The 55,948-nt window shown below is 63.9% G+C and carries 52 protein-coding genes, 1 tRNA gene and 3 pseudogenes (2 of these 56 only partly in view); 31 read left to right on the top strand and 25 right to left on the bottom strand.

All coding sequences use genetic code 11. From position 1 onward, the window contains the following. The 5 genes and pseudogenes from HU752_RS22325 to HU752_RS22305 all read right to left on the bottom strand — a co-directional run. Window positions 1-1,049, bottom strand: partial view of a microcin C ABC transporter permease YejB gene (locus HU752_RS22325; RefSeq protein WP_186675260.1) — the 5' portion only. The gene continues 16 nt to the left of window position 1, outside the view; 1,049 of the gene's 1,065 nt are visible here — the first part of the coding sequence; it begins with the start codon at window positions 1,047-1,049; its stop codon lies off the left edge, out of view. Then, window positions 1,049-2,911: an extracellular solute-binding protein gene (locus HU752_RS22320; RefSeq protein WP_186675262.1), complete on the bottom strand. Its 1,863-nt coding sequence runs from the start codon at window positions 2,909-2,911 to the stop codon at window positions 1,049-1,051. The genes HU752_RS22325 and HU752_RS22320 overlap by 1 nt, the downstream gene beginning before the upstream one ends. A 207-nt stretch (window positions 2,912-3,118) precedes the next feature. Then, a pseudogene (locus tag HU752_RS22315) lies at window positions 3,119-3,406 on the bottom strand (peptidylprolyl isomerase); the annotation flags it as partial. A gap of 214 nt (window positions 3,407-3,620) precedes the next feature. Beyond that, entirely contained in the window at window positions 3,621-4,712 is a 1,092-nt protein-coding gene (locus HU752_RS22310) for a 3-deoxy-7-phosphoheptulonate synthase (RefSeq protein WP_186675266.1), read from the bottom strand. Window positions 4,713-4,757: 45 nt separating this feature from the next. Beyond that, window positions 4,758-4,910, bottom strand: coding sequence for a hypothetical protein (locus HU752_RS22305; RefSeq protein WP_186675267.1), 153 nt, complete (start codon window positions 4,908-4,910; stop codon window positions 4,758-4,760). Window positions 4,911-5,352: 442 nt separating this feature from the next. On the opposite strand from HU752_RS22305, the gene HU752_RS22300 reads away from it, so the two are divergent. Both HU752_RS22300 and HU752_RS22295 read left to right on the top strand, forming a co-directional pair. Further along, entirely contained in the window at window positions 5,353-6,111 is a 759-nt protein-coding gene (locus HU752_RS22300; RefSeq protein WP_186675269.1) for a carbon-nitrogen hydrolase family protein, read from the top strand. After that, entirely contained in the window at window positions 6,108-6,566 is a 459-nt protein-coding gene (locus tag HU752_RS22295; protein ID WP_186675271.1) for a GNAT family N-acetyltransferase, read from the top strand. Before HU752_RS22300 ends, HU752_RS22295 begins: the two co-directional genes overlap by 4 nt. 66 nt (window positions 6,567-6,632) lie before the next feature. On the opposite strand, the gene HU752_RS22290 is transcribed toward HU752_RS22295, so the two are convergent. Further along, window positions 6,633-6,854, bottom strand: coding sequence for a DNA-binding protein (locus HU752_RS22290; protein WP_186675273.1), 222 nt, complete (start codon window positions 6,852-6,854; stop codon window positions 6,633-6,635). Between the two features lie 80 nt (window positions 6,855-6,934). Here HU752_RS22290 and HU752_RS22285 point away from each other — a divergent pair, with 80 nt between their 5' ends. The 5 genes from HU752_RS22285 (at window position 6,935) to HU752_RS22265 (ending at window position 10,642) form a co-directional block, all read left to right on the top strand. Further along, window positions 6,935-7,300 carry a helix-turn-helix domain-containing protein gene (locus HU752_RS22285; protein WP_186675275.1) on the top strand — a complete coding sequence of 122 codons (366 nt, stop codon included), beginning with the start codon at window positions 6,935-6,937 and terminating at the stop codon, window positions 7,298-7,300. 142 nt (window positions 7,301-7,442) lie between these two features. Next, window positions 7,443-8,081 carry a response regulator transcription factor GacA gene (gene gacA / locus HU752_RS22280; protein WP_186675276.1) on the top strand — a complete coding sequence of 213 codons (639 nt, stop codon included), beginning with the start codon at window positions 7,443-7,445 and terminating at the stop codon, window positions 8,079-8,081. Window positions 8,082-8,083: 2 nt separating this feature from the next. Continuing rightward, complete coding sequence (gene uvrC / locus HU752_RS22275) at window positions 8,084-9,907, top strand: excinuclease ABC subunit UvrC (protein ID WP_186675277.1); 1,824 nt, start codon at window positions 8,084-8,086, stop codon at window positions 9,905-9,907. Between the two features lie 32 nt (window positions 9,908-9,939). After that, window positions 9,940-10,500: a CDP-diacylglycerol--glycerol-3-phosphate 3-phosphatidyltransferase gene (gene pgsA / locus HU752_RS22270; protein ID WP_186675278.1), complete on the top strand. Its 561-nt coding sequence runs from the start codon at window positions 9,940-9,942 to the stop codon at window positions 10,498-10,500. 66 nt (window positions 10,501-10,566) lie between these two features. Next, window positions 10,567-10,642, top strand: a tRNA-Gly gene (locus tag HU752_RS22265). Between the two features lie 109 nt (window positions 10,643-10,751). On the opposite strand, the gene HU752_RS22260 is transcribed toward HU752_RS22265, so the two are convergent. Next, entirely contained in the window at window positions 10,752-11,999 is a 1,248-nt protein-coding gene (locus HU752_RS22260) for a chloride channel protein (protein ID WP_437182383.1), read from the bottom strand. Window positions 12,000-12,458: 459 nt separating this feature from the next. On the opposite strand from HU752_RS22260, the gene HU752_RS22255 reads away from it, so the two are divergent. Then, on the top strand, window positions 12,459-13,697 hold the full coding sequence (locus tag HU752_RS22255; protein WP_186675279.1) for an NAD(P)/FAD-dependent oxidoreductase: 1,239 nt from the start codon (window positions 12,459-12,461) through the stop codon (window positions 13,695-13,697). A gap of 6 nt (window positions 13,698-13,703) precedes the next feature. After that, window positions 13,704-13,920, top strand: a pseudogene (locus tag HU752_RS31845) (TonB-dependent receptor); the annotation flags it as partial. A 188-nt stretch (window positions 13,921-14,108) separates the two neighbouring features. Here the strand turns inward: HU752_RS31845 and HU752_RS22250 are convergent. From HU752_RS22250 to HU752_RS22205, 10 genes are all read right to left on the bottom strand, one after another. Continuing rightward, window positions 14,109-14,864, bottom strand: a complete 756-nt coding sequence (locus HU752_RS22250) for an SDR family NAD(P)-dependent oxidoreductase (protein WP_186675280.1) — start codon at window positions 14,862-14,864, stop codon at window positions 14,109-14,111. Window positions 14,865-14,983: 119 nt separating this feature from the next. Then, the gene (locus HU752_RS22245; protein ID WP_186675282.1) at window positions 14,984-15,691 is read right to left on the bottom strand and encodes a GntR family transcriptional regulator; all 708 of its coding nucleotides are present in this window, start codon (window positions 15,689-15,691) and stop codon (window positions 14,984-14,986) included. A 148-nt stretch (window positions 15,692-15,839) separates the two neighbouring features. Continuing rightward, entirely contained in the window at window positions 15,840-16,868 is a 1,029-nt protein-coding gene (locus tag HU752_RS22240) for a proline racemase family protein (protein ID WP_186675284.1), read from the bottom strand. Window positions 16,869-16,877: 9 nt separating this feature from the next. Beyond that, window positions 16,878-18,359, bottom strand: a complete 1,482-nt coding sequence (locus tag HU752_RS22235) for an aldehyde dehydrogenase family protein (protein ID WP_186675286.1) — start codon at window positions 18,357-18,359, stop codon at window positions 16,878-16,880. 183 nt (window positions 18,360-18,542) lie between these two features. After that, window positions 18,543-19,418 carry a 4-hydroxy-tetrahydrodipicolinate synthase gene (gene dapA / locus HU752_RS22230; protein ID WP_186675288.1) on the bottom strand — a complete coding sequence of 292 codons (876 nt, stop codon included), beginning with the start codon at window positions 19,416-19,418 and terminating at the stop codon, window positions 18,543-18,545. A gap of 43 nt (window positions 19,419-19,461) precedes the next feature. Further along, entirely contained in the window at window positions 19,462-20,127 is a 666-nt protein-coding gene (locus HU752_RS22225) for an amino acid ABC transporter permease (RefSeq protein ID WP_186675290.1), read from the bottom strand. Window positions 20,128-20,137: 10 nt separating this feature from the next. Further along, complete coding sequence (locus tag HU752_RS22220; RefSeq protein WP_186675292.1) at window positions 20,138-20,809, bottom strand: amino acid ABC transporter permease; 672 nt, start codon at window positions 20,807-20,809, stop codon at window positions 20,138-20,140. 10 nt (window positions 20,810-20,819) lie between these two features. Further along, window positions 20,820-21,641 carry an amino acid ABC transporter ATP-binding protein gene (locus HU752_RS22215; RefSeq protein WP_186675294.1) on the bottom strand — a complete coding sequence of 274 codons (822 nt, stop codon included), beginning with the start codon at window positions 21,639-21,641 and terminating at the stop codon, window positions 20,820-20,822. Window positions 21,642-21,696: 55 nt separating this feature from the next. Then, window positions 21,697-22,533: a substrate-binding periplasmic protein gene (locus HU752_RS22210; RefSeq protein ID WP_186675296.1), complete on the bottom strand. Its 837-nt coding sequence runs from the start codon at window positions 22,531-22,533 to the stop codon at window positions 21,697-21,699. 221 nt (window positions 22,534-22,754) lie between these two features. Further along, window positions 22,755-23,672: a LysR family transcriptional regulator gene (locus HU752_RS22205; RefSeq protein WP_186675298.1), complete on the bottom strand. Its 918-nt coding sequence runs from the start codon at window positions 23,670-23,672 to the stop codon at window positions 22,755-22,757. A 158-nt stretch (window positions 23,673-23,830) separates the two neighbouring features. Here HU752_RS22205 and HU752_RS22200 point away from each other — a divergent pair, with 158 nt between their 5' ends. Both HU752_RS22200 and HU752_RS22195 read left to right on the top strand, forming a co-directional pair. Further along, a complete protein-coding gene (locus tag HU752_RS22200; protein WP_186675300.1) occupies window positions 23,831-25,327 on the top strand; it encodes a CoA-acylating methylmalonate-semialdehyde dehydrogenase in 1,497 nt (498 codons plus the stop codon). A 120-nt stretch (window positions 25,328-25,447) separates the two neighbouring features. Beyond that, entirely contained in the window at window positions 25,448-26,752 is a 1,305-nt protein-coding gene (locus tag HU752_RS22195) for an aspartate aminotransferase family protein (RefSeq protein WP_225920056.1), read from the top strand. Between the two features lie 137 nt (window positions 26,753-26,889). Here HU752_RS22195 and HU752_RS22190 read toward each other — a convergent pair whose 3' ends face one another. Next, complete coding sequence (locus tag HU752_RS22190) at window positions 26,890-27,396, bottom strand: heme-degrading domain-containing protein (RefSeq protein ID WP_186675304.1); 507 nt, start codon at window positions 27,394-27,396, stop codon at window positions 26,890-26,892. A gap of 336 nt (window positions 27,397-27,732) precedes the next feature. Here HU752_RS22190 and HU752_RS22185 point away from each other — a divergent pair, with 336 nt between their 5' ends. The 4 genes from HU752_RS22185 (at window position 27,733) to HU752_RS22170 (ending at window position 31,331) form a co-directional block, all read left to right on the top strand. Next, window positions 27,733-28,566 carry a transporter substrate-binding domain-containing protein gene (locus tag HU752_RS22185; protein WP_186675307.1) on the top strand — a complete coding sequence of 278 codons (834 nt, stop codon included), beginning with the start codon at window positions 27,733-27,735 and terminating at the stop codon, window positions 28,564-28,566. An 81-nt stretch (window positions 28,567-28,647) separates the two neighbouring features. Next, window positions 28,648-29,418 (top strand): SDR family NAD(P)-dependent oxidoreductase, encoded by a 771-nt coding sequence (locus HU752_RS22180; protein ID WP_186675309.1) that lies wholly within the window; start codon window positions 28,648-28,650, stop codon window positions 29,416-29,418. A gap of 117 nt (window positions 29,419-29,535) precedes the next feature. After that, window positions 29,536-30,381: an oxidoreductase gene (locus HU752_RS22175; RefSeq protein WP_186675310.1), complete on the top strand. Its 846-nt coding sequence runs from the start codon at window positions 29,536-29,538 to the stop codon at window positions 30,379-30,381. Between the two features lie 11 nt (window positions 30,382-30,392). Further along, window positions 30,393-31,331, top strand: coding sequence for an AraC family transcriptional regulator (locus tag HU752_RS22170; protein ID WP_225920055.1), 939 nt, complete (start codon window positions 30,393-30,395; stop codon window positions 31,329-31,331). Between the two features lie 28 nt (window positions 31,332-31,359). On the opposite strand, the gene HU752_RS22165 is transcribed toward HU752_RS22170, so the two are convergent. Beyond that, window positions 31,360-32,280, bottom strand: coding sequence for a LysR family transcriptional regulator (locus HU752_RS22165; protein ID WP_186675311.1), 921 nt, complete (start codon window positions 32,278-32,280; stop codon window positions 31,360-31,362). Window positions 32,281-32,398: 118 nt separating this feature from the next. Here HU752_RS22165 and HU752_RS22160 point away from each other — a divergent pair, with 118 nt between their 5' ends. Next, window positions 32,399-33,673: a glucarate dehydratase family protein gene (locus tag HU752_RS22160; protein WP_186675312.1), complete on the top strand. Its 1,275-nt coding sequence runs from the start codon at window positions 32,399-32,401 to the stop codon at window positions 33,671-33,673. Between the two features lie 105 nt (window positions 33,674-33,778). Here HU752_RS22160 and HU752_RS22155 read toward each other — a convergent pair whose 3' ends face one another. Beyond that, window positions 33,779-35,065 carry a CitMHS family transporter gene (locus tag HU752_RS22155; RefSeq protein ID WP_186675313.1) on the bottom strand — a complete coding sequence of 429 codons (1,287 nt, stop codon included), beginning with the start codon at window positions 35,063-35,065 and terminating at the stop codon, window positions 33,779-33,781. Window positions 35,066-35,166: 101 nt separating this feature from the next. Further along, on the bottom strand, window positions 35,167-36,099 hold the full coding sequence (locus HU752_RS22150; RefSeq protein WP_186675314.1) for an SMP-30/gluconolactonase/LRE family protein: 933 nt from the start codon (window positions 36,097-36,099) through the stop codon (window positions 35,167-35,169). Window positions 36,100-36,489: 390 nt separating this feature from the next. On the opposite strand from HU752_RS22150, the gene HU752_RS22145 reads away from it, so the two are divergent. From HU752_RS22145 to HU752_RS22130, 4 genes are all read left to right on the top strand, one after another. Continuing rightward, a complete protein-coding gene (locus HU752_RS22145; protein ID WP_186675319.1) occupies window positions 36,490-37,431 on the top strand; it encodes a hydroxymethylglutaryl-CoA lyase in 942 nt (313 codons plus the stop codon). Beyond that, window positions 37,428-38,630, top strand: coding sequence for a CaiB/BaiF CoA transferase family protein (locus HU752_RS22140; protein ID WP_186675321.1), 1,203 nt, complete (start codon window positions 37,428-37,430; stop codon window positions 38,628-38,630). Before HU752_RS22145 ends, HU752_RS22140 begins: the two co-directional genes overlap by 4 nt. 115 nt (window positions 38,631-38,745) lie before the next feature. Next, entirely contained in the window at window positions 38,746-40,065 is a 1,320-nt protein-coding gene (locus HU752_RS22135) for an MFS transporter (RefSeq protein ID WP_264083982.1), read from the top strand. 123 nt (window positions 40,066-40,188) lie between these two features. Beyond that, window positions 40,189-40,959 carry an IclR family transcriptional regulator gene (locus HU752_RS22130; protein ID WP_186675322.1) on the top strand — a complete coding sequence of 257 codons (771 nt, stop codon included), beginning with the start codon at window positions 40,189-40,191 and terminating at the stop codon, window positions 40,957-40,959. Window positions 40,960-41,395: 436 nt separating this feature from the next. Here the strand turns inward: HU752_RS22130 and HU752_RS31840 are convergent. Then, a pseudogene (locus HU752_RS31840) lies at window positions 41,396-41,512 on the bottom strand (SDR family NAD(P)-dependent oxidoreductase); the annotation flags it as partial. Window positions 41,513-41,708: 196 nt separating this feature from the next. Between HU752_RS31840 and HU752_RS22125 the strand changes: the two are divergent. The 10 genes from HU752_RS22125 to flgG all read left to right on the top strand — a co-directional run bounded on the left by HU752_RS22125 (window position 41,709) and on the right by flgG (window position 50,320). Beyond that, window positions 41,709-42,458: a response regulator gene (locus HU752_RS22125; RefSeq protein WP_186675323.1), complete on the top strand. Its 750-nt coding sequence runs from the start codon at window positions 41,709-41,711 to the stop codon at window positions 42,456-42,458. Beyond that, window positions 42,455-43,516: an ATP-binding protein gene (locus tag HU752_RS22120; protein ID WP_186675324.1), complete on the top strand. Its 1,062-nt coding sequence runs from the start codon at window positions 42,455-42,457 to the stop codon at window positions 43,514-43,516. The genes HU752_RS22125 and HU752_RS22120 overlap by 4 nt, the downstream gene beginning before the upstream one ends. Next, entirely contained in the window at window positions 43,504-43,743 is a 240-nt protein-coding gene (locus tag HU752_RS22115) for a hypothetical protein (protein ID WP_367616320.1), read from the top strand. The genes HU752_RS22120 and HU752_RS22115 overlap by 13 nt, the downstream gene beginning before the upstream one ends. Window positions 43,744-43,812: 69 nt before the next feature. After that, complete coding sequence (locus tag HU752_RS22110; RefSeq protein ID WP_186675325.1) at window positions 43,813-44,217, top strand: hypothetical protein; 405 nt, start codon at window positions 43,813-43,815, stop codon at window positions 44,215-44,217. A gap of 58 nt (window positions 44,218-44,275) precedes the next feature. Further along, window positions 44,276-45,196, top strand: coding sequence for an ABC transporter six-transmembrane domain-containing protein (locus tag HU752_RS22105; RefSeq protein ID WP_186675326.1), 921 nt, complete (start codon window positions 44,276-44,278; stop codon window positions 45,194-45,196). Window positions 45,197-45,258: 62 nt separating this feature from the next. Continuing rightward, a complete protein-coding gene (locus HU752_RS22100; RefSeq protein WP_186675327.1) occupies window positions 45,259-46,680 on the top strand; it encodes a TolC family protein in 1,422 nt (473 codons plus the stop codon). Beyond that, the gene (locus tag HU752_RS22095; protein WP_186675329.1) at window positions 46,680-47,810 is read left to right on the top strand and encodes an ABC transporter permease; all 1,131 of its coding nucleotides are present in this window, start codon (window positions 46,680-46,682) and stop codon (window positions 47,808-47,810) included. The genes HU752_RS22100 and HU752_RS22095 overlap by 1 nt, the downstream gene beginning before the upstream one ends. A gap of 8 nt (window positions 47,811-47,818) precedes the next feature. Continuing rightward, the gene (locus HU752_RS22090; protein ID WP_186675331.1) at window positions 47,819-48,571 is read left to right on the top strand and encodes an ABC transporter ATP-binding protein; all 753 of its coding nucleotides are present in this window, start codon (window positions 47,819-47,821) and stop codon (window positions 48,569-48,571) included. Then, window positions 48,568-49,473 carry an HlyD family secretion protein gene (locus tag HU752_RS22085; protein ID WP_186675333.1) on the top strand — a complete coding sequence of 302 codons (906 nt, stop codon included), beginning with the start codon at window positions 48,568-48,570 and terminating at the stop codon, window positions 49,471-49,473. Before HU752_RS22090 ends, HU752_RS22085 begins: the two co-directional genes overlap by 4 nt. 61 nt (window positions 49,474-49,534) lie before the next feature. After that, a complete protein-coding gene (flgG, locus tag HU752_RS22080) occupies window positions 49,535-50,320 on the top strand; it encodes a flagellar basal-body rod protein FlgG (protein WP_186675335.1) in 786 nt (261 codons plus the stop codon). A gap of 82 nt (window positions 50,321-50,402) precedes the next feature. On the opposite strand, the gene HU752_RS22075 is transcribed toward flgG, so the two are convergent. The 3 genes from HU752_RS22075 to amaB form a co-directional block, all read right to left on the bottom strand. Then, window positions 50,403-51,791, bottom strand: coding sequence for an amino acid permease (locus HU752_RS22075; RefSeq protein ID WP_186675337.1), 1,389 nt, complete (start codon window positions 51,789-51,791; stop codon window positions 50,403-50,405). Between the two features lie 243 nt (window positions 51,792-52,034). Further along, window positions 52,035-53,321: an L-pipecolate oxidase gene (gene amaA, locus HU752_RS22070; RefSeq protein ID WP_186675339.1), complete on the bottom strand. Its 1,287-nt coding sequence runs from the start codon at window positions 53,319-53,321 to the stop codon at window positions 52,035-52,037. Between the two features lie 70 nt (window positions 53,322-53,391). Then, window positions 53,392-54,882: an L-piperidine-6-carboxylate dehydrogenase gene (amaB, locus tag HU752_RS22065; protein WP_186675341.1), complete on the bottom strand. Its 1,491-nt coding sequence runs from the start codon at window positions 54,880-54,882 to the stop codon at window positions 53,392-53,394. A gap of 309 nt (window positions 54,883-55,191) precedes the next feature. Here amaB and HU752_RS22060 point away from each other — a divergent pair, with 309 nt between their 5' ends. Next, window positions 55,192-55,948: the 5' portion of a 2-aminoadipate transaminase gene (locus HU752_RS22060; protein WP_186675343.1), read on the top strand. Its footprint extends 488 nt past the window's final position; only the first 757 of its 1,245 coding nucleotides appear in the window; its start codon is at window positions 55,192-55,194; its stop codon lies off the right edge, out of view.

The following is a 55,948-nucleotide window of genomic DNA, read 5'->3' as shown; positions in this document are numbered from 1 at the left end:
GCGAAGTCGATACGCGGGTCGACCAGGGTGTAGCAGAGATCGCCGATCAGTTTGATCAGCAGGCCGAACAGGGTGAAGATGAACAGCGAGCCGAACACCACCGGGTAGTCCCGCGACACCGCCGCTTCGTAGCTCATGCGGCCGAGCCCGTCGAGGGAGAAGATCACTTCGATCAGCAGGGAGCCGGCGAAGAACACACTGATGAAGGCCTGGGGAATGCCCGACACCACCAGCAGCATGGCGTTGCGAAACACATGGCCGTAGAGCACCCGGCGTTCGCTCAGGCCCTTGGCCCGCGCGGTAACCACGTACTGGCGGGTGATTTCGTTGAGGAACGAGTTCTTGGTCAGGATCGTCAGCGTGGCGAAGCCGCCGATCACCAGCGAGGTCACCGGCAGTACCAGGTGCCAGAAGTAGTCGGCGACCTTGCCCAGCGTCGAGAGCTGGTCGAAGTTGTCCGAGACCAGGCCGCGCACCGGGAACCAGTTCAGCGAGGTACCGCCGGCGAACAGCACGATCAGCAGCATGGCGAACAGGAACGCCGGCATGGCGTAGCCAAGGATGATCGCCGTACTGCTCCAGATATCGAAGCGGCTGCCATGGCGGACCGCCTTGCGGATGCCGAGCGGGATCGACACCAGGTAGGTGATCAGCGTGGCCCACAGGCCGAGGGAAATGGTCACCGGCATCTTCTCCAGGATCAGGTCGGTGACCTGCGCGCCCCGGAAGAAACTCTTGCCGAAGTCGAGGCGGGCGTAGCTCTTGAGCATCAGCCAGAAGCGCTCCGGCGCCGGCTTGTCGAAACCGTACTGGCGTTCGATGTCGGCGATCAGCTTGGGATCGAGGCCGCGACTGGCGCGCGATGCGCCGTGCAGCACGTCACCGCCACTCCCCCCGATCGCGCCACCGCCGCCCAGGCCCTGCAGGCGGGCGATGGCCTGTTCCACCGGGCCACCGGGGGCCGCCTGGACGATCACGAAGTTGACCAGCAGGATGATCAGCAGCGTCGGGATGATCAGCAGCAGGCGCCGCAGGATATAGGCGGGCATCAGCGTTTCCCTCCGTCATGGCCGCGCCTGATCAGTTCGGCGGTCATCTGTTCGTTGGTCAGCGGGGTCGGGCTGACTTCCCACCAGGTTTCGACCGCCGCGTCATTGCTGGCCTGTATCTGCGGAATGCCGAAGCGGTTCCACCACACCGTGGAGATGCCTGGCGGGTAGTAGTTGGGAATCCAGTAGTAGTTCCACTGCAGCACCCGGTCCAGGGCATGCGCGTAGCTGAGCATCTGCTTCTGGGTATCGGCCTTGACCAGGCCGTTGATCAGGCTGTCCACGGCGGGGTTCTGCAGGGCCATGAAGTTGTTCGAGCCCGGGTCGGTGGCCGCCTTGGAACCGAAGAAGTTGTACAGCTCGATGCCCGGCGAGGTGGTCACCGGGTAGCCGCTGACGATCATGTCGTAGTCGCGGTCCTTGAGGCGGTTGACGTACTGCGACGGGTCGATGCGGCGAATGTCCATGCGAATGCCGATCTGCGCCAGGTTGCGCTTGTACGGCAGCAGCAGGCGTTCCATGCCGTTCTGGGCATTGAGGAAGGTGAAGCTCAGCGGCTCGCCCTGGGCGTTGACCAACTGGTCGCCCCTGGGCTTCCAGCCAGCCTGTTCCAGCAGGGCCAGGGCCTGCAACTGCTTGTCGCGCAGGTTGCCGCTGGCGTCGGTCTTCGGTGCTTCGAAGACCTGGGTGAAAACCTCGTCGGGAATCTGTCCGCGCAGCGGTTCGAGGATCGCCAGTTCGTCCTTGTCCGGCAGCTCGCGGGCGGCCAGCGGCGTGTTGGAGAAGAAGCTCTGCTGGCGCAGGTACATGTTGCGCATCATCTGCCGGTTGCTCCACTCGAAGTCCCAGAGCATGGCCAGGGCCTGGCGCACCCGACGGTCCTGGAACATCGGCTTCTGCAGGTTGAACACGTAGCCCTGGGACGGCTGTGGTGATTCCGGTGCCAGGTGGGCCTTCTGCAGGCGGCCGTCGCTCAGCGCCGGGCTGTCGTAGCCGATCGAGTAGGCGGTGGCCGAGAACTCGCGGTTGTAGTCGTAGGCGCCGCCGCGCAGCACCTGGCGGGCGACGTCGGTGTCGCCGAAGTATTCGATGCTGAAACGGTCGAAGTTGTACAGGCCGCGGCTCACCGGCAGGTCCTTGCCCCACCAGTCGGAATTGCGGACGAAGGTGATGCTGCGGCCGGAGTCGACCTTGCTCACCCGGTACGGGCCGCTGCCCAGCGGGGCCTCGTAGCCACCGCCGTCGGCGAAGTCGCGGGTTTTCCACCAGTGTTCCGGCAGCACCGGCAGGGTGGCGATATCCAGCGGCAGCGAGCGGTTCTCGGTGTTCTTGAAGTCGAAGCGGACCTGGGTGGGGGATTCGATCACCACGTCCTTGATGCCTTCGAACTGCATGCGGTAGCTCAGGCTGCCCTGGGTCATCAGCAGGTTGAAGGTGTAGCGCACGTCCTCGGCGGTGATCGGCGTGTTGTCGGCGAAGCGCGCCTTGGGGTTGAGGAAGAAGCGCAGCGAAAGCCCGTCATCGGAGCGCTGCATCTTCTGTGCGACCAGGCCGTAGACGGTGTAGGGCTCGTCGAGTGAGCGCACCGCCAGCGGCGAGTAGATGTAACCGTCGATCTGCGAGACGCCGATGCCCTTGTCTATATAAGGCAGCACATGGTCGAACTGGCCGATCTCGATGGCCGAGCGCTTGAGGGTGCCGCCCTTGGGGGCGTCGGGGTTGGCGTAGTCGAAGTGGTCGAAGCTGGCCGGGTACTTGGGCGGCTCGCCGTAGACCGTCAGGGCATGTTGCGCGGGAGCGGCGTGGGCGGCGCTGGCGAACAGGGCCAGGGTGCTGAATGTCAGGGAAAGAACCAGTCGCATCGTCAGCCTTGAGGACGGTGTGAAAGTTGGCTTGTGGCAAGCGAAGCGCTGTGGCGAGCGGGCTTGCCCGCGCTCGGCTGCGAAGCAGTCGTAAAGCCGGTTTGCTCGGTGCCTCAGATGTACCGAGTATCCGGTTTCAGGGTCGCCTTGCGACCCAGCGGGACAAGCCCCCTCGCCACAGGAACAGGCTGCTACAAGGGCTGTCGATCAGTCCTGGCGGCTGGTGACTTCCAGCAGGTGGTAGCCGAACTGGGTTTTCACCGGGCCTTGCACGGTGTTGACCGGGGCGCTGAAGACCACGGTGTCGAATTCCTTGACCATCTGGCCTGGGCCGAAGGAACCCAGGTTGCCGCCGTCACGGCTGGAAGGGCAGGTGGAGTTGGCCTTGGCGATTTCGGCGAAGTCGGCGCCGCCTTCGATCTGGGCCTTGAGTTCGTTGCACTTGGCTTCAGTGGCAACCAGGATGTGGCGGGCAGTGGCTCGGGCCATGGTGAGGTACTCCTTTGGGGTAAAATGTTGAGCCTACCGGATTCAGGCGGCTTTTTCCCGGCAAAGTTCCTCGATGGTGGTGTGTCAGATAGGGTGGGGAAGGCGTTCGCGGGCAAGCCCGGCTGCTACAGGAGGGTGTCGTACGCCTGTTCCGTATACGACGCCATTCTCTGTAGGAGCGGGTGGTGCGGCATTCCGACTTGTCCGCGAACACGGCCTGTCAGGCGCTCACCGCCTCGCAGGGGGCCCGCTCCCGCAACCGCTGTGCCGCACCGCGCAGCAACTGCTCGGTCGCCTCCCAGCCCAGGCAGCCATCGGTGATCGACACGCCGTACTTGAGCGACGGGCCCAGCGGCTGGCAACCCTCGAATAGGTGACTCTCCAGCATCATGCCGATCAGCGAGCGGTCACCCTGCAGGCGCTGCTCCAGCACCTCGGCGAACGCTGCCGGCTGGCGCAGTGGGTCCTTGCCGCTGTTGGCATGGCTGCAATCGACCATCATCCGGCTCGCAATGCCTTGCTTCTCCAGTCCTGCCCGGGCCAGCGCGATGCTACGGGCATCGTAGTTCGGGCCACGATGGCCGCCACGGAGCACCAGGTGGGTGTCCGGGTTGCCGGCGGTCTGGATGATCGCCGGATGCCCCTGGCTGTCGATACCGAAATGCCGGTGCGGGTGCGCCGCCGAGCGCATGGCATCGCTGGCGATGCCGACACCGCCGTCGGTACCGTTCTTGAAGCCCACGGGCATTGGCAGGCCACTGGCCATTTCCCGGTGGATCTGCGACTCGGTGGTCCGTGCGCCGATCGCGACCCAGCTCAGCAGGTCGTCGAAGTAGCTGGCCGCCATCGGCTGCAGCAGTTCGGTAGCGATCGGCAGGCCCATGCGCAGCATTTCGCGCATCAGCTCGCGCGACAGCGCCAGGCCACCGGCCATGTCGTCGCTGCCGTCCAGGTGCGGATCGTAGGCCAGGCCTTTCCAGCCGACCGTGGTGCGCGGTTTTTCCACATAGGCACGCATGACCAGCAGCATCTGGTCGCTGACCTCGTTCGCCAGGCTCGCCAGGTGGCCGGCGTATTCGAGGGCCGATTGCGGGTCGTGGATCGAGCAGGGGCCGACGATCATCAGCAGGCGCGAGTCTTTGCCGTCGAGAATGGCGCGTACCGCTTCGCGGTGCTTGGCGACCTGGTCGCTGAGCGTCGTATTGAGGGGCAGGTGCTGCTTGAGTTGCAGGGCCGTCGGCAGGCGCTGGGTCAGCGGCTCGTTGGCGGACGACAGGGTGGACAGTGGCAAGGCAGAGAGAGACGAATTCATGTTCGGAGTTCCCTGGGCAGGCGGCGGGTCTTCCCGCGCGCGGCCCTATTGCGGTGTTCGACAATCAGCCGGATGGGCTGCGAGTGTTTGCTTGCCACCTGTGAGTGACCGTTCGGAGGCGGCGTGCTGTCCCGAGCGGAGGTTGCTAAATCGCCAGGCGGTGGTGAGTTCGTAGCGGTAATAGGTGGCGTAGTTCATGTCGGTATTCCTCGATTCGAAATGTCTGTTGAAACGTTTTGTGTAAAAACGGGAGCCCTGAAAAAACAAAACCCCCGGTCGGGAGGCCGACCGGGGGTTGTTGATTCTCTGGTAGGCGACCCCTTGAGTAGTGGGCGCCGGTTGGGTATTAGGCGCGCCAGTGGCTAAACCAATACCCAAAATAAAAGCCTGCGGATGCACCCGCGGTTTTCACCCAGGCAGCCGCTGGCGAGCGCAGGGCGCTGGCAGTCTGGCAAGGCATGGAATGAAGGGTTTGCATGGTGCTTCTCCGATGGAATGTGCCCGAGCTTACTAGAGGCATGGCGGCCTGTTCAATCAGAAATTTCTATGGTCCTTGCCGCGTAGCCGCTATGGCTTAAACAAATTAAACGTTTTATGACAAACTCATCGGACATTTCCGACTCGATAATCAGGCATGCCCATGACCGCCCTGACCATTGCCGCAGCCCAGTCCTTTTCCCTCGCCGGCGATCTGGAAGGCAACATCCAGCGGCACCTGCACTTCATGCGGCAGGCGGCCGGGCAGGGCGTGGAGCTGCTGGTGTTTCCCGAGCTGTCGTTGACCGGTTATGAGCCCGGCCTGGCTTCGGCGCTGGCAATCGCGCCGGAGGCCGAGGTGTTGCAACCGCTGGCCGACCTGGCGCGCGAGCTGCGGCTGGTGACCGTGGTCGGGATGCCGGTTCGCCTGTCTGTCGATGGCCCGCTGCTGATCGGCGCGCTGACTTTCCATGCCGACGGCTCCCGACAGCTCTACAGCAAGCAGCATCTGCATGCAGGCGAAGAACGGGTGTTTACCCCGGGCAAGGGCGGGGCTGCCTTGACCTTCGGCGCGGACACTGTCGCTCTGTCGGTGTGTGCTGACTTTTCCCACGCCAGTCATGCCCTCCAGGCCGCGCGATCTGGCGCTAACCTTTATGCAGCGGGCGTGTTGATCAGCGAGAACGGCTACGCCCCGGATACGGCCCTGCTGCAGGGCTATGCCCGGGAGCACGACATGCTGGTGCTGATGGCCAACCATGGCGGCGCCACGGGAGGCTGGGTGTCGGCCGGGCGCAGTGCGATCTGGGCGGCGGGTGGGCAATTGATCGCGGCAGCGGCCGGGGTGGGCGATGTGTTGGTGATCGGCCGACGTCGTGCCGGCACCTGGCACGGTGAAGTGGTGGCGGTGGAGGGGTTGTGACGCGGGACTGGCGCTTTCGCCCGGCGACCGAGGCGGACCTGGCGTTCGCCCGGACGCTGACGCGCAGGAACATGATGGCCTACTACTGCGAGTACGACCTGCTCTGGCAGGAAGAGGCTTTTGACATCGCCTGGGCGGGGCGGCAGAACGCCTTGCTCTGTGATGGCTCGCAGGCATTGGGTTTCGTCAGTTTCAGCCGGGACGCCAGGGCGCTGTACATCCGCGAGTTGCAATTGGTCGAGGCGGGGCGTGGGCAGGGGCTGGGCAGTTGGCTGATCGTCCAGGCGCGCGACATCGCCTTCAGGGAAGGGCGACCGGAAGTGCGTTTGACCGTCTTCAAGAGCAATCCCGCCAGGCGACTTTACGAGCGCATGGGGCTGGAGGTCGTGGGGGAGGACGAGTGCTTCTTTCGCATGAGTGCCGGGGCTTTGAAATCGAACAACGGAATCGGCTGACGGTATTTTCGGATTGAGCTTACCCCTCGTTATTTCGAGGCGCATACTGCACTCAAACGCGTGGGTTCACTCCTCGTTCCGATTGTCGTCGCCGGGGATGATGCCGTCCTTCATGCCCAGCAGGACCGCCACCTTGTGGGCTTCCCCGCGGCGTCCCTTTTTTCGCCCGGCGAGCACTTGATAGGTGGTTGCCGGGTCGACGCCATGCTCGCGTGCAAACTCCTGAACCGATTTTCCTTGATGTTCCAGCCAAGCCTTGGCTTGTGCAGCGGTGCGAATACCGGGCATAGTTCAAAACCGTTCAAATTTGTTTAATTTTGTTGAATTTGCCCCCGTTAGGGGTGCTTAACTTGGGATGTTACATCCAAATGAGTGGAATTGGTTCCCGGTTACGACAAGAGCGGGAGCGACTTGGACTGTCGCAGAAGGCATTTGGCGAAATCGGTGGCGTTGAAGCCAACGCCCAGGGCAAGTATGAGAGCGGCGATCGCGCGCCGAAGGCCGACTATCTGTCGCGCGTTGCCGAGCGCGGCGTTGATGTGTTGTATGTCCTGACCGGCAATCGCACGCCGATGCTGGTCGACAACCTCAGCTCCAATGAAGTGAAGGTGCTGGGCAGCTACCGCACCCTGCGCAAGGCCGACCAGGAAGCGATCAGCCAGTTGACGACGACACTGGCCGAGGCGATCGCCTCCTACGGCCCCAAGGGGCGCAGGGGCCCGCAAGACCGCTGAGACGCGGTTGCCACCCCCTCGCTCTCCCTGGCGCAAATAGCGCTATGACACTCTTATGTGACGCTTGCAGCTAGGTCTGGCCGCCGGTTTTTTGCTAAGGTGGTCAATAATCTGATAAGACCATAATTCGCGAGGTGTCTGCTTGATTAGGGTGCTAGTTGTCGATGACCATGATCTTGTGCGTACAGGCATCACCCGGATGCTTGCCGACATCGATGGCCTGCAGGTTGTGGGCCAGGCGGAGTCGGGAGAAGAGGCCCTGCTGAAAACGCGGGAGCTCAAGCCGGATGTCGTGCTGATGGACGTCAAGATGCCGGGTATCGGCGGCCTTGAAGCAACGCGCAAGCTGCTGCGTAGCCACCCTGATATCAAGGTCGTGGCAGTCACCGTGTGCGAGGAAGACCCGTTCCCGACGCGCCTGATGCAGGCCGGGGCCTCGGGTTACCTGACCAAGGGCGCGGGGCTGGCGGAAATGGTCCAGGCGATTCGCCTGGTGTTTGCCGGGCAGCGCTACATCAGCCCGCAGATTGCCCAGCAGATGGCGCTCAAGTCGTTCCAGCCGGCCAGCGAATCACCGTTCGACGCCTTGTCCGAGCGGGAAATCCAGATCGCCCTGATGATCGTCGGTTGCCAGAAGGTCCAGATCATTTCCGACAAGCTGTGCCTGTCGCCGAAAACCGTCAACACCTACCGTTACCGGATCTTCGAGAAGCTGTCCGTCAGCAGTGATGTCGAGCTGACGCTCCTGGCGGTGCGCCATGGCATGGTCGATGCCGGCTGACAATGACTGATCCGTTCGATTCAAGCGCTTTTCTTTCTACCTGCAGTGGCCGCCCCGGTGTGTATCGCATGTTCGACAGCGATGCGCGCCTGTTGTACGTGGGCAAGGCCAAGAACCTGAAGAATCGCCTCGCCAGCTATTTCCGCAAGACCGGCCTCGCGCCGAAAACCGCCGCCCTGGTGGCGCGCATCGCCCAGGTCGAAACCACCATCACCGCCAACGAAACCGAGGCGTTGCTGCTGGAACAGACGCTGATCAAGGAATGGCGGCCGCCGTACAACATCCTGCTGCGCGACGACAAGTCCTACCCCTATGTCTTTCTTTCGGACGGTGACTATCCGCGCCTGAGCATTCACCGCGGGGCGAAGAAGCTCAAGGGCAAGTATTTCGGGCCTTATCCGAGTGCGGGTGCGATTCGCGAGAGCCTGGCGCTGTTGCAGAAGGCCTTCCACGTGCGCCAGTGCGAGGACAGCTACTACAAGAACCGCACCCGACCGTGCCTGCAGTATCAGATCAAGCGCTGCAAGGCACCTTGCGTCGGCCTGGTCGAGCCCCAGGAGTACGCCGAGGATGTGCGCCACTCGGTGATGTTCCTCGAGGGCCGCAGCAATGCGCTGAGCGATGAGCTCAACGCCGGCATGGAGCAGGCGGCCAGTACCCTCGATTTCGAGCGGGCGGCCGAGCTGCGTGACCAGATCGCGCTGCTGCGCCGCGTGCAGGACCAGCAGAGCATGGAAGGCGGCAACGGCGACGTCGATGTCATTGCCGCGTTCGTCAACCCGGGCGGCGCCTGCGTGCACCTGATCAGCGTGCGCGGCGGGCGGGTGCTGGGCAGCAAGAACTTCTTCCCGCAGGTCGGCATCGACGAAGACGTTTCCGAGGTCATGGCGGCGTTTCTCGGCCAGTACTTCATCAGCAGTCCGGAGCGCGACCTGCCGAGCGAACTGATCGTCAACGTGGTTCACGACGACTTCCCGACCCTGGTGGCCGCCATCCATGAATTGCGCGGCCGCGAACTGAGCATCAGCCACCGGGTGCGGGGTACCCGGGCACGCTGGCAACAACTGGCGGTGACCAACGCCGAGCAGGCCCTGAGCGCTCGCCTGGCCAACCGCCAGCACGTGGCGGCGCGTTTCGACGCCCTGGCCGAAGTGCTCGACCTGGACGAGCCGCCGCAGCGTCTGGAGTGCTACGACATCAGTCACTCCAGCGGCGAGTCGACCGTGGCGTCCTGCGTGGTGTTCGGACCTGAGGGACCGATCAAGTCCGACTACCGCCGCTATAATATCGAGGGTGTCACGGCCGGTGACGATTATGCCGCGATGCACCAGGCGCTGACCCGCCGTTTCAGCCGGTTGAAGGAAGGCGAGGGCAAGTTGCCGGATATCCTTCTGGTGGACGGTGGCAAGGGGCAGTTGTCCATGGCCCGTGATGTGCTCAACGAACTGGCGGTACCGGACCTGATCCTGCTCGGCGTGGCCAAGGGCGCGACGCGCAAGGCCGGTTTCGAAACCCTGTACCTCAACGATGCCGCCCACGAGTTCACCCTCAAGGGCGATTCACCGGCTCTGCACCTGATCCAGCAGATCCGCGACGAGGCCCACCGTTTCGCCATTACCGGTCACCGGGCGCGCCGTGGCAAGACCCGTCGCACCTCGACCCTGGAAGGGGTGGCTGGTGTCGGGCCGAAACGTCGGCGTGAGCTGTTGAAGCACTTCGGTGGATTGCAGGAACTGTCCCGGGCCAGCATCGATGAGATCGCCAAGGCGCCGGGGATCAGCAAAAAGCTCGCAGAGTTGATTTATGCCAGTCTGCACAGCGAGTAGAATGCCCTTTCACTTCGTAGCCAGTTGTGCCGATGAATATCCCTAATCTGATCACCGTTCTGCGCGTTGTACTCATCCCGATCTTCATTCTGTTGTTTTACCTGCCGTACCAGTGGAGCTACATGGCAGCCAGTTCGGTCTTCGCGTTTGCCGCTGCGACGGACTGGCTCGATGGCTACCTGGCACGACGCCTGGAGCAGAGCACGCCGTTCGGTGCGTTCCTGGACCCGGTAGCCGACAAGCTGATGGTGGCGGTAGCCCTGGTCCTGCTGGTGCAGGAGCATGGCAACTTCTGGCTGACCTTCCCGGCGGTGGTAATCATCGGGCGTGAGATCGTGGTATCGGCCCTGCGCGAGTGGATGGCCGAGATTGGCGCGCGGGCGCAGGTCGCGGTTTCGAAAATGGGCAAGTGGAAAACCGCTGCGCAGATGCTGGCGCTGGTCATCCTGCTGGCCAACCCATCGGATCTCAGCTTCTGGGTCGTGGTCGGCTACGCCCTGTTGATGGTCGCCGCGGGCCTGACACTGTGGTCGATGGTGCAGTATCTGCGGGCCGCCTGGCCGCATCTGCGGATCAATGGCGAAAATAAATAAAACTTTTTTGAATCAAGGGGTTGACGTGGTGCGTAGATTCTATAGAATGCGCATCACCAAGACGACGCGGGAATAGCTCAGTTGGTAGAGCACGACCTTGCCAAGGTCGGGGTCGCGAGTTCGAGTCTCGTTTCCCGCTCCAAATTAAGCTTCAGAGTCAAACATGATTCTGCAAGCGATTGAAAAAAGGCCCTTCGGGGCCTTTTTTCGTTTCAGTGCCTTTTACGGCGACGCCCTCAACGACAGCGGGCTCAGGGAGCCCGGGCATCCTCCACTTTCCGGCTCAGTTGCTGAGCCAGCGCATGATAGAGCGAAACCGGCGCTATCCACCCCGAGACCGTCGAGGCGATCAGTCCCGCAGCCAGCAGCGGAATGGCAAGGTCGGGACTGTGAGAGAGCTCGAGAACGATCACGGAGCCTGTGAGCGGAGAGCGAGTCACGCCGCCCAGGTAGGCGCCCATGCCCAGCAGTGCGCCTGTCTGGGTATCGAACTCGGGAATGAACGAAAGCAGTGGCGATAGCGCTGCACCGACGCTCAGCGACGGCGAGAACAATCCGCCCGGAATACCGGCCAGATACGACACGACATTGGCCAGGAACTTGAAGAACAGGAAGCTATCCCCGGTGACCGGATGGCCTTCGAGCAAGGCGCGTGTCTCGGCGTAGCCGGTGCCGAACACATGGTTGCCCGACAGCAGGCCGATGATCGCCAGCAGCAGGCCGCAGGTGGCTGCAAAGGTGATCGGCCATCGACCGCGTATCGCACACAGTTTGCCGATCCAGCCCCGATCGCTGGGAAGCACCAGCTTGACGTAGAGACCGCCAAGCAGGCCTCCGAGCACACCGAAAGCCGGCACCGAAGCCCATTGCCAGCCATGGGGCAGCAGGGCGCCTATTTCACCGAAATAGGAGTAGTGCCCCATCAACCCCAACGTCACCATTCCACCGATGACCACGGCCGTCAGCACCAGGCCGCTGAAACGTTGCTCGAACGTCCGGCTGAGTTCCTCGATGGCGAAGACGATACCCGCCAACGGTGTGTTGAAGGCGGCGGCGATGCCTGCCGCGCCGCCTGCCAGGATCAGCCCGGAAACGGTGCGTCGACCGTGCAGGCCCAGCCGGGTGCCGAATGCATGGATGATGGAAGCACCGATATGCACGGTCGGGCCTTCGCGGCCTACGGAGCCTCCTACCAGGAGGGCCCCGGTGGTCAGGGTCATCCTGGCAATCGCCACCGGCAGGGCCAGCACCTGGCGACGGAAGCGGCGCGTGGGCGATTCCAGGGCGGCGATGACTTGTGGAATGCCGCTCCCCCTGGCCTGGGCGAACCATCGATGGCTCAACCAGGCGAGCAGGGCGAAACCTGTCGGTGTCACGACCAGGGGAAGCCAGGGGTGGCGGCCTGTCGCGGCATCGAAAATGGCGTAGGCATGGTCGGCAATCCAGGTAAACGCCAAGGCGACCAGGCCGACCAGGAGGGCGCCGACCCAGAAGGCAATTCGCTGTCGCCAGGTACGCCACCAACCGTAGACGAAACGACTTGGGCGACGCTGATTCGACCCGATGGGAGACGGGGTGGGCTCGGGGTGCGGCAAGATGGAAACTCCGACAATTCTGCTCCCCTGGATTATGTCGTACTTCTTCCGGTGCAAGGTCAGTGCTGCGCGATCAGTTGAGGAGTTGAGTCTATTTTTCCTGACGGTCACTCCAGGGAAAACTCACGTAAAAACGAGGTGTCCGGCGTATCTGGCGGGTGCTGGAGGCCGCCGTGCGTAGAGGGCTGTGTCCGCTCCCGAGTAGCCTGTTGGCGGCGATTGACACGGAAAGGCCGATTTCCTATTTTGTATTCAGCGCTGCATGCATTTGAATTTTTGCCCGTCTGGCCTGAGTCCAGCCAGGCAAGGCCCTGTGCCTGGACGCCCATTACGATCCGTCAATAACAATAGCGAGGAGCTCTCGTGCGCCCAATCGTCGTCGTCGGTGCTGGCATCATCGGTACCACCATTGCTTACAAACTCCAGCGGCACGGGAAGCGCGTGGTACTGGTCGATCGGGATGAGCCAGGGAAAGGGGCGTCCTTTGGCAACATGGCGAGCATCGCCGTGACCGAGTTCATGCCGGCCTCCCGTCCCGGCATCTGGTCGCAGATGCCCAAGTGGTTGCTCGATCCGGAAGGGCCGATTGCCATACGACCGAGCTACATGCTCAAGCTCATGCCCTGGTTCCTGCGTTTCCTCTCTGCAAGCCGGCCCTCCAAGGTCCGGGAGCTGGAGGCGGCCGGCGCCAGGTTGTGTTCGCGAGTGCACGAGGACCTGGCCGAACTGCTCAAGGAAACCGGCCTGGAACACATGATGAGCAACGAAGGCTGTCTCAGTCTTTACACCGATGAGACCGAGTTCCGCGCTGATCGCGAACACATCGAGGTGCTGGAGCGCTTCGGGTTCGAGCATCAGGTGTTGGGTCGTGATGCGCTTCAGGCGCTTGAGCCAGCGTTGGGCTCACAGATCGGCAAGGCCGTGCTGTTCCCGGAAAACCGCTCGATCTCGGACCCCTACGAGCTGGTCCGGCAACTGGTGGAGCAGTTCAAGGCCTTGGGCGGAACCGTGATCAAGGGCGAGGTGGTGCAATTCGACCAGACCGGCAGTTCGGTCGCGGCCGTGCGTCTCAAGGATGGCCGTTCGCTGGAGGCGCAGGAGGTCGTGCTGGCGGCCGGGGCCTATACGGCGCGGCTGTCGTCGCTGTTGGGCGAGCCCATTCCACTGGAGACGGAGCGTGGCTATCACACCCAGGTCATGGCGCCTGGCATCGCCATGAAGCACTCGATCATCTGGCCCGCGAAGGCGTTCATGGTCACCCCCACCGCAGGGGGGATCCGAATCGGTGGGACGGTGGAAATGGCCGGGCTGGAGGCGGCGCCCAATTACCGTCGCGCAAAAATCCTGGTCAAGCGCGCACAGGAAGCACTGCCTGAGCTGAAGGTGCAGAGCACTTCCGAGTGGATGGGGCACCGTCCGGCATTGCCGGATACCGTCCCGGTCATGGGGCGTTCGGCGGCCCGCGGCAACGTGTGGTATGCCTGCGGTCACGGCCACCTCGGCCTGACCTATGCCGCGACCACTGGCCGCCTGATGGTCGATCTCATGCTGGGCCAGCAACCGCCCATCGACATGTCGCCCTATCGCGTGGACCGCTTCTAGGAGGCCGAGCGGGGTGGTGCAGTGGTGGACTTCGACCGCGAGTACCACGGCGGAACCTGGCGCTGGATCCAGCCCGTCACCCAGGTGCCGGGCAACCAGACCATCACCGCAGGCGTCGATTACGACCAGAGCACGGATGAGCGTCGTGGCTACCAGAACTTCAGTGGCAGCGAACTGGGCGTCAAGGGTGCATTGCGGCGTGACGAGCGGGACATCGCTTCCTGCCTGGCGTCCCGCTCGACAACCTGCTGGATCGACAGTACGTGGGATCGGTCATCGTCGGCGACCGCAACGCACGCTACTACGAGGCCGCTCCGGGTCGCGCGTGGTACGCAGGGGCCGGGTTCGAGTACCGGTTCCAGTGAACGGCGACCTGTCGCGGGCAGCGGGGCTCGCGACAGGTCCATCGGCTCAGGCGACCGCCTGGGCTCCGGTGATCTCGACCAGCGAGCCGCACATGAACGCCGCTTCGTCCGAGGCCAGGAACGCGACCAGCGCGGCGACTTCCTCCGGCTTGCCGATCCGGCCCAGTGGCACCATCCGGTCGAGGTCGGCGATCGTCCGTCCCGACCGGAGCACCCCGGCCTCGAGCATGGGGGTATGGATTTCTCCCGGGCATACGGCGTTGACCCGGATATTCTGCGGGGCATAGTCGCGTGCCAGGTTCTGGGTGAACGAGGCGACGGCGGCCTTGGTGACGTTGTAGGCGATGTGTCCTGGGGCCGGATACAGTCCCCATTGCGAAGCGGTGTTGACGATCGCGCCGGCGCCGGCCTCGATCATGATCGGCAGCACTGCGCGGCACAGGTGGAACATCGAGTCCAGGTTGATCGCAAAACTCGCATGCCAATCCTCTTCGCTCAGCGCCAGCAGGTTTCCGCGGCGGTTGATCCCGGCGTTGTTGACCAGGATGTCGATCCGTCCCAGGCGTTCCATGACGTCAGTGACCAATGAGCGACAGGCCTCGCCTGCGCCGATGTCCGCCGCCAGCGCGAGGGCCTTGCCGCCGCTGCTCTCGATGGTCGCGACCACCGCTTGCGCCGCTTGCAGGTTGACGTCACTGACCACCACCGTGGCTCCTTCCCTGGCCAGCCGGGCGGCGATGGCTGAGCCAATGCCGCCGGCAGCGCCGGTCACGATTGCTGTCTTGTTCTCGAATCGGTTCATCGTCGACTCCTTGGGCTTGATGTCTGTGGTGTTGCCTTCGATCGGGTCAGGGGTGAAGCAAACCGGCAGCCGCGAGGCGGGCAGGGGCCGGCTATCAGCGGTGTAGGCGCAGGGTGAGGTCAGGCGATGCTCATGTGCGCCGTGAGGTTCTGTTGCATGTAGTCGAGGAAGCGGCGCTGGAACAGCAGGGTGTGCTCATGAGCGGCGGCCTCGGCGGCATCGGCATCCCGGGAGGCGATCGCCTGAATCATTTCGTCATGGTCGCGCCCCAGCCGATGGCTGCTGGCCGAGCTGACCACGTGGTCGAAGTGCAAGTGCAGCAGGCGCTGTCCTTCCCCCAGCAGCCGCTCGTAATAGTTGACGAAGTAGGGGTTGCGCCCGGCCTGGGCGATTGCCACGTGGAAAGCCTTGTTCAGCTCGGACATGGCCTGGAAGTCGCCATCCGTCACGGCCTTGAGATAGGCGGCATCGGCCTTGCGAATCAGCTCCAGGTCTTCCGGGCGATGCTGGGTGGCAGCCAGGCGAGTGACCACCCGTTGGATGAGGTCCAGCGCGGAAATGTAGTTGGGGAACGCCTCGATTTCGAAAGGCGTCACCAGGGTCGTGCGATTGGGCAGAATGACCACCAGGCCTTCGGTGATCAGGCGTGCCAATGCGTCGCGCACGGGAGAGCGGGAGAGTCCGAACTGGGCGGCCAGCGAGACCTCGTCCAACTGCTCGCCGGGCTTGAGCTTGAGGGTCAGGATCTGCCTGCGCAGTTCTTCGTAGATGTAGCGCCCACTGTGGCGGCGAACACCGCTTTCCGGATCGTTATTCTTGGCCATCATCAGGTCTCGGTTGATCTGCCGCCCATGATGCAGGGCAGTCTTGTTCTGGTTCGGTGCTGCTTGAACATCGCTCCGCCCCGTACGGGCATCGGGTGATGCCCATCCAGGTGCCGAGCCTGGGACTGCTCCAGGCTCGGCAGGCGCAGGGCTATCGGCCCAGTCCGCTGCCCCAGGTATCGCTGAGCATGAAACCGCCGGCCAGGGGATCGTCGGGATCGACGCCCATCTGCTGCAGCCCGTACAGCCAGGCGCGGCCGGTCACTCTCGGCAGCACGGCGGGCCGGCCGGCAACGTCGGTGTGCCCCAGCAGGGAGACCTGGAACTGCCCACCGATGGTCGAGCGCGACACCAGCTGGTCTCCCGGCTGCACCAGTCCGCGCGCCGCGAGGGTCGCGAGGTTGGCGGAGCTGCCGGTACCGCAGGGCGAGCGGTCGACCCGGCCGGGGGGCAGGGTGGTGCAGGTCTGGTAGGTGCGTTCGTCCAGCCGGTTGCGGAACATCACGTAGGCGACTTCGTTCACCGACGGCAGCAGCGGATGCTGGATGTTCAACTGGCGGTTGATCACCTCCTTGAGTGCCACGCCGGCATCGGCCAGCGCCCGGGCATTTTCCGGGGCGATGGACAAGCCGGTCTGCTCGACGTCGACCAGTGCGTAGTAGACGCCGCCAAAGGCGACATCGATCCTGATCGTGCCGAAGGCCTCGGTCTCGATGGGCAGGTCCAGGTGTTCGACGAACGACGGCACCATGTCCAGCGACACGTTGAGGCAGCGTCCGTCCGCGCACTGGGCGCGGGCGGTGACCAGGCCGGCTGGTGTATCGAGCACCACGGTGGTTTCGGGCTCCTGCATCGGCACCATGCCCAGTTCGAGCAGGGCGGTGACGACGCAGATGCAGTTGCTGCCCGACATCGGGTGGGCCTTGTCGGCCTGCAGCACGATGAAACCGGCATGGGCTTCTGGCCGGGTCGGTGGCAACAACAGGTTCACCGACATCTGCAGGCAGCCACGCGGCTCCAGGGTCACCAGCCGACGCAGGCGGTCGTCGACCTCGTTGATGTGGTTCATCTTGTCCAGCATGGTGGCGCCCGGGATACCCAGGACGCCCCCCGTGATGACCTTGCCGATTTCACCCTCGCAGTGCACTTCGGCCAGTTGCAGTGTCTGTTTCCAACGCATGGCGTTACCTCACTTGATGTACCAGCCCCAGGGCTGCTGGCTGTCGTAGCGGGTGATCTGCTTGGTTTCGAGGTAGTTGCCCAGGCCCCATTCACCCAGCTCACGGCCGATACCGCTCTGCTTGTAGCCGCCCCACGGTGCTTCGGTGAAGGTCGGTTGCGAGCAGTTGATCCAGACGATACCGGCACGGAACCTGCGCGCCACGCGCTCGCAGCGCTCAAGGTCCTTCGACATTACAGCGGCACCCAGGCCGAAACGCGAGTTGTTGGCCGACTTCACGGCTTCTTCCTCGGTGTCGAACGGACGAATGCAGACCACCGGGCCGAAGATCTCCTCGTTCCAGATCCAGCTGTCTTCCGGGACGTCGGCGAACACGGTGGGTTGCAGGTAGAAGCCCTTGTCCAGATGGGCAGGGCGTTCGCCACCGCACACCAGGCGGGCCCCTTCCTCAAGACCGCGGGAGATGGCCCGCAGGGTTCCGTCGTACTGGTTCTTGTTGACCAGCGGACCGAGCAGCACGCCTTCTTCCATGCCGTTGCCGATCCTGATCTTGCGTGTCTCCTCGGCCAGGCGGGCCAGCAGTGGCTCGTACGCCGAGCGCTCTACCAGAACCCGGGAGGTGGCCGAGCAGACTTCGCCCTTGTTCCAGAAGATCCCGAACATGATCCATTCGATCGCCTGTTCGATGTCGCTGTCGGCGAAGATCACGAACGGCGACTTGCCGCCCAGTTCCAGGGTCACGTTCTTGATGTCCTGGGCGGCCGCCTGCATGATCCGGCTGCCCACCGGCACGCTGCCGGTGAAGGCCAGCTTGTCCACGCCAGGGTGTGCGGTAATCGCCGCGCCGACGCTCGAGCCCGGGCCGGTGACGATGTTCAGCACGCCGGCCGGCAGGCCTGCCTCGTCGGCGATACGTGCCAGTTCCAGGGCCGTCAGCGAAGTCTGCTCGGCCGGCTTGAGGATGATGCAGCAACCGGCCGCCAGGGCCGGGGCGACCTTCCACGAAGCCATCAGCATCGGGAAGTTCCAGGGCACGATGGCCCCGGCCACCCCGATGGGCTCGCGACGGGCCAGCGAGCTGAAGCGGTCGTCGGCCAGCGCCACGGGCTTCTCGCGTTGGGCGTCCAGCTCTTCGGCCAGGTTGGCATAAAAATCGAAACAGCCCGCCGTGTCCCCGATGTCCCACATCGCTTCCGGGAACGGCTTGCCGTTGTCACGTACTTCGAGAGTGGCCAGTTCTTCCTGGCGGGCGCGAATGCCGTCAGCGATCTTGCGCAGGAAGGCGCCGCGTTCGGCACCACTCAGGCGTGGCCAGGGGCCTTCGTCGAAGGCGGCGCGGGCGGCCTTGACGGCGACGTCGACGTCTTCGGCGCTGCCGGACGCGACGGTGGCGATCAGGCTTTCATCGCTCGGGTCGTACGAGTTGAAGCTGCCACCGTTGAGGGGGCTGACCCATTGGCCATTGATGTAGAACTGGTCGTAGCGGTTCATGCGGTTGCTCCTGGTAGCACGCGGGTGCGCAGGCCGGGGGCCTTGATTATTCTTCAGCCGCCCGCAGGCAGGGCTGGTTGTGCGACTCGATGATCGACGCCGCCTGCCGGCGCGCTCCCGGTGCGAACGGGGCGTGCCAACAGGCGTGCCGGTACTGCGGGGCCTGCGTGGGGCCCCATTGCATCAATGTTGCGAAGCCTCGAAAACTTTGCGGAACTCGGCTTTTTCGGCGTCGGTCAGCGGCAGCAGGGGGGCGCGTGCATTGCCGACCTTGAAGCCTGCCAGCTCGGTGCCGTACTTGACCTTCTGGACGAACTTGCCGCTTTCCAGGTTGGCCATGGCCGGGAACAGGCTGCGCATGATCTGCTGGGCACCCCGGATGTCGCCGCCGGTGAAGGCCTTGTGGAACGCCACGACCTTCTCCGGGAAGATGTTGGCCGGGCCGCAGATCCAGCTGTCGGCACCCCACAGGTAGAAGTCCAGCGCCTGGTCGTCGGACCCGCAGGACAGCTGGATGCCCTTGTACTTCTCACCGATCTCGATGGCGCGCAGCAGGTTGCCGCTGCTTTCCTTGATCGCGATGACGCGTGGGTGCTGGTGCAGTTGCGCGATGACGTCCAGGCCGACTTCGACATTGGTGCGGATCGGATAGTTGTAGAGCACCACGTTGATTTCGGGGAAGGTCTCCAGGATGGTCTGGTAGTGGGCCAGCAGCTCTTCCTGGGAAGGCAGGGCATAGTAGGGCGGGGCAATCAGCAGGTTGGTGTAGCCGGCATCGACGGTCTGCTTGATCTGCTCCAGCACTTCACGGGTGCACGAGCCGTTGGCGCCGGCGATCAGGGTGCCGCGATCGCCGACCACTTCTTTCACGGTCGCCAGGATCTGGCGACGCTCTTCGTTGGTCAGGGCATAGTATTCGCCGGTCGAGCCCAGGGGCACGAAGCCGCTGACGCCGGCCTTGAGCTGGTGCTCGAGGATCGCGGCCAGGGTGTCGTGATCGACCTTGCCGGCGGCGTCGAATGGGGTGACCAGGGCGGGCAGGATGCCGTTCAGTTTCATGTTGATTCTCTCCTTGGGTGGGTAAAGTTCAGTGGCCGTGGCTTCAGTAGGCATAGCGGCGCAGCAGCCGCCCCTCGACCACGCCGACCAGGCGGGTCAGCGGGAAGGCCACGAGGAAGTAGATGACCGCGACCGCCGAGAGGAACTCGACCGGGCGGGCGGTGCTGTTGGAAATGTTCTGGCCGACGAACATCAGGTCGGCGACCCCGACCGAGGAGATCAGCGCGCTTTCCTTGAAGAGGCTGACCACGTTCGACAGCAGCGGTGGCACGGCGCGCAGCAGGGCCTGGGGGAAGATCACGTAGAGGATCTTGACCTTCGACGTCAGGCCCAGGGCGGTGCAGGCGTCGTGCTGCTCGCTGGCGATGGATTTCAAGGCACCACGGAAGGTTTCGCTGGTGATCGCCGCCATGTACAGGGTCAGGGCGATCAGCACCGACACGTAGGGCGGGATGTCCACCGAGAACACCACCGGGAAGCAGAAAAACACCCAGAACAGCTGGATCAGCAGCGGCGTACCGCGGAAGAACTCCACATACAGGCTCAGCGGCAGGCGGACCAGGCGCGTCTTCACCTGGCGCAGCAGGCTGACCACGAAACCGAGCAGGCTGCCGAGCAGGGCACACAGGCCGGTGAAGGCCAGGGTCAGGGCCAGCCCCTTGAGCAGCACGGGCCAGTAGTTCAGAACAACCGAGAAATCGAGTGGCATGGTGGGCTCCTCAGCGCTGGGCGGCCAGTTCCTGGCGCCGCTCGAACCACTGCACCAACTGCGCGATCGGCAGTGACAAGGCGAAGTAGATGAGGGCGATCAGGGTGTAGGTTTCCAGTGGGCGATAGGCCTCCGTGGCCAGGCTCTTGCCCACGTACATCAGGTCGGCGACCGCGACGATGGCGACCAGCGCGCTTTGCTGCAGGGTGCCGATTCCATTGGTGATGAGCACCGGCAGGGCGCTGCGCAGCGATTGCGGCAGAATCACGTACAGGGTGCGCTGCCAGGGCCGCAGGCCCAGGGCCACGCAGGCATCCAGGTGCTCGCGCGGCACCGCCTGGACGCCGGCCCGATAGGCTTCGGCGTTGAAGGCCGTGAGGTTCAGGCCCAGGGCCAGGAAGCCCATGGCGATCGGGTCGATGAACACGTTGAACAGCATCGGCACGCAATAGAAGAACCAGACGATCTGCAGCAGTGCCGGTGTGCAACGGAAGAACTCGATGAACAGTTGGGCCGGCCAGCGAATGAAGAACCAGCGGTTCAGGGTCATCAGGCACAGCACGAAACCGCAGGTCAGGCCGATCAGGTTCGACACCAGGGCCAGTTCGAGGGTGACCTTGAGCCCGTCGAGCAGCGCCGGCAGGCTGCCGCTCAGGAAATGAAAATCGAATTGGTAGCTCATCGCCAAGACCTCAATCCAGGTGCAGGACCTTTTCCAGGAATTCGCGGGTGCGCGGCTCGCGGGGGCTGGTGAAGAGCTGGTCCGGGTGACCCTGCTCGACCACCTTGCCGTTGGCGCAGAACACCACGCGCGTGGCGATGTTGCGGGCGAAGTGCATGTCGTGGGTGACGATGATCATGGCCATCTTCTGCTCGGCCAGTTGCATCATCACGTTCTGCACCTCGATGACCATCTCCGGGTCCAGGGCCGAGGTCACTTCGTCGAAGAGCATCAGCTTGGGTTCGAGCATCAGCGCGCGGGCGATCGCCACGCGTTGCTTCTGGCCACCGGAGAGTTGGCTGGGATAGGCGTGCAGCTTGCTTTCCAGGCCCAGGCGGGCCAGATAGGCACGAGCCTTTTCGGTGGCCTCGGCCTTGCTCAGGCCATGGACCTTGACCGGTGCCAGGATCAGGTTGCCCAGCACCGACAGGTGGGGGAACAGCGTGTAGTGCTGGAACACCATGCCGATCTGCTTGTGCAGCGTTTCATCCAGCGGCTTGCCCAGCTTGCGGCTGCCATCGATGTAGGGCTTGCCCTGAAACCGGATGCTCCCGCCCTGGATGCCCTCCAGTCCCATCAGCACACGCAGCAGGGAACTCTTGCCGCTGCCGGACGGGCCGATGATGACCAGTCGATCATCGGCGCGCATGTCCAGGTTCATCCGGTCCATCACCACCAACTGCTCGCCATACGCCTTGCAGACGTCGTGCAGTTGGATGAAGTCGCCAGGGTGTGACGAATTCGGGATGAGCGAAGCCTGTGGCTGATCAGCCACCAAATGAGGGGTGTTCATTACCGTCTTCTCCGCGAGGGCAGCCTGACCGGGGCCCCCGGTATGTCAGCAGGAGTTACTGAGCTTTTTTGCCCGCGATGATCTCGGCGGATGCCTTGTCCACCAGCTTGTCGATCTCGCCCGACTCGCGGCGCTGAGTCAGGTAGGCATCGAGCTGTGCCAGGTCCTCGGCAGGCGTGCCGAGCGGCAGGGCGAACGACACGCCTTGCTTGGCCAGGGCTGGTACCGGGAGCACTTCACGGGTCCAGCTGTTGGCCATGGCGAACAGGTGGTTGGTGTCGTTGGCGTCGGCGAGCACGTCGGCGCGGCGCGACATCAGGGCCATGCGGGTTTCGTCGGAGCCGGGAAGGCGCATCAGGGTCGCGCGCTTGACCGCGGCCGAGACCGCCTTGTCGGCCGCCGTGCCGGAAATCACGGCGATGGTCACGCCGGCCTTGTCATAGTCGGCAAGGCTGTTGCCGGCGCCGCTGAATTTCGGGTTCTTCTCGTTGATCAGCAGGGAAATCTGGTAGTCCGTGGCCGGCACCGAGAAGGCCACCGCCTGCGCCCGCTCCGGGGTCTTGTTCAGGGCCATGGCCATGTCCCATTTGCCGCTCTGCAGGCCGGCGACCTGGTTGTCCCAACTGGTGTCGACGAACTGCGCCTTGACCTTGAGCACATGCTCGGCGAAGTCGCGGCACAGGTCGACGAAGTAGCCGCTGTATTGCCCGGTGGCCGGATCGCGCATCACGTAGGGCGCGGCGACGGCAGCGCCGCAGCGTAGTACGCCGGTCTTGTGGGCGTTCTCCCAGGTGGCGGTTTCGGCGTGTGCGTAGGGCTGGGCCAGCAAAGCCAGGGCTGTTGCCAGGCAAGCAGCGCCACCACCGAGGGTGCGGATGAAGGGTCGTGCCATTTTGAATCTCTCCGGTGATTTGTTCTTGTAGACAGAAGAGCAAGCAAAGAAACGAATGTTGTTTTTGTGGATGCTGAATTGTGTGCAGCGATGCATTCAGGCTATTTCGATATCGGCGGAGCTGTCAACACGTCGCAAAGAATTTTTTGAAGCAAAACGCCCCCATTCGCGCACCGGGGCGAATGAGGGCGTCAGGGGGGGAGTCGGGGAGGGAGGGGCGGTCAGGCGGCGCTGGTCAGCTGCAGTTCGTTGAGAAAGCGCTCGAGGATCAGGTTCGGTCGGCGACCCTTGCGGGTGGCGACGGCCAGCTTGGAGTCGAAGTACAGGCGGCCGGGGTCCAGGGCGGCCATCAGCCCTTTCTCCACCCACGTGGCGGCGTAGTGGTCCGGCAGAAAACCGATGTAGCTGCCGGTCAGGATCAGGAACGCGATGCCTTCCCGGTCCGTTGCCGAGGCCGCGACGTTCAACAGCTGGTGCAGGCCGATCGCCTCCGCCGTCATCCGGTACGTGGGCACCACGGCGTCGGCGCGTATCAGGTCGTCGTTGCTGACTCCCGCTGCATGGGCGAACAGGGGGTGCTCATGGCTGCAGTACAGGTTCGAGCGTTCCTCGTAGAGCAGGCTGTAGTCCAGGCCCGACAGGGGGGTGATCAGCGGCACCGCGCCGACGTGCAACCGGCCGTCGACCAGCCCGCGCTCGATTTCTCCCGGGGTGCTCATGCTCAGGTTGATGCGTACGCCGGCGCCCTCGCGGCGCACGGCCTTGAGCGCATGGGTGATGCGCATCTTGGGCTGGGTCACCAGGTTGTTGACGATGGCCACGTTGAGGTCACCGCGCAGTTGCTGGTGCATCTGGTTGACCTCGCTGCGAAAGCCCTCGATGGCCACCAGCACGGTCTCGCCGGCACGCAGCACTTCGCGCCCCTCGTCCGTCAGGGCGAACCCGGCGCGGCCACGCTGGCACAGGCGCATGCCCAGGCGTTTCTCCAGGTCGCCCATGTGCAGGCTGATGGCGGAGCGGGTGATACCGAGCACGCTTTCCGCCGCCGAAAAGCTCCCGCACTCGGCCACGGTCTTGAAAACTCGCAGGAGCCTTAGGTCGAAATCGCTGACCTGATGCAAAGGCATTTTTTTTGTCATACGTGAGTTTTCCGATAACTGAGTTAAAGAAGAAATAGATTTAACGCATATGACCTTCCGGCACAAGCTAGGCGCATGACCCCTCTCCCTGATCCGCTGCCTTCGTGGGGGGAGGCTTCTTGTACAAGCTGCTTGTTATCAAGCGTTGAGGAATGAAGATGGCAACTATCAAGCATTTGATCCACGGTGAGCCTGTTGCTGACGATGCTCGCACCACGGATGTATTCAACCCGTCCACCGGCCAGGCCATCCACACGCTGGGGTTGGCCAGTCGCGCCACGATCCGCAAGGCCATCGACTCCGCCCAGGCGGCGTTCCCGGCCTGGCGCAACACGCCGGCGGCCAAGCGTGCCCAGGTGATGTTCCGCTTCAAGCAACTGCTGGAGGCGAACGAGCAGCGCATCGCCCAGCTGATCAGCGAAGAGCATGGCAAGACCCTCGAAGACGCCGTGGGCGAACTCAAGCGGGGTATCGAGAACGTCGAATTCGCTTCGGCGGCTCCCGAGATCCTCAAGGGCGAGTACAGCCGCAACGTCGGCCCGAACATCGATGCCTGGAGCGACCTGCAGCCGATCGGCGTGGTGGCGGGGATCACGCCCTTCAACTTCCCGGCCATGGTGCCACTGTGGATGTACCCGCTGGCGATCGCCTGCGGCAACTGCTTCATCCTCAAGCCTTCCGAGCGCGACCCGAGTTCGACCCTGCTGATCGCCGAGCTGCTGCATGAGGCCGGCCTGCCCAAGGGCGTGCTGAACGTCGTGCATGGCGACAAGGAAGCGGTGGATGCGCTGATCGAGGCGCCCGAAGTCAAGGCGCTGAGCTTCGTCGGCTCGACGCCGATCGCCGAGTACATCTATGCCGAGGGCACCAAGCGTGGCAAGCGTGTGCAGGCCCTCGGCGGGGCGAAGAACCACGCGGTACTGATGCCGGATGCCGAACTGGACAACGCCGTCAGTGCGTTGATGGGCGCGGCCTACGGCTCCTGCGGCGAACGCTGCATGGCCATCTCGGTCGCGGTCTGCGTAGGCGACCCGGTGGCGGATGCGCTGATCGACAAGCTGGTTCCACAGATCAAGGCGCTGAAGATCGGTGCCGGTACGTCCTGTGGCCTGGACATGGGGCCACTGGTCACCGCCGCAGCCCGCGACAAGGTACTGGGCTACATCGATGACGGTGTGGCGGCGGGGGCGAAGGTGGTCGTGGATGGGCGTGGCTTCAAGGTGGCGGGTAACGAGGAGGGCTTCTTCGTCGGCGGCACCCTGTTCGATCGCGTCACGCCCGAGATGCGCATTTATAAGGAGGAGATTTTCGGCCCGGTCCTGTGCGTGGTACGCGTGAACAGCCTGGAAGCGGCCATCCAGCTGATCAACGATCACGAATACGGCAACGGTACCTGCATCTTCACCCGTGACGGTGAGTCGGCCCGCCTGTTCTGCGACGAAATCGAAGTGGGCATGGTCGGCGTCAACGTACCGCTGCCGGTGCCGGTGAGCTACCACAGCTTTGGTGGCTGGAAACGCTCGCTGTTTGGCGACCTGCATGCCTACGGTCCGGATGGCGTGCGCTTCTACACCCGCAAGAAGGCGATCACCCAGCGCTGGCCAAAACGCACCAGCCATGAAGCGGCGCAATTTGCTTTCCCGAGCAACAGCTGAGGCTGGCGTACCGTTCGAGTGCCTGCGTCATTCGCTGTCTGGGGCTGTAGCCGGGATGGCGCAGGCGCTCATCGTCGCGCAAGCGTGCGGGCTTATTTAACAACGAGGTCGATGAGCATCATGCCGATTACCAATCAATACGTGAAAGATCTGGATCGCGAGTATGTCTTCCACTCGTGGTCGACCCAGGGCACCCTCAACCCGCTGGTGATCGCCGGCGGTGAAGGCTGCACGGTGTGGGACTACGACGGCAAGCGTTACCTGGATTTCTCCAGCCAGCTCGTCAACACCAACCTCGGCCATCAGCACCCGGCGGTGATCGCCGCGATCCAGGAGCAGGCCGCCACACTGACGACCATCGCCCCGGCAACGGCCAACCACATGCGCGGCGAAGCGGCCAAGCGCATCATCGAGCAGGCGCCCGAAGGCTTCAGGAAAGTCTTCTTCACCAATGGCGGTGCCGATGCCAACGAGAACGCGATTCGCATGGCGCGACTGTTCACCGGGCGGGACAAGGTGCTGTCGTCCTATCGCTCCTACCATGGCAATACCGGGTCGGCGATCGTTGCCACAGGTGATCCACGTCGTGTACCCAACGAGTACGCGCGCGGTCATGTGCACTTCTTCACGCCTTACCTCTATCGCAGCGAGTTCCATGCGCAGACCGAAGCCGAGGAAACCGCGCGTGCCCTGCGTCACCTGCGTCGGGTGATCGAGAGCGAAGGGGCCCAGTCGATTGCCGCCATTCTGCTGGAAAGCCTGCCGGGCACCGCGGGTGTACTGATGCCGTCTGCCGCCTACATGCAGGGCGTTCGCGAGCTGGCCAACGAATTCGGTATCCTGCTCATCCTCGATGAAGTGATGGCTGGCTTTGGCCGGACCGGCAAGTGGTTTGCACTCGAGCACTATGGTGTCGTGCCGGATCTCATCACCTTTGCCAAGGGGGTGAACTCGGGTTACGTGCCGGTCGGTGGCGTGGTGATCTCCGAGCCGTTGAGCAACTACTTCGACACGCATTTCTTCCCCGGTGGCCTGACCTACTCCGGGCACCCGCTGGCCATGGCTTCGATCGTCGCGGCGATTGATGCGATGCGCAAGGACGGTGTCGTGGAAAATGCCCTGGACATCGGCAGCCGCTGCCTGGGGCCTCGCCTGCGTGACCTGCAGCAGCGTCATGCGTCGATCGGCGAAGTGCGCGGGGCCGGGGTGTTCTGGGCGCTGGAGTTCGTCAGCGACAGAGACACCCGAGCACCCCTGGCAGCCCAGACGATGCAAGCGCTCAAGGCTGCCCTGATCGAGCGGGGCCTGCTGCCATTCGTGGTCGACAACCGCATCCATGTAGCGCCGCCCTGCATCATCAGCCTGGCCGAGGTCGAGGCCGGTATCGCGATCCTCGATGAAGTGATCGGCGCCGTACTGGGCTGACCATTCACAGGTTCGACCACCAGCCGCCCTGTGCGCACCCGGAGGGATATCCGGGTGCGTTACGTATTCAGCCGGTCTGCGCGTCGCCGGAGGCTCTGCGCGCAGGCCGGGTGATCTCGCGATGGCGGGTCGACCTGCTAGAGCGGGCACTCGGTCGGTAGTGCCAGCGCGTCGCGGTCATGGCCGAGCAGTTGGCACAGCGCATCGACGATGATCTGGTGATCCTGTCGGTCGGGAAGGCCGGAGACGGTCACGGAACCGATCACGCCGGCGCCGCGCACGATGATCGGGAAGCCTCCGCCGACACTGGCGTAGTCGGCCGGCGAGAGACAATAGCGTTGCGTGATGTCCTGGTCGTCGAGTGCCAACTGGTACCTGAGCCGATAGGAGCTGCGCAGAAAACGCTGGACGGTGTTGTTCTTGCGCCTCACCCAGTCATGGTTGTCGGAGGTGATGCCGGGGCGAGCGGCGAAGAACAGCGGACGATCAAAGCGCCTGATATCGATCACCAGGGGCCATGCCTCGGCCACGGCCTGTTCGTAGAGGAAAGAGCCGAGTTGCCAGGCACTGCCCTCATCGAAATGTGGAAATTGAAGGACTTCTTCCTGGCGAATCAAGCGTGTCAGGTCGTCGTCGAGGCTCATCCCGATCTCCTTCTATCTGGCCCTTCGTGGGGCTTGGGCTGACTGATCCCTGCAGCTTGGGCTGAATCAATGGGTGAGTTAAATATATTTTTTCTCACGCTCATGTTTGATTCTACTTTCGTTAATAGAGGCTGGTCACTTTCCCCAAGTGAATCCCTATGCCGGTGACCCGCAGAAATTTCAGGGCAGATACAAACACCCACTGCGGCACCCGAGAAGGGAATTGACAGCCACTTTCATAGTTTTTATTCTGAGTGCAAGCATGCACACAAAATCGCATGCAGTTTAGCGCCTTACCTTCCTGCCAAAAACAATGACTATTCAGTGAGGTTTAAAATGGTTCTTCCACGTTCTTCTTCCCTCAAGGCTTTCCTGGTCGGTGCCGGTCTGTGCGGTGCCTTGCTGGCCCAGTCGGCGGCCCAGGCTGCCGAGTCCTCGGTCTGGCAAGACGTGCAGAAGGCTGGTGTGTTGCGATGTGGTGCCGCAGTGGCCGCACCCTATGTGATGCGTGATGCCAAGACAGGTGACTACAGTGGTTACTTCGTTGATCTGTGCCGCGACTTCGGCGAGAAGGTCCTGAAGGTCAAGGTGTCCTTCGTCGACACCAACTGGGATAACCTGGTCGCCGGGCTGCAGAGCAACAAGTGGGACTTGGCGATGGCCCTCAACCAGACCCCGGAACGTGCGCTGGCCGTGGCCTTCACCGTGCCGGCGACCGACTACCAGGTCTCGCTGCTGGTGAACAAGGACAACCCCAAGCTGGCAGAGGTCAAGGACGATATCTCGGCCCTGGACAAGCCCGACCTGACCTTCGCCGTGATGTCGGGAACCGCCCAGGACAAGGCCATTTCCTCGGTGATCCACAGTGGCAAGATCATGCGCCTGCCGGGGATGGATGAAGCACGCCTGGCGGTCATGTCCAAGCGGGCCGATGTGCTGGTCGATGCCAGCGATACCAACCACCTGTTCGCCCTGGCCAACCCCGGCTGGACACGCGAAATCCTGCCCAAGCCGGCATTGGCCAAGCAGGGCGTGTCGTTTGGTGTGCGCCGTGACATCTCGCCGGCGGACCTGGAGGTGCTGAACATCTACCTGCGGCAGAAACGCGATACCGGCGATATCCAGCAACTGGTGGACAAGGCATCGATCGAGGCCAACGCCGCGAAATAGCTGTTCGCAAGCGGAATGTGCCGCCCACTTCACCCTGGCGGGCGGCACTGTCGATTCTCAGGAGTAAGGAGTAGAGCACACATGAGTGATTTCAACGGCCCCCTGGCCGGGCAGACCGTCCTGGTCACTGGCGCTTCCGGTGGCATCGGCGCCGCGATCGTCGAGCAGTTGGCAGCCGAAGGCGCTCGGCCGCTGATCCATTACAGCCGTGATGCCCAGGGCGCGCAGCGCCTGCTCGAGCGTATCGGCGGTCAAGGCTGGATCGTCCACGGTGACCTGAGCGAGGAGACCGGGCCCGAGCAGTTGTGGCAGGCCGCGCTGGAACTTTGTGGCGGGCGCATCCACGGTCTGGTCAATAACGCCGGCATTCGTACCGAGATTCCCCTGGATGCGCCGTCTGCGCAGTGGCGTGCCGCGTGGCGCCGCGAGTTCCAGGTCAACTTCTTCGCGGCCGCCGACCTGTGCCGTGAGGCCGTGACGCATTTTCGTACCCACGGTGGCGGGCGCATCATCAACATGGCCAGTCGTGCCGCCCAGCGTGGCTATGCGGCCGATGCCTTGCCCTATGGCACCAGCAAGGCCGCCTTGATCAACCTGACCAAATCCCTGGCGCGCAGTGTCGCCGGAGACGGGGTGGTCGCCGTGGCAATTGCGCCCGGTTGGGTACGTACGGACATGGCCGAGCAGTTCATTGCCCAGCATGGCGAGGCCGCTGCGACAGCGGATATCCCGGTTGGACGCATGGCCAGTCCGGCGGAAGTCGCCGAGCTGGTGGCGTTCGTGCTCAGGCCATCCCAGGCGTCACTCAACGGGGCGACGCTGGATGTCAACGGCGGCAGCTATATTCGATAAGGCTGCCGCCCCAGGCTTTCTGGTTGATAGGAATAGGCAAGGTTTGTAGATGATCCGGCATGGGGTGGTTGCCGCATGGTCACTACCATGAGCGCCATCAACCAGGAGGCATTCTTCATGAGCAACTCTAAAACCCTGTTCATCACCGGTATCAGCAGCGGCTTTGGCAAGGCACTGGCCAGCGAGGCATTGATGGCTGGGCACCGGGTGATCGGAACGGTCCGTCATCAGGACGCCCTGCAGGCGTTCGAAGCGCTGTCGCCCGGGCGCGCCCATGGGGTCATCCTGGATGTGACGGATTTCGCGCGTATCGATAGCGTCGTTGCCGAGGTGGAGCAGCGCCACGGCCCGGTCGATGTCCTGGTCAACAACGCCGGCTACGGTCACGAGGGTGTTTTCGAAGAGTCATCGCTGGAGGAGATGCGCCGGCAGTTCGACGTGAACGTGTTCGGTGCCGTCGCCGTCACCAAGGCCTTCGTCCCTTATTTCCGCCAGCGCCGCCGTGGTCATGTCATCAACATCACCTCCATGGGCGGTACGATCACCATGCCGGGCATTGCCTATTACTGTGGCAGCAAGTTCGCGCTGGAAGGCATTTCGGATACCCTCAGCAAGGAACTCGGCCCGTTCAACATCTTCGTCACGGCAGTGGCACCGGGCTCGTTCCGTACCGATTGGGCCGGACGCTCGATGCAGCGCACACCGCGCAGCATCGCCGATTACGACGCCAGTTTTGACCCCATACGCAAGGCCCGTGAAGCGAAGAGTGGCAAGCAACTGGGGGATCCACGCAAGGCGGCGCAGGCCCTGTTGGCGCTGATAGCCAGCAGCCACCCGCCCGCCCACCTGCTGCTTGGCAGTGATGCCCTGGGCCTGGTGCGTGGCAAGCTGGAGCAGTCCTTGAAAGATATCGAACAATGGGAAACGCTGACCCGTTCGACGGACAGTGACAGGGGCCTGTAGGGAGGGCGAGCATGGCGGGTGGTACGGATCGCGCTCAACGCATGGTGCGGCTGATGGAGCAGCTGGCGCCGCTCGAGGGCTACAACCTGAGCCCGTTGGATGACATACGCTTCCTGCGTTCCAACCGGCCGTTGACCCGCACGCCGGTGCTCTATGAGCCCGGTATCGTGATCCTGTGCCAGGGCCGCAAGCGCGGGTACCTGGGTGAGGACGTCTATGTCTACGATGCCCAGCAGTACCTGGTTGTTTCCGTCCCGGTGCCCTTCACGATGGAGACCGACGCCAGCGAGGATGAACCGATGCTCGCCGTGTACATGCGGCTGGATTTCAAGCTGGCGGGTGAGTTGGTCGTGGAAATCGACCGGACGTTCGGCCCCCCGTCCTCGCAGCCCAAGGGCCTGTACTCCTCGATGATGGACGATGGGTTGCGCGACTCCACCCTGCGCTTCCTGGAGGCCATGAACCATCCCGTCGAGGCAAGGATTCTCGGGCCGTCGCTGGTGCGTGAAATCTACTATCGCGTCCTGGCTGGCGAGCAGGGCGGCTCCCTGCGTGCCGCACTTGGCCAGCAAGGTCATTTTGGCAAGGTGACCCGGGCCATCCGCAAGATCCACAGCTGCTACCGGGAGCCATTGAGCGTCGAGGCCCTGGCGCAGGAAGCCAGCATGAGCGTGCCCAATTTTCACCGGCACTTCAGGAGCGTCACCGACACCTCGCCCTTGCAGTACCTCAAGTCCACGCGGCTGCACCAGGCGCGGTTACTGATGCTGCGCAATGAGGTGACGGCCTCGGCTGCGGCGTTCGATGTGGGGTATGAAAGCGCCTCGCAGTTCAGCCGGGAGTTCAAGCGATTCTTTGGTCGCACGCCCCAGGCCGAGATTGCATGGATGAAGGCGACGTACGCGTTGCCGCAGTCGAACACACCGTCGATTTTTGTCTCTTCGCACTAGCGCCCGGATAACACGTTGGACACTGTCATTATGCTGTCAACGGGGCTGTCGCCGGCCACCCCTCGCGGGCGGCTGTACGGATTCCTTCCAGCAGCATGCTGAACGCCGGGTTGTCGTTGTTCTGGTGCCAGATCAGGTGCAGTTCGCTCTGCACCCCTTCGCCCAGGTCGATTTCGCGAAAGACCACGTTCCTGAATGCGACGCTGCTGGCGCATCGCGGTACCAGCGCCAGGCCCATGCCCGCGTTGACCAGTGCCAGGATGGTCAGGGATGAGCCCAGCCACTGCACGTACTGTGGCGTGACGCGCGCCGAGCGCAGCCGGCCGGTCAGCAGCTCGTTGAACGGTGGATACGCCGAGTGGGCGTACATCAGGAAGGGCTGTGCATCCAGGTCCTGGATCGACACGGACTCGGCCGTTGCGAGGCGATGGTCACTGTGCACCGCCAGTAGAAACGGCTCGCGTACCAGGCACTCGGTGGCGTAGCCCGGTTCCAGCAGGGGCGCCCGCACGATCCCCAGGTCGATGCGTCGGGCACGCAGGGCCTCATGCTGCTGGTAGGTGTTCATCTCCGACAGCTCGATCTTCACATGCGGCTGCTTGAGGCGGGCCTCGGCGATGACCTTGGGCAGGAACTCATACACCGCGCTGCCGACGAAGCTGATGTTGACCGTACCGATATCGCCCTCGGCAAAGCGCCTGGCACTGGCGGCGGCCTGTTGCGCGCGCTCCAGCAGGTTCTGCGCCTCGATGAAGAACGCCCGGCCGGCAGCGGTGAGCGCGACGCTGCGCGTGGTGCGGGTGAACAGCTCGACACCCAGTGAATGCTCCAGCAGCTGGATCTGCCGGCTCAGGGGCGGCTGGGTCATGTTCAGCCGTTCGGCAGCTCGCCGGAAGTTCAATTCCGTGGCCACCGTGGTAAAGCAACGCAGTTGGGTCAGTTCAAACATTGATCCAATCCAGGTATCAATCCAATACCAGGTTAGATTAGACAGCAACAATACCCGCGTCCATCATCGGCTCACCCCATCCTCACGCCTCGCGTGCCGCCCTACAGGGAGCCCACTCGTGAAAATCGTTCGTGTCACCGTCACCCCCATCGCCTTTCGGGACCCGCCGCTGCTCAACGCCAGCGGTATCCACGAACCCTACGCGCTGCGTTCGATCATCGAGATCGAGAGCGACACCGGCTACATCGGCCTGGGCGAAAGCTATGGCGACGCGCCGGCGCTGGCGATCCAGCAGCGGGTGCAGCCGCAACTGATCGGGCTCGACCCCTTCAATCTCAACCAGCTGCGCGCCATCGTCCAGGCAACGGTAGCCGCGCACCAGCCGGCAACGCTCGCCGGTGCTGAACTGGCGCCGGGCTCCCATGCCAGCAAGGCGGTGAGCAATGCCTACTCGGCGTTCGAGGTGGCCTTTCTCGACTTGCAGGCGCGCTCCCTGAACGTGCCGCTGGTGGATGTGCTTGGCGGTGCGGTGCGTGACCGGATTCCGTTCAGCGCCTACCTGTTCTTCAAGTACGCCCGGCACATCGACTCTCCCTATCCGCCCGACAGCTGGGGGGAGGCGATCAGCGAGGAGCAGATCGTCGCCCAGGCCCGCCGGATGATCGAGGCCCATGGTTTCCAGAGCATCAAGCTCAAGGCCGGTGCCCTGGAGCCCGAGCATGAAGTGTCGTGCATCAAGGCACTCAAGCAGGCGTTCCCCGGTCTGCCGCTGCGCATCGACCCCAACGGCAACTGGTCACTGGACACCGCCATCCGCATGGCGCAGTTGCTCGGTGATGACCTGCAGTACTACGAAGACCCGACCCCGGGACTGGAGGGCATGGCCGAGTTGCACAAGCGCACTGGCCTGCCGCTGGCGACCAACATGGTGGTCACCGATTTCGATGAGTTCCGGCGCAGCGTGGCGCTGAACAGCGTGCAGATCGTGCTGGCCGACCATCACTACTGGGGCGGCCTGCGCGATACCCAGGCGCTGGCGAAAATGTGCGAGGCCTTTGGCCTGGGGGTGTCCATGCACTCCAACTCCCACCTGGGCATCAGCCTGATGGCGATGGCCCATGTCGCGGCGGCGGTGCCCAACCTCGACTACGCCTGCGATACCCACTACCCGTGGCAGGAGCCGGACGAGGAGGTGATCAAGGGGGGCAAGCTGCCGATCGTCGATGGCTGCGTGACGATCACCCGTGCACCTGGTCTGGGTGTGGAACTCGACCACGACCAATTGGGCAAGCTGCACGAGCAGTACCTGAGTTGTGGCATTCGCCAGCGCGATGACGTCAGGCAGATGCAGCGCTACCGGCCGGACTGGAAAACCGTCAAGCCGCGTTTCTGATGTCAAAAGTCAGGAGGGTCCATCCATTTCGCTCCAATCGGGCAACCTGGTGTTCGGGAGGCGGGGCATGAGGCTGCCCGCGCCTCGCGAGGCCGGGAAAGCACTTCAGTTGAAGACCCCGATGGTGCCCAGTGCGATGGCGGTGGCGAACATCACCAGGCACGTCCCCACGCACCAGCCAATGGACGCCCGTTGGTTGTCGCCGTAGTCCAGGTCAAGCAGCCCGCACAACAGGTAGGTGGACGCCACGAGTGGGCTGAGCAGGTGAACGGGCTGGCCGATGAGGCTGGCGATAGCCATCTCCCTGGCGCCGATACCATAGTGGCTCGCGGTCTCTGCCAGGATCGGCAGGATGCCGAAGTAGAAGGCATCGTTGGTCAGCACGTAGGTGAACGGCATGCTCAGGAAGGCCGTGATGACCGACATGAAATGACCGGCGGACTCGGGGATGACGTGTATCAGGCTCTCCGAGATAGCCTTGATCATGCCGGTTCCGGACATGATCCCGACGAAGATACCCGCGGCGAAGATCAGCAAGGTCACCGCCATGACGTTGTCGGCGTATTTGCCGATGACCGCCTTCTGCGCCTTCACGTCGGGGAAGTTCACCAGTACGCCCAGGCCGAAGGCGAGCATGAACAGGATCGCAAGCGGCATGACGTTGAGCATCATCAGCGAGATGAGCGCGAGGGTGAGCGCCGCGTTGAACAGGAAGCGCCAGTCGGTCAGCCTGAACTCGGTGAAGTGGCTCATGGTTTCATCGTGGTCGAGCTGCACGACGCCCAGCCGGCGACGTTCTCGGCTGCCGAGGTAGAACGCGGCGAAGATCACCCAGCCTGCCCCGGCGATCATCAACGGGAGCATTTCAAGGAACAGTTCCGTGATGTCCACATGCATGGCACTCGCGGCGCGAGAGAAGGGCCCCGCCCAGGGCAGGATGTTCATCACGCCATTGGTCAGCAGCAGGACCGTTGCCAGCACCTGGAGGCTCATGCCGGTGCGCCGGTACAGGGGGAGCAGCGCGGCGGTGGTGATGATGTACGTCGTGGCACCATCGCCATCCAGGCCCACGCAGATGCCGAGAATGGCGGTGCCGATGACAATCTTCAGCGGGTCGCCTTTCACGCACTTGAGAATCAGCTTGATCAGCGGGTTGAAGAGGCCGGCGTCGGTCATCATGCAGAAGTAGAGAATCGCGAAGGTCAGCATGATCCCGGTCGGGGCCAGCATCTTCACGCCATCGAACATCATCGGGCCCAACTGGGGGGCGAACCCGCTCAGGCTGGCAAAGGCGACCGGTACCAGGATGAGAGCCACCAGGGGTGACAGGCGCTTGCTCATGACCAGGTACATGAAGCAGGCGATCATGGTGTAGCTCAGAAGCGTAAGCATGTTTCCCTCTTGTTATCTGTCTTGTATGAGTGGTGGGTACCCGCTTTTTGCGAGCCGAGCGCAGCCCGTGCGCCTTGTGCACAGGGCGGCGGCTCGATGGGTCAGGCGGGGGTGTGCGAGAACATTTGCTTGCCCGGGTGGCCGGTGTCGGCCCTGAGGATGTGGCCCGTCGATGAGTCGGTGATGAACAGGCCGCGATTGCCTTCGCCACCGAAGGCGAGGTTGGTCAGGGTCCTGCCTTCGGTGCAGGACTTGAAGCGATAGAGCGGCACGGCGTGGGCGTCGAAGGCCCACACGCATCCGTTACCGGCGTCGCAGACGTAGAGATTCCCCGATTCGTCCAGGGCCATGCCGTCAGCGCCACTGACGCCGCCCGCCATCGCCGTGAACACGCCGACCTTGGAGGTAGTGCCGTCCGCCTGGAGGGGCAGCCGCCACACGGCGTTCCCGCGGGTCATGGCCACCAGCAGGGCCTTTTCCTGGAGATCCATCACCAGGCCGTTGGGGCTGGGGCCGTTGTCCAGCAGGCAGTCCAGGCGCTGTTGCGCCAGGTCGTAGCGAAACACCCGGCCGGTCGGGTCGTGCATGCCTGTCTGTCCCTGGTCGGTGAAGTACAGATGCCCCTGCCGGTCGAAGAACAGGTCATTGACCCCCTTGAAGCTTTCGCTGCGGCGATGGGTCAGGAAGGGCGTGATGCGCTTGCTCAGCGGATCGAGAACCAGGATGCCGTTCTTGTAGTCGGCGATGAAAACCCGGCCATCACGATGGACCTTCAGGCCGTTGGGCCAGCCGTCGTATTCCACGATCAGTTCCCAGTCGCCTTCTGGCGTCACGCGAAAGATCCGCCCATAGGGGATGTCGGTGACATAGAGATTGCCCGCCTGATCGAAGGAGGGTCCCTCCAGGAAGCTGCTTACGGGTTGGCCGGGCTTGTTGGCCCTGACCCAGTCCGAATCCCCGTCCCGCCAGAATTCCCTGGGTAATCGGCTGAAGACCTCGGTTGGACGTTCCTGGGGAGGGGCATACAGGCTCATGGCGGATCTCCATGTGAAAACAGGCGTGCAGAGCGGGTGCTCGAGTGGCAGGAGACCTGGGTGGCCTCCCGGTGTGCGTTGCCCGGAATGTCTTGTTGTGTCGAGCTTTGTTCTGTCAGATAGAACTACGTTGCTCTTGATGGAACACTCTCCAAGCTATTTCCCTAGCTGTCAAGTGTCCTCCAAGGTCAGGTCCCCACACGTGGTTCCCGGAAATTCGCTAGCCATCCGTTCATCGTAATCAGCGTTGACAGGCATGAGAGAGTGCGCGAATACTAAAAATAGAACGTAATTCTGCCTGACAGAACAATCATAAAAAACAGCGCCCCGCTTCGCAGCCGCACTGCATGACTGTTCGAGCAGGCTCTCCACGGCAACAGGAGAACCTCCGTGAAAGAAACGACAGATATCGACATCCTGGTCAGTGAAGTCGGGCCGAGGGATGGCCTGCAGAGCGTCAAGGCCACCCTGCCCACCGAGCTGAAGCTTGAGTGGATTTCGGCCCTGGCAGGGGCCGGCTTGCGAGAGATCGAGGTTGGCTCATTCGTGTCTGCCAAGCTGCTGCCGCAGATGGCCGATGCCGCCGAAGTGGTTGCCCATGCCCTGACGCTGCCGGGCCTTTTCGTCACCGCGCTGGTGCCGAATCTCAGGGGCGCAGAGGCGGCGTTCAGCGCCGGCATCCACAAGATCACGCTGCCCATTTCCGTCAGCGAGCAGCACTCCCTCTCGAATATCCGCAAGACCCATGCGCAGCTCCTGGAGGAGGTCCAGGCGATCGTCGCGCTGCGCAACGAGCGGTTCCCGCAGGTGCAGATCGAAGCGGGCCTGTCGACGGCCTTCGGCTGCACGCTCCAGGGGGTGGTGAGCGATGACGAGACGATGGCATTCGCCGTGAAAATGGCCGAGCTGGGCGTGGATGAGGTCGGTCTTTCCGACACCGTCGGTTATGCCAACCCCACCCAGGTCCGCCGACTGTTCACCCGCCTGTTCAGGGAGCTGGGTCCACTGGCTGGCAGTGCCCACTTCCACAACACCCGTGGCCAGGGGCTGGCCAACGTGGTCGCCGCGCTGGAGGCCGGGGTGAAGACCTTCGACGGTTCCCAGGGCGGCCTGGGTGGTTGCCCCTACGCTCCGGGCGCCTCCGGCAACATCGTCACCGAGGACCTGGTGTACCTGCTGGAGTCCATGGGGCTGAGAACCGGCGTCGACATCGACCGGCTGGTCGCCGCGCGTGAAGTGCTTCGTCGTGGACTGCCGGCAGAACCGCTGTATGGCTTCATCCCGGATGCCGGCGTGGGCAAGAACTTCACCTATGCGCGGGAGGCCGTATGAACCAGCCTGAAGATAAGTCCCTGCCGCTGGCCGGCATTCGCGTCGTCGAGTTCGTCCACATGGTGATGGGGCCGACCTGTGGCCTGCTGCTGGCGGATCTCGGTGCCGAGGTGATCAAGGTCGAGCCGGTTCCGGAAGGGGACAACACCCGCCGCCTGATGGGCTCCGGCGCCGGGTACTGGATGACCTACAACCGCAACAAGAAGAGCTTTGCGGTGGACATCAAGTCGCCGGAGGGCATGGCTGCGGTGAAGAAGCTGCTCGCAACCGCCGACGTGGTCACCGAGAACTTCCGACCTGGCGCCATGGAGAAACTGGGCCTGGGCTATGAGCAGGTCAAGGCCATCAGGCCGGACATCATCTACAGCTCGATGAAGGGCTTTCTGCCCGGCCCCTACGAGAAGCGCACGGCACTGGACGAGGTGGTCCAGATGATGACGGGCCTGGCCTACATGACCGGGCCGGTCGGGCGCCCCTTGCGTGCCGGGGCGTCGGTCAACGACGTGATGGGCGGGATGTTCAGTGCGGTCTCGATCCTCGCGGCCTTGCTGCAACGCAAGGAAACCGGTCGCGGCCAGTTCGTCCAGACCGGGCTGTTCGAAAACTCGGCCTTCCTGGTCGCCCAGCACATGATGCAGCAAGTGGTGACCGGCAAGGCCGCGGCGCCAATGCCCAGCCGCATTTCCGCCTGGGCGATCTATGACGTTTTCGAAACGGCAAGTGAAGGCGAGCAGGTCTTCATGGGCGTCGTCAGTGACAGTCAGTGGGCTTCGTTCTGCGAAGCGTTCGATTTCCCCGAACTCGCCGCCGACCCCGAACTGAGCCGTAACAATCAGCGCGTCCAGGCCCGTGAACGGATCCTGCCCAGGGTGCGCCAGCGCCTCGGCGGGATGGACAAGCAGACGGTGATGGCGCTGTGTGAGAAGGCCGGCCTGCCGTTCTCGCCTATCCAACGTCCCGAAGACCTGTTCGAGGACGAGCACCTCAACCAGTCTGGCGGCATGGCCGAACTGACGTTGCCGGGGGGAGAGCAGGTCAAGGTGCCGATGCTGCCATTCGAGATGGATGGCCAGCGCTTTGGCACGCGACTCGATGTCCCGAGCCTTGGCAGTCACTCCAGGGCGCTGCTGGCCCAGTTGGGGTATGCCGAGGACGAGATCGTCCGGCTCGAGGCCGATGGCACGGTCAAGACCGCCTGAACACGACGCTCGGGCTTGAACCGCAGTTCCCCTGGCCAGGGTGCGCCAGCCGTCTGCATTCACCGCCGGCCCATCCAGCCGCGGTATTCATAACAACAAAACCGAGGATACAGTCATGGCTGATGTCACGACCCCGGATACCCCTTTATCCATGCCGCAGCCTGAAGTGGCCACTGCCTTGCAGCAGCGAGCGATGAGCAAAGCCGCCTGGCGCCTGATTCCCTTGCTCGCGCTGGCCTATTTCTTCAACTACCTGGATCGCACCAGCGTGGGTTACGCGGCCCTGCAAATGACCGACCAGCTGGGGCTCACGGCGGCCCAGTTCGGCCTGGGTGCAGGCATCATGTTCGTCGGCTATTGCCTGTGCGAAGTCCCCAGCAACCTGGCCATGTATCGTTTCGGGGCACGGCTGTGGATGGCCCGTATCATGATCACCTGGGGGCTGGCGGCGGCAGCGACCGCTTGCGTGGTCGGCCCCTACAGCTTTTATGTCGTTCGTTTTCTGCTGGGCGTGGCCGAAGCCGGCTTCTTCCCCGGTGTCATCTTTTTCCTGACGCTCTGGTTCCCGGTCCAGTACCGCACTCGCGTGCTGGCCTGGTTCACGGTGGCCACGCCCATTTCCTTCCTCGTGGGTGGCCCGCTGTCGATCTGGCTGCTGCAGATGCACGGGGCATTGGGGCTCGCGGGTTGGCAGTGGATGTTCATCATCGAGGGGCTGCCGGCCTGCCTCCTGGGCCTTGTCACCCTCAAGGTGCTGGCCAACCGGCCGGACGAGGCCCGCTGGCTGTCCCGCGAGGAGAAGGACGCCCTGAGCGCCATGCTGGAGAAGGAGAGGGCGCACACCTGCAAGAGCCACGGCCTGGCAACGGCGCTGAAGGACCCACGGGTCTGGATCCTCAGTTCGATTACCTTCAGTTTCACCATCGGCACCTACGGAATCGGCATCTGGTTGCCGCAGATGCTGAAAGCCCAGGGCGTCGAGTTGGGCCTGATCGGCTGGGTCGCGGCAGTGCCCTATTTCTTCTCGACCATCGGCCTGCTGTTCTGGGCCAAGCATGTCGACCGTAGCGGGCGTGGCATTCTCAACCTGGTCATTGCACTGGTGCTGGCCGGCCTGGCGCTGATCTTCGCGCTCAACATGAATGCGCTGGTCCCGGCCCTGGCGGGGATCACCCTGGCGCTGGTGGGGACGATCTCGGCGAAGACGATTTTCTACACCTTGCCGGCCAGGTTCCTCAGTGGCCAGGCCGCAGCCGGTGGCATCGCGCTGATCAACTCCATCGGTGCATTCGGCGGTTTCGTCGGGCCTTATCTGATGGGATTCCTGAAGGACCACACCCAGTCCTTCAGCGCGGGCCTGATGGTCATGGGCGGCATCCTGTTCGTGGCTGCGCTCATGGCGCTGTCGCTGCGCCTGTTCATGCGTGATGCCTGATCGAATGAAACGCTGTTCCGGACAATGGACTGGCTGGCAGCCTGCCTCGCAGGTAAGGTAGCAGGCATCTCAACGGCCCCGCTCCGGGGCCGATTTTTCACGATGATGCCGAGCAGAAGTCTGATGTCGCCAAAAACTGAGCCTGCAGCAGCCGATGCTGCCAAGAACAATGCCGACGGGGGCGTCGCGGCGGTCGACCGGGCCTTCGCGATTCTGGCGGCCTTCGAGCCCGACCGCAGCAGCCTGCCACTGGCCGAAATCGCGCGTCGCACCGGCTTGTACAAGAGCACCATCCTGCGCCTGATGAGTTCGCTGGAACGGGCCGGTTTCATCAGGCGCCTGGCTGACGGGCAGTACACCGTGGGCCATGAACCCTTGCGGCTGGCGCAGATCTACCAGGCTTCCTTCCGGCTGCGCGACAGCCTCTATCCGGTGCTGGAAGCGCTGACCGAGGAGAGCGGCGAAACGTCTTCCTTCTATGTGCTCGAAAACGATATCCGGGTGGTGCTGTTCCGGGTCGAGCCCAAGCGTGCCGTGCGGTTCAGCATCCATGAAGGGGATCGTTTCCCGCTGCACGCCGGTGCCTCGGGGAAGATTCTCAGGGCTTTCGGGCCGCCGGCGGACCGCGCGCTGGCCGAGGTGCGGGAGCAGTTCTGGGCCGCCTCGTTCGGCGAGCGCGACCCGGACACTGCCTCGATTTCGGCTCCGGTCTTCGGGGTCAGCCATGAGTTCAAGGGGGCGCTCACCTTGTCGGGGCCGTCCGAGCGTTTCAACCGGGAGGCACTGCAGGCCGCTCGCGTGCTGCTGTTGAAGCGGGCCGCGCAGGCGACCCAGTTGCTGGGCGGGAGCAATCGCGAGTTGCTGGCCGCCCTGGAGCGAAATGCAGACATCTGAGCGGGGAGAACTCCCGCGCCATGTGCCTGATCAGCGCAGCCTCATGCCGCCATCCCGGCGTCCAGGCCTTGGTCGCGCTACTGGAGGACATCTTCTGCGATCCGACGCCTGGGGATGAGGTCGTGTTTGGCACCGGGCCAACCCCCTCGGTCTGAACGGTATGCACGGTGGTCGTCCGGTCCTGGTGGCCTGATGCCGAACGCCTGTGCGTCCAGAGGTCATCGGCCCGTTGCGCATCGAGCGCCTGCCTGGCAGGCCTCACCGGACCGCGCCTGGAAACATATTCACCGCGCAGCGCACCAGCCTCGGGGGCGGTGGCGAGCCAGATCAGCGAATCCGCACCTCTGTTCCGGGGAGAGGGAAAAGGGTCGCCCCTGGACAGATCACACATCAGGTAATCGAGGAGGGGATTGCCGGTGCTCGACGTGAGCGCCTCGGTCAGCGATTCGGTCCTGGCCCTGCCCCGTCCGAGCAGGGTGAGCGTGGCGCCACGCGTGGCGAACTCGGTGGCCGCAGCCTGGCCGATGCCTCTGGTGGCTCCCGTGACCAGCACGACTTTGTTTTTCAGATCCTGCACTGCGCAAAAAAAAACGCCTCTCCATCATTTCTCCACAAAACCTCCCACGGAAGCGCATTTTTCTTGCGCATAATGTCCGCTACCCATGACAGAGCCTGGCAGCCCGGGTACAGGGCTGGCGGGCGCCGGAACAGGGGCGGATATCGCCCGCAGCCAGTTGACCGAGTGACATATGAGTGATTTCCCGACAGCGGCGTCGACGCGAATGGACACTTCCAGAGAGATTCAGGCACTGGTGCTGATTGCCGAGGACGAGCCTGAAATCGCCGATATCCTGGCGGCCTATCTGGCGCGGGCGGGCTATCGCACGGTGCATGCCCTCGATGGCCGCATTGCCCTCGACCTGCACCAGAAACTCAAGCCCGACCTGGTGCTGCTGGATGTGCGGATGCCGAACCTGGACGGCTGGATGGTGCTGGCCGAGCTGCGGCACCGCGGGCGTACGCCGGTGATCATGCTGACCGCACAGGACCAGGACATGGACAAGCTGATGGGCCTGCGCATCGGTGCGGATGACTACATCGTCAAGCCGTTCAATCCCGCCGAGGTGGTCGCCCGGGTGCAGGCGGTCCTGCGCCGTTCCATCGATTATGCCCAGGGTGCCGCTGCCGGCCTGCTGCGGGTGGGGGCCTTCGAGATCGACCTGCAGGCGCATGAGGTGCAGGTGCGCACCGAGCTGGACACGGTCGGGCTGAACCTGACCGTGACGGAGTTCCGCTTGCTGGCCCAATTGGCGAAGGCGCCGAAGCGGGTGTTCAGCCGCGCCGAACTGCTCGCCACCTGCCTGCCTGAAAGCGACAGCCTGGAACGGACCGTCGACAGCCACATCAGCAAGCTGCGCCGCAAGATCGAGGAGCTGGGGCTGCAGGGTGTGCCGGAGAGTATCCGCGGTGTCGGCTACCGGTTCGGGAGTGGCCTGTGAAGCGGTCCGGTGGCTTGAGCCGGCAGATCATCTTCTCGATGTCGGCGGTGGTGCTGTGCGTCATTGCGCTGAGCGTGGTCGGCTCCTATGTGTTCTATGCGCTGCTGTCGGAAATTTCGCCACCCACGGAAGCCGAGATGGACGAATGGCTGCCGTCAGGGATGGAGTGGCTGTGGATGGCCCTGACCACCTGCATTAGCCTGGGGGTGGGTGCCGTGGCGGCGATCAAGCTGTCCCGCCGGATCCTGATGCCGTTGAACTCGGTGGCCACGAGTCTGCGGCGGCTGGCGGACGGTGATCTCGAGGCCCGTGCCGTCGCCGGTGACCAGTCACTGGGCGAAGCCTCCGTGCTGGTGGATGACTTCAACAGCATGGCCAGCCGCTTGCAGCGCATGGCACAGGAGCAGGCTTTCTGGAATGCCGCGATCGCCCATGAATTGCGCACGCCGCTGACGATCCTGCGTGGGCGTTTGCAAGGCCTGGCCGAAGGGGTTTTCACGCCGGATACGGCGCAGTTCTACGGCCTGCTGACGCAGGTCGAGGGACTGACGCGGCTGATCGAGGACCTGCGCGTCGTGGGCCTGGCGGACAGCGGTTATCTCGAACTCAACCTGCAGGAAACCGACCTGGCTATGGGTATCGAAGCCGAGGTCCAGCTGTTCGAACCCAGCCTGCAGGCGGCGGGGTTCACCTTGCAACTGGATCTGCAACGACGCTCCGTTCGGTGTGACGTGGCCAGGATCCGCCAGGCGCTGCTGGCCTTGCTGGAAAATGTGCGCAGGCACGCCACGCCGGGGAATGTCGCCGTGCAGTTGGGTACCAGAGCGAACCTCAACTACCTGCGGGTCGAGGACAGCGGCCCCGGCATCGACGAGGCGTTCGCCACCCATATTTTCGAGGCCTTCCAGCGCGGTGACACGTCGCGCTCGAGAGCCCAGGGCGGCAGCGGCCTGGGCCTGGCAGTCGTCCGGGCCATCGCCGTGGCACATGGGGGAGCGGTGACCTGCCGCAACACCGAGAACGCCGGGACGCTGTTCGAGCTCAGTTGGCCGGTCTGATCATGCCAGCTCGCTTCCTGGCTTTTGCGCAACGCGGCGTGCATGGCCTTTTCAGGGCTTGGCAGCGCAGTGGATATCGCCACTTTGCCTTGCTGGACAGCCGCGGTGTCTGTATCGCGTTCAGGAGCGGTTGCCGCAGGCCGGAAAACGGCCGCTGGGTGGAGGTCAGCGAAACAAGGCTGGCCTGGCTCGGTCAAGTATTGCCCGAGCACATTGTAATCAACTGATTACTCATACTAACAAAGATTGTGGTGTATTCGGGCCGAGTCTCTCGTAGTCTCGCGCCAGGTATTTCTATGTTTGAAGAATCATTGAATTGTAAAAAAGTTTACCGGGCCGAACGCATTCGGCAGTTTGACTTTTATTCGCAAAAGTTGAAAAGGCTGCAGAAATTCTGGGGACCATTTCAATGGGTTGCACCCCTATTGGCTCTGGCACTTTGCATAGTGGGCGTCATTCTTTCGTTGGCTACCCGGTCATATGCACATTGGCTGTTTTTTGTGCCTGCCATCTGCCTGCTGATGATAACGGAGATGGTCGTCGAGGAGGTCCAGACAAGGCTTCAGTTGATCACCGATGAACATCGCGACCTGCTCGGCGCCACGCAATACCGGGCTTCGCAAGCGGTCGTGCAGGTACATCCCTGCCGGGTGCAGCGTTGGTCGGCGATCCATCAGGCCGCTGATACTGGTCTGCGATAACACCTGCATCCAGCCAAGCCTGAATAACCCACGGCATCTTTATCTCGACGAGTTTCCCATGTCGCCCGTAACACCAAAAATATTGATCGAAGAAAGCCGGAAGATCGGTCAACAGTCTGCCTACCAGACGCTCAAGGCCATTGCCAGGGCCTATCCTGGCAAGTTGTTCTGCACACTATCTTTGGTGGCGTTGGAGAATCTGCTGTTGCTGGCTTATCCCTTGTTCGCCGGTTTTGCGGTGGACTCGATCATCCAGGGTAATACACTTCACGCACTGCTTTATGCCGCTGTCGTGTTCATGTTCTGGTTTGTCGGTGCGCTGCGCCGTGCGGTCGATACCCGTACGTTCACCCGTATTTATGCCGATCTTGCGGTACCGGTCATCCTCAACCAGCGATCGCAGAACCACAGCACCTCGAAAGTCGCCGCGCGAGTGGTGCTGGCCCGGGACTTCGTCGACTTCTTCGAGAAGCACGTCCCCATCATCAGCACGGCGCTGGTGTCGATTGTCGGGGCGGCCGCGATGTTGCTGGTGATCGAGTTCCGGGTCGGGCTCGGCTGCCTGCTGGTACTGCTGCTGTGCGTGACGTTGTTGCCACGCTTTGCCGGACGAAACCAGCTGTTGCATGAGCGCCTGAACGATCGCCTGGAAAAGGAAATCGGCCTGGTGGAGAAAGTCGGCGCCCAGACCCTGCATCGCCACTATCGCCTGTTGTCCCGGCTGCGTATCTGGCTGTCGGACCGCGAGGCTGCGGCCTACCTGTTTATCGGCTCCCTGGCGGCGTTGCTGTTTGCCCTGGCGATCAGCCAGATGGCGTTGTCTTCCGGCATCAAGGCCGGCCATGTGTATGCGGTGATGACCTATCTGTGGACCTTCGTCAGTTGCCTGGATGAAGCGCCGGGGATGGTCGACCAGCTGGCGCGTCTGAGGGACATCGGCAAGCGGGTCGATCCGGGCCTGGGGGAGGCGGCGCCCTGAGTCTTCTGGTGTTCGAAAAACGGCTCACCGCTTGGTGAGCCTGTACCCCCCCGTGCGTATAGGTGACGACTATCAAGCCTCTTATCAGATCGCAAACCGGCCGGGCGCTGTGCCTGCTATCGCTGGCCCTGTGGGGCCTGGCCGGTTGTTCGGCGACCCCCGTACCGCCGTTGACGGCGTCGCTGCCCGATGTCTGGCAGAACGCGCCGGCTCCTGTCCGGACGCCGCAACCGGCACTTCAGCAATGGTGGCATGCCTTCAATGATCCGGCGCTCGATGCCCTGGTCGAGCAGGCACTGCGCAACAACCTGGAGGTCGCCGCCGCCGTGCAGCGCCTGCGTGCAACCCGGCTGCTGAGCCAGCACTCGTCATCCGCCTACCTGCCTTCGCTGGGCATCAACACCCGGGATGCCATCAGCCCGGATACCAGTACGTCCTACTTCCTGGTCGGTTTCGACGCGCAGTGGGAACTGCCGCTGTTCGGCATGAGGGAAGGCGTCGACCGCCTTGCCCAGGGCAATCTGGCCTGGCAGGAATCGGAGCTGCGCACGGTACAGGTGTCGCTGGTCGCGGAGGTCTGTCGAAACTGGATCGAGCTGCGAGCGGCTCAACAGGGGCTGGCCAGCCTGGGAGCCATTCGTGATACCCAGCGCGAAAAGCTGGAGCTGTTGCTCGTGCGCGAGCGGCTCAAGCTGGCATCGGCCTCGCAGGTATCGGCAGCCAGGGGCGCGCTGGACCAGGCCGAGATGGCCCTGACCAGGCCACGGCAGCAGATCAACCGCAAGGTCCGGCAACTGGCGGTGCTCCTTGCCCGCAGCCAGCCGGACCCCGCCTGGCTGCAGCCCGGGCCGGTGCCGCAATTGGGGGCCTGGCAACTGGGCAACGTACCGGCGGACCTGCTGCGCACGCGGCCGGAAATCTCCGCCGCCGAGGCCCAGGTCATCATTGCCGCGGGCAATCTGGGTATCAGTCGTGCCGATGTCTACCCGCACATCAGCCTGGGCTCTTCACTGCAGTGGTCATTGAACGTTGCCAGCAATCGCCGGCATGCGCGCAGTGGCAACAGCATTTTCTCCTTCGGGCCGGGGATCAATCTTCCGCTGTTCGACTGGGGGCAGCGGATAGCCTCTGCGCAGGCCAGGGATCATGAATTGCAAGCCGCGCTCCTGGCCTACCGGCAGTCGGTGCTGGAGGGGGGCGCCGAGGTTGAAACCGCTCTGGGCGATCTTGAACAACTGCGCCTGCGGGAGCAGTCGTCCCGACAGAGCCAGGCGGCGGCCGAGGCACACCTGGAGGCCCGGCAGCAGCAGCTGCGGTTGGGGCTCCTGAGCCGGCTGGAGCTGGACGGCGCGCGCGTTGCCGGCCTGCGTGCCCAACAACAGGTCGACAGCGCCAGTGCCGAGCGCGGCATCGCCTATGTCGCGTTGTACAAGGCGCTGGGCGGTGCGGCGTTGCCTGTCGTGGCTGCGACGGAGGTCGAGTGATGGTCGCGTTGGCTCGCCAGACCCTGATCCATGAATGGCGCCGTTTCCTGCCGGCAATGATTGCCGTGGGGTTTGCCGGGCTGTTGCAGCTGCTCCAGGCCGGGCTGGTGCTGGGCATCTTCGGCAGTGCCAGCGTCTACATCAACGGTTCCAGTGCCCAGCTCTGGGTCGGTTATCCCGGTACCCAGAGCGTCAACCTGGGCCGCCCGATCGACGCGGGCGTGGAGATGCACTTGCGCATGGACGCCGATGTCCTGGCCGTCGAGCCGTTCCAGTGGATCGATGCCGATTGGCGTGGCGCCCGGGATACGGGGGGTGTTTCGGTGTTCGTCAGCGGGATCGATGCCCGGCCGCAGGGGCTGATGTTCCAGCGGATACTGCCAGCCGAGCTGCGCGCGCGGCTGAACGAACCCGGGGCGGTCATCGTCGACCGGGCTGACCTGGACAGCCTGGGTGTGCGGCCTGGCGAGACGGCCACCCTCAACGGTCATCGCGTGCGTGTGGTCGGCGTCACCAGCGGTTTGCGGGCCCTGGGTGGGGTGAATGTGCTGGCCTCCCTGGCAACGGCCCGACAACTCGATGGCACTGGCGAGGATGACAGGACCACTTACCTGGTGGCCAGCGTGCGCGACCCGGCCCAGGCGGCGGCGGTGGCCGCACGTCTCGAAGGCGCTGCCGCCTTCGGCAACTACGCCGTATGGACCGCGGAGCAGTTCGCCCAGCGCTCGCAGATGTACTGGATGTTCGATACCGGTGCCGGCGCCGGTGTGCTGTTCCTGGCGGCGATCGTGTTCCTGGTGGGCGCCGTGATCACCAGCCAGACGCTGGTGGCGGCGGTCATCGGCTCGATTCGCGAGTACGCCACCCTCAATGCCCTCGGGGTCGGCGTGAATGCCCTGCGCAAGGTGGTGATGGAGCAGGCGTTCTGGGTCGGTGCACTGGGTCTGCTGGCCAGCTGTGTGCTGGCCGGCCTGCTGTTCGCCGTGGCGGGCTACTACAACGTGCCGGTGGCACTTTCACCCGTGACCGTGGCGGCGTGCCTGCTGCTGAGCATGGCCCTGGCGCTGCTGTCCGGCCTGGCCGCCATCCGCACCCTGCGTCATGCCGACCCGGCCAGCCTCCTGAGATAGAACCGTCCATGTACGACCAGACATCGGCAACACCGATCACCCTGCAAGCCTGTGCGATCAGCAAGTCTTTCCTCTCGGGGCGGATCAGCACTCCGGTGCTGCATGACATCAGCCTGGCGATACACCCTGGCGAGCTGACACTGATTTCCGGTCCTTCCGGCTGCGGGAAAAGTACCCTGCTGGCGATCCTCAGCGGCTTGCAGCGCCCGGACCAGGGGCGCGTGCTGGCCCTTGGGCAGGACCTGACAAGGCTCGATGCCGGCGCCCTGGAGCGCTTTCGGCTGCAGCACACGGGGTTCGTGTTCCAGGGCTTCAATCTGTTCCCGGCCCTGACCGCGCAGCAGCAGGTCGAACTGCCGCTGGACTACCTCGGGCTTGCACCCGCCGAAGGCCGTCAGCGGGCGATCCGGGCGCTGGAGGACGTTGGCCTGGGCGCACGCATGCACCTGCGTCCCGCCGAGTTGTCCGGCGGCGAGAAGCAGCGGGTCGCCATCGCCCGCGCGGTGGCGAAGGAGCCCAGGCTGCTGTTCGCCGACGAGCCCACCAGTGCCCTGGATGCGGCCAACGGCCAGGTGATCATCGACATCCTGCACCGGATCGCCCGCGAGCGCGGGACCACCGTGCTCTGCGTCAGCCATGACCCACGCCTGGTCAGCCATACCGATCGCGTCCTGAACATAGAAGACGGGCGCATTCTCAACGATCACCGGGCAGCGCCTCGACGCACCCGTGCTACCGATCCCCAGGAACACTTCCTATGAATCTCTACTCGCTTCGCCCGTGGCTGTTGCTGTCGGGCGTACTCCTGCTGTTGACCGGTTGCCCCCGGAACGAGCCACCCCCCAGGCCGGACGCTGCGGCCAGCCCGTACGTGGCGGTCGCCCGTGGCCGCGTCGATGTCGAAGGTGGTCTGCTCAAGCTCGGGGTCAGTCGCGATGGCGTGGTGGCACGCGTGCAGGTGAAGGAGGGGGATCGGGTCAGCAAGGGCCAGTTGCTCGCGACCCTGGACAGCGAGTTGGCAAACCTGGCCGTGGCGGCCGCCCAGGGCGAGCAACAGCAGGTTCGGCTGCAGGCCCGGCAGTTGGACAGGCGCCTGCACCTCGCCGAGCAGAAGGCCAGGCGTTTGGCGAAGGCCGCCGCTGCCGGCGCCGGCGACAGCCAGAGTGCCGAGGATGCACGGGAAATCGCCGAGCAGTTGCGCGATGAGGTGCACAAGAGTCGCATCGATGCCGACACCGCCGCGAGAAAGCTGGCCACCGCGCGTTATGAGCTGGCGCAGCGCCAACTTCGCGCACCGGTCGACGGCCATGTCGTACGGCGCCTGATCCAGCCCGGTACGACGGTCTCCGCACAATCGGGACCGTCATTCATCCTGCTGCCGGCCGGGGCTCGTATCGTGCGGGCCGAGCTCAACGAGTCCTTCGCCGGCGTGGTTGCCGCCGGGATGAAGGCCGAGGTCACGGACGAGGGCGGTGGCCGCCTGGCACCGCTGTCCGCCCATGTCGTGCGGATCGGCGAGGTGCTTGGGGCAAGCACGCTGGAAGACGATCCGGCGGTTCGCGCGAACCTGCGTACCGTGGAATGCATCCTGGCCTTCGATTCGCCCGAACCGGCATCCCTGCGCGTGGGACAGCGCCTGCTGGTGCGATTCACCCCGCAGTAAACCCTTTGGTCGTTCTCTCTCAACGCTTCAGCATCCGTCAGTCGACGGTCGAGGAAAACCCATGCTTCCAGCACTCTATGTTGCCAAAACGGGCCTGGCGGCCCAGGACACCCAGCTGACCACGATTTCCAACAACCTGGCCAACGCCTCGACCACCGGCTTCAAGCGTGATCGTGCCGAATTCCAGGACCTGCTGTACCAGGTCAAGCGTCAGCCTGGCGCCCAGTCGACCCAGGACAGCGAACTGCCGTCGGGCCTGCAACTGGGTACCGGTGTGCGCATCGTGGGTACGCAGAAGAACTTCGCCGCCGGCAGCCTGCAGGTCACCGACCAGCCGCTGGACATCGCGGTCAACGGCCGTGGCTTCTTCCAGATCCTGCAACCGGATGGCACCACGGCCTACACCCGTGACGGTACCTTCCACCTGGACAACACCGGCCAGATCGTCACCGCCGCCGGTTTTGCCCTGCAGCCGGCCATCGTGATCCCGAACAACGCCCAGACCTTCACCGTCGGCAAGGACGGCACCGTCTCGATCACCACCGCCGGCAACCCGGCGTCGCAGGTGATCGGCAACCTGCAGACCGCCGACTTCATCAACCCGGCCGGCCTGCAGGCCATTGGTGGCAACCTGTTCCTGGAGACCGCCGCCAGCGGTGCGCCGCAGGTCAGCACCCCGGGCCTGAACGGTTTCGGAACCACCGAGCAGAGCACCCTGGAGGCCTCCAACGTCAGCACCGTGGAGGAGATGGTCAACATGATCACCACCCAGCGTGCCTACGAGATGAATTCCAAGGTCATCAAGACCGCCAGCGACATGCTGGGCAGCCTCACGCAGAAACTCTGAGGGGGCCTGGCCTGGCCGCCTGGGGTGACGTGAGTCTCGGGGCTCACGCCACTCCAGGCCCGCCGGTGGGGGCGGGTAGGAATCAGTGATGCTTCACGGCTTGCAGCGCGGGGCCCGAACGCTGGCGCAGCAGTCCGGTGATCAGCATCGCCCCGGCCACCGCCGCGGTCATCAGCGTCTCGTAGCGGTAGGATTCGCTGAACAGCATGTAGCCCAGCACCAGCGCGATCAGCCCGATCACCAGCCAGGTGAGCCACGGGAACAGCCACATGCGCAGTTCCAGCTGACGGCCTTCGCGGTCGGCGCGACGGCGCATGCGCAGTTGCGAGACGGCGATCACCAGGTACACCAGCAGGGCGATGGCGCCGGTGGTGGAGAGCAGGAAGCCGAACACCTGGCCGGGGAACAGGAAGTTGATGCCGCAGCCGACGAAACCGGCCAGGGTCGAGATGCTCACGGCCACCACCGGCACGCCACGGCGCGAGATGTAGCGCACGGCGGCAGGGCCGTCACCGCGGCTGGACAGCGAGTAGACCATGCGCGAGGCGGTGTAGAGCCCGGAGTTCATGCAACTGGTCACGGCGACGAAGACCACGATGTCGACCATCAGCTTGGCGCCCGGCACGTTGATCACTTCCAGTGCGCGCTGGAACGAGCCCACCTCCACCAGGCGCGGATCATTCCAGGCCACCAGGGCGACCACGAAGAAGATCGAGCACAGGTAGAACAGGGCGATACGGTACACCACCAGGTTGGTGGCGCGACGGATCTTGGCCTGCGGGTTCTCGGTTTCGTCGGCGGCGATGGTGACGATTTCCGCGCCGAAGAACGAGAAGATGGTGATCAGCACACCGCCCAGTACGGCACCGAAGCCATGGGGCATGAAGCCGCCATTGGAGAAGATCTGGCCGATGCCCGACACCTGCGGTGCCAGCGGGAACACCCCGCACACGGCCAGCGTGGCGACCACGATGAAGCCGACGATGCCGATGATCTTGACCAGCGCGAACCAGTACTCGAAGGCGCCGAAGTTGCTGACGCTGACCAGGTTGGTGCCGGCCAGCACCACCATGATCAGCAGGGCGTAGGCCCACGATGGAATCATCGGCAGCCAGGCGTGCAGGATGTCGGCGCCGGCGATCGCCTCCACCGGAATGATCAGCACCCAGAACCACCAGTACAGCCAGCCGATGGTGAAGCCGGCCCACGGGCCGATGGCCTCGCTGGCGTAGGTGGAGAACGAGCCGCTGTCGGGGTTGGAGATGGCCATTTCGGCGAGCATGCGCATCACCAGCAGCACCAGCAGGCCGGTCATCGCGTAGGACAGCAGAATGGCCGGCCCCGCCGTGGCGATGGCCTTGGACGAGCCGATGAACAGGCCGGCACCGATGATGCCGGCAATCGAGATCATCGAAACCTGCCGCGCGGACAGGCCTTTTTTGAGCGTGCGCTCAGGAGCATGTGAAGCCATTGCAGACCCTCATGTACAGGAAGTAGGCGTGCGGCAGGTCCATCGGGCGGTCCTGCCGGGGGAGAGCGGAGCGTCAGGCCTCAGGTGGCCTGTGCCCGATCCGTCTGCGTGTTCGAGGCGCTAGCGCAAGGCGCGCTGCGAGTGTGGGTAGAGCCATGGTGATCGTGTCCTGTTTTAGCGAGTACTTTCGGCAGAAAGTGCAGTCATGGTTTTGTTGTTGTCTGGCAGGGACGACTAAGGGAATTACAGTACGACGCGCAGGCACTGGCCCGCGTGGTACAGGCCGAAGCCCGCGTCGTAGGTGGCGCTGCGCAGTCCTCGGGCGCTGACCGGTTGGGCGTTGGAAAAGGGCATGGGCAGCGCTTGTTTGTCTTCGCCCAGCAGGTATTCGGCCAGCGACTTGCCCACCAGCGTGCCGGTGGTCACGCCGCGGCCGTTGTAGCCGGTGGCGGCGACCAGTCCCGGTGCCGGTTCGAACAGGCGCAGCAGGTGGTCGGGGGTGAAGCCGATGCGGCCGGTCCAGGTGCACTGCCAGTCGAGCTTGCCCAGTTGTGGGAAATAGTGGCTGGCGATACGGTCGGCCCAGCGGCGGATGAACCACAGCGGGTAGTTCGCGGCATTGCCGAGGCTGCCCAGCACCAGGCGGCCTTCGGCGTCGCGGCGGATGCTCGACAGCACGGTGCGGGTGTCCCAGCTGCCCTGGCCGCCCTTGAGCACCTGGTCGGCCGCGGAGCCGGACAGCGGCGTCGAGGCCACCTGGTAGTAGTAGCCGGCGAAGATATGCTTGCCCACTTCGGCCCATTCGCCTTCGGTGTAGGCATTGGACGCGATGATGACCTTGCCGGCCCGCACCGAACCCCTGGCCGTGCTGACACGCCAGCCGTCTTCGGTACGGGCCAGACCGGTCACCGGTGAGTCGCCGTAAAGCTGTGCACCCCGTTGGGTCGCCGCGATTGCCAGCCCCGAGGCGTAGGCCATGGGGTTGACGGTACCGGCGCGATAGTCGAGCAGTGCACCCGAGGCCTGCTCGGTGCCGCAGGCGTCGGCGCAGTCGCGACCGGTGAGCAGTTCCAGCTTCGCCCCGCGGCGTTGCCATTGCTCGACGCGGCTACGCAGGTCCGCGAGTCCGGCGGCGTTGTGCGCCATGTGCAGGGTGCCGGTGCGGGTATCCTGGCAGTCGATGCCGTAGCGGTCGATGTGCTCGAACACCAGCGCCGGAGCGCCGCCCAGGGCGCGGTTGAGGGTGTCTCCGGCGGCCTTGCCAAGCACCTTTTCCACGTCATCCGGCGGCACCCAGGTGCCGGCATTGACCAGCCCGACGTTGCGCCCGGAACCGCCGTGGCCGACCTGGTGGGCTTCGACGATGCACACCGAACGGCCGTCCTCGAGCAGTCGCAAGGCTGCCGAGAGTCCGGTGAAACCCGCGCCGATGATGCAGACATCGGCGTCATGTTCACCGACCAGCGGGGTGTGGGAGGGGCGTTGTGGAGTGGCCAGTTCCCACAGACAGGCCTTTTGCAGTTGCGGCATCGAAGTGACTCCTGATTTCAACGCCATGAAGAGAGCGGGGCCATCGACCGGCGATGACCCCGGATACCGGTCAGTCGAACACGATGCCCTGGGCCAGTGGCAGCTCGCGGGAGTAGTTCACGGTGTTGGTCTGGCGACGCATGTAGCCTTTCCAGGCATCGGAGCCGGATTCGCGACCCCCGCCGGTTTCCTTCTCGCCACCGAAGGCGCCCCCGATTTCCGCACCGCTGGTGCCGATGTTGACGTTGGCGATGCCGCAGTCGCTGCCGCTGGCGCTCTGGAACGCTTCGGCCTCGCGCACGTCGGTGGTGAAAATGCACGACGACAGGCCCTGGGGCACTTCGTTGTTCAGGCGCAGCGCCTCTTCGAAATCGTCGTAGCCGATGACGTAGAGGATCGGCGCGAAGGTCTCGTGGCGCACCACGGCGGACTGGCCCGGCATCTCCACCAGCGCCGGGCTGACGTAGTAGGCGTTCGGGTAGCGGTCGGCGAGCTGGCGTTCACCGCCGAACACCTGGCCGCCTTCGTCGCGGGCCTGGGTCAGGGCGTTCTGCATGGCGTTGAAGCTCTGCTGGTCGATCAGCGGGCCGATCAGGTTGCCTTCCCGGGGATCGCCGATACGCACCTTGCCGTAGGCGGACTTGACCCGGGCAATGACCTCGGCCTTGACCGAGTTGTGCACGAACAGCCGGCGCAGGGTGGTGCAACGCTGGCCGGCGGTGCCGACGGCGCTGAACAGCACGGCGCGCACGGCCAGGTCGAGGTCGGCGCTCGGCGCCAGGATCATGGCGTTGTTGCCGCCCAGTTCAAGGATGCTGCGGCCGAAACGCGCGGCAACCCGTGGGCCCACTTCGCGGCCCATGCGGGTGCTGCCGGTGGCGCTGACCAGGGCGACGCGGCTGTCGTCGACCAGCACTTCGCCGGCCTGGCGATCGCCGATGATCAGTTGCGCCAGGCCTTCGGGGGCCTCGCCGAAACGGGCCAGGGCCTTGTCGAACAGTGCCTGGCTGGCCAGGGCGGTCAGCGGGGTCTTTTCCGACGGCTTCCAGATCACCGCGTTACCGCACACCAGTGCCAGCGCGGTGTTCCAGGCCCAGACCGCGACCGGGAAGTTGAAGGCGCTGATCACCCCGACCACGCCCAGCGGGTGCCAGGTTTCACGCATGTGGTGGCCCGGACGCTCGGAGGCGATGGTCAGGCCGTACAACTGGCGGGACAGGCCGACCGCGAAATCGCAGATGTCGATCATCTCCTGGACTTCGCCCAGGCCTTCCTGGGTGATCTTGCCGGCCTCGATGGACACCAGTTCGCCGAGGTCGGCCTTGTGCTCGCGCAACACTTCGCCGAATACCCGCACCAGCTCGCCACGGCGCGGCGCCGGCACCTTGCGCCAGGCTTCGAAGGCGCTCTGGGCGGTGGTGATGCGCGACAGCACCTGGTCGCGATCCTCAAGCTTGACCGAGCCGATACGGCTGCCGTCGATAGGGGTATGGACCGCGTAGTTGCCTTCGCCATAAGCGTGGGCGGGAACCCCCAGGCGCTGCAGCAGTTGACTGATCATTATTCGGACTCCTTTGGCGTTGCGACAGGAACAATTGACGTGGGTCAGTATCAGCGCCGAAAGCGTGGCCGAACAAACGAGCAAAATTCCAAATATCATTCCTTTGTGGAATTCAACGGGGCGAAGTCCATTAAATCGGGAGCGATTCATTCATGCTTCCCCCTCTAGAAAAGGGGTGGAAGGTGGAATTCTGGCTGTGACAGCGCGACTTCATGAATCAAAGGAATGAATCCGCGACTATTTATCGTTTGTCTTGCTCGCACCTGCTCGCTTGAATGGAGGCACTTTCACCAGCAACGGCAGCGGGCCATGAATCAGGATTGCATCAGCCAATCGATCAACATCGTTCACCCTGTGGAACTGAGCCACGGGCGCAACGCACAAGTCTGGGACAGCGCCGGCAAGCGCTACATCGATTTCATCGGCGGTATCGGCGTGCTCAACCTCGGGCACTGCAACGAGGCGGTGGTCGCGGCCATTCGCGAGCAGGCCGGGCGCATGACCCACGCCGCCTTCAACGCCGTGCCCCATGACCAGTACGCGGCCTATATGCGGGCACTGGCCGAATTCGTACCGGTCGGCTATGCGCTGTCCGGCATGCTCACCAACAGCGGCGCGGAAGCGGCGGAGAACGCGCTGAAGATCGTCCGTGGTGCGACCGGTCGCAGCGGTGTGGTCGCCTTCGATGGCGGCTTTCATGGACGCACCCTGGCGACCCTGAACCTCAACGGCAAGGTGGCCCCGTACAAGCAGAAGGTCGGCAGCCTGCCGGGACCGGTGTTCCACCTGCCGTACCCCAGCGTGGATACCGGCGTCACGCCCGAACAGGCGCTGAAGGCGCTGGAGCGGCTGATCAGCGTGGAAATCGCGGTCGAGGACATCGGCGCGATCTTCATCGAGCCGGTGCAGGGCGAGGGCGGCTTCCTCGCGTTGGATGCAGGGTTTGCCAAGTCGCTACGGGCCTTCTGCGACCGCCATGGCATCGTGCTGGTGATCGATGAAGTGCAGTCGGGCTTTGGCCGTACCGGCGAGCGCTTTGCCTTTACCCGGCTGGGTATCGAACCGG

Origin of the sequence: Pseudomonas vanderleydeniana (assembly GCF_014268755.2) — a bacterium.
In the GTDB taxonomy this organism is placed as follows: Bacteria; Pseudomonadota; Gammaproteobacteria; order Pseudomonadales; family Pseudomonadaceae; genus Aquipseudomonas; species Aquipseudomonas vanderleydeniana.
This window is presented reverse-complemented; position numbering and strand designations above follow the sequence as displayed.

What these genes read in the sequence shown, in the direction of transcription:
- HU752_RS22320 (WP_186675262.1), bottom strand. Translation starts at nt 2,911, where the DNA reads ATGCGACTGGTTCTTTCCCTGACATTCAGCACCCTGGCCCTGTTCGCC.
- HU752_RS22310 (WP_186675266.1), bottom strand. Translation starts at nt 4,712, where the DNA reads ATGAATTCGTCTCTCTCTGCCTTGCCACTGTCCACCCTGTCGTCCGCC.
- HU752_RS22305 (WP_186675267.1), bottom strand. Translation starts at nt 4,910, where the DNA reads ATGAACTACGCCACCTATTACCGCTACGAACTCACCACCGCCTGGCGA.
- HU752_RS22300 (WP_186675269.1), top strand. Translation starts at nt 5,353, where the DNA reads ATGACCGCCCTGACCATTGCCGCAGCCCAGTCCTTTTCCCTCGCCGGC.
- HU752_RS22290 (WP_186675273.1), bottom strand. Translation starts at nt 6,854, where the DNA reads ATGCCCGGTATTCGCACCGCTGCACAAGCCAAGGCTTGGCTGGAACAT.
- HU752_RS22285 (WP_186675275.1), top strand. Translation starts at nt 6,935, where the DNA reads ATGAGTGGAATTGGTTCCCGGTTACGACAAGAGCGGGAGCGACTTGGA.
- uvrC (WP_186675277.1), top strand. Translation starts at nt 8,084, where the DNA reads ATGACTGATCCGTTCGATTCAAGCGCTTTTCTTTCTACCTGCAGTGGC.
- pgsA (WP_186675278.1), top strand. Translation starts at nt 9,940, where the DNA reads ATGAATATCCCTAATCTGATCACCGTTCTGCGCGTTGTACTCATCCCG.
- HU752_RS22250 (WP_186675280.1), bottom strand. Translation starts at nt 14,864, where the DNA reads ATGAACCGATTCGAGAACAAGACAGCAATCGTGACCGGCGCTGCCGGC.
- HU752_RS22245 (WP_186675282.1), bottom strand. Translation starts at nt 15,691, where the DNA reads ATGATGGCCAAGAATAACGATCCGGAAAGCGGTGTTCGCCGCCACAGT.
- HU752_RS22240 (WP_186675284.1), bottom strand. Translation starts at nt 16,868, where the DNA reads ATGCGTTGGAAACAGACACTGCAACTGGCCGAAGTGCACTGCGAGGGT.
- HU752_RS22235 (WP_186675286.1), bottom strand. Translation starts at nt 18,359, where the DNA reads ATGAACCGCTACGACCAGTTCTACATCAATGGCCAATGGGTCAGCCCC.
- dapA (WP_186675288.1), bottom strand. Translation starts at nt 19,418, where the DNA reads ATGAAACTGAACGGCATCCTGCCCGCCCTGGTCACCCCATTCGACGCC.
- HU752_RS22225 (WP_186675290.1), bottom strand. Translation starts at nt 20,127, where the DNA reads ATGCCACTCGATTTCTCGGTTGTTCTGAACTACTGGCCCGTGCTGCTC.
- HU752_RS22220 (WP_186675292.1), bottom strand. Translation starts at nt 20,809, where the DNA reads ATGAGCTACCAATTCGATTTTCATTTCCTGAGCGGCAGCCTGCCGGCG.
- HU752_RS22215 (WP_186675294.1), bottom strand. Translation starts at nt 21,641, where the DNA reads ATGAACACCCCTCATTTGGTGGCTGATCAGCCACAGGCTTCGCTCATC.
- HU752_RS22210 (WP_186675296.1), bottom strand. Translation starts at nt 22,533, where the DNA reads ATGGCACGACCCTTCATCCGCACCCTCGGTGGTGGCGCTGCTTGCCTG.
- HU752_RS22205 (WP_186675298.1), bottom strand. Translation starts at nt 23,672, where the DNA reads ATGACAAAAAAAATGCCTTTGCATCAGGTCAGCGATTTCGACCTAAGG.
- HU752_RS22200 (WP_186675300.1), top strand. Translation starts at nt 23,831, where the DNA reads ATGGCAACTATCAAGCATTTGATCCACGGTGAGCCTGTTGCTGACGAT.
- HU752_RS22195 (WP_225920056.1), top strand. Translation starts at nt 25,448, where the DNA reads ATGCCGATTACCAATCAATACGTGAAAGATCTGGATCGCGAGTATGTC.
- HU752_RS22190 (WP_186675304.1), bottom strand. Translation starts at nt 27,396, where the DNA reads ATGAGCCTCGACGACGACCTGACACGCTTGATTCGCCAGGAAGAAGTC.
- HU752_RS22185 (WP_186675307.1), top strand. Translation starts at nt 27,733, where the DNA reads ATGGTTCTTCCACGTTCTTCTTCCCTCAAGGCTTTCCTGGTCGGTGCC.
- HU752_RS22180 (WP_186675309.1), top strand. Translation starts at nt 28,648, where the DNA reads ATGAGTGATTTCAACGGCCCCCTGGCCGGGCAGACCGTCCTGGTCACT.
- HU752_RS22175 (WP_186675310.1), top strand. Translation starts at nt 29,536, where the DNA reads ATGAGCAACTCTAAAACCCTGTTCATCACCGGTATCAGCAGCGGCTTT.
- HU752_RS22170 (WP_225920055.1), top strand. Translation starts at nt 30,393, where the DNA reads ATGGCGGGTGGTACGGATCGCGCTCAACGCATGGTGCGGCTGATGGAG.
- HU752_RS22165 (WP_186675311.1), bottom strand. Translation starts at nt 32,280, where the DNA reads ATGTTTGAACTGACCCAACTGCGTTGCTTTACCACGGTGGCCACGGAA.
- HU752_RS22155 (WP_186675313.1), bottom strand. Translation starts at nt 35,065, where the DNA reads ATGCTTACGCTTCTGAGCTACACCATGATCGCCTGCTTCATGTACCTG.
- HU752_RS22150 (WP_186675314.1), bottom strand. Translation starts at nt 36,099, where the DNA reads ATGAGCCTGTATGCCCCTCCCCAGGAACGTCCAACCGAGGTCTTCAGC.
- HU752_RS22140 (WP_186675321.1), top strand. Translation starts at nt 37,428, where the DNA reads ATGAACCAGCCTGAAGATAAGTCCCTGCCGCTGGCCGGCATTCGCGTC.
- HU752_RS22135 (WP_264083982.1), top strand. Translation starts at nt 38,746, where the DNA reads ATGGCTGATGTCACGACCCCGGATACCCCTTTATCCATGCCGCAGCCT.
- HU752_RS22130 (WP_186675322.1), top strand. Translation starts at nt 40,189, where the DNA reads ATGTCGCCAAAAACTGAGCCTGCAGCAGCCGATGCTGCCAAGAACAAT.
- HU752_RS22125 (WP_186675323.1), top strand. Translation starts at nt 41,709, where the DNA reads ATGAGTGATTTCCCGACAGCGGCGTCGACGCGAATGGACACTTCCAGA.
- HU752_RS22110 (WP_186675325.1), top strand. Translation starts at nt 43,813, where the DNA reads ATGTTTGAAGAATCATTGAATTGTAAAAAAGTTTACCGGGCCGAACGC.
- HU752_RS22105 (WP_186675326.1), top strand. Translation starts at nt 44,276, where the DNA reads ATGTCGCCCGTAACACCAAAAATATTGATCGAAGAAAGCCGGAAGATC.
- HU752_RS22095 (WP_186675329.1), top strand. Translation starts at nt 46,680, where the DNA reads ATGGTCGCGTTGGCTCGCCAGACCCTGATCCATGAATGGCGCCGTTTC.
- HU752_RS22090 (WP_186675331.1), top strand. Translation starts at nt 47,819, where the DNA reads ATGTACGACCAGACATCGGCAACACCGATCACCCTGCAAGCCTGTGCG.
- HU752_RS22085 (WP_186675333.1), top strand. Translation starts at nt 48,568, where the DNA reads ATGAATCTCTACTCGCTTCGCCCGTGGCTGTTGCTGTCGGGCGTACTC.
- flgG (WP_186675335.1), top strand. Translation starts at nt 49,535, where the DNA reads ATGCTTCCAGCACTCTATGTTGCCAAAACGGGCCTGGCGGCCCAGGAC.
- HU752_RS22075 (WP_186675337.1), bottom strand. Translation starts at nt 51,791, where the DNA reads ATGGCTTCACATGCTCCTGAGCGCACGCTCAAAAAAGGCCTGTCCGCG.
- amaA (WP_186675339.1), bottom strand. Translation starts at nt 53,321, where the DNA reads ATGCCGCAACTGCAAAAGGCCTGTCTGTGGGAACTGGCCACTCCACAA.
- amaB (WP_186675341.1), bottom strand. Translation starts at nt 54,882, where the DNA reads ATGATCAGTCAACTGCTGCAGCGCCTGGGGGTTCCCGCCCACGCTTAT.